The 57,671-nt window shown below is 63.8% G+C and carries 49 protein-coding genes (1 of these 49 cut by a window edge); 39 read left to right on the top strand and 10 right to left on the bottom strand.

Annotated elements, in window-relative coordinates; translation table 11 throughout:
* Nucleotides 1-63: 63 nt before the first annotated feature.
* Nucleotides 64-762, bottom strand: coding sequence for a tellurite resistance TerB family protein (locus RBH77_RS09885; RefSeq protein ID WP_311031953.1), 699 nt, complete (start codon nt 760-762; stop codon nt 64-66).
* Nucleotides 763-873: 111 nt separating this feature from the next.
* Nucleotides 874-1,803, bottom strand: a complete 930-nt coding sequence (trhO, locus tag RBH77_RS09880; RefSeq protein WP_311031952.1) for an oxygen-dependent tRNA uridine(34) hydroxylase TrhO — start codon at nt 1,801-1,803, stop codon at nt 874-876.
* A 175-nt stretch (nt 1,804-1,978) separates the two neighbouring features.
* Between trhO and RBH77_RS09875 the strand changes: the two genes are divergently transcribed.
* The gene (locus RBH77_RS09875; protein ID WP_311031951.1) at nt 1,979-2,887 is read left to right on the top strand and encodes an N-acetylmuramidase domain-containing protein; all 909 of its coding nucleotides are present in this window, start codon (nt 1,979-1,981) and stop codon (nt 2,885-2,887) included.
* A 74-nt stretch (nt 2,888-2,961) separates the two neighbouring features.
* Entirely contained in the window at nt 2,962-3,603 is a 642-nt protein-coding gene (locus RBH77_RS09870) for a 2-dehydro-3-deoxy-phosphogluconate aldolase (RefSeq protein ID WP_311031950.1), read from the top strand.
* Between the two features lie 20 nt (nt 3,604-3,623).
* Here RBH77_RS09870 and RBH77_RS09865 read toward each other — a convergent pair whose 3' ends face one another.
* Both RBH77_RS09865 and RBH77_RS09860 read right to left on the bottom strand, forming a co-directional pair.
* Complete coding sequence (locus tag RBH77_RS09865; protein WP_311031949.1) at nt 3,624-5,306, bottom strand: peptidoglycan L,D-endopeptidase MepK; 1,683 nt, start codon at nt 5,304-5,306, stop codon at nt 3,624-3,626.
* A gap of 243 nt (nt 5,307-5,549) precedes the next feature.
* Nucleotides 5,550-7,073 (bottom strand): sigma-54-dependent transcriptional regulator, encoded by a 1,524-nt coding sequence (locus RBH77_RS09860; protein WP_311031948.1) that lies wholly within the window; start codon nt 7,071-7,073, stop codon nt 5,550-5,552.
* A 184-nt stretch (nt 7,074-7,257) separates the two neighbouring features.
* Here RBH77_RS09860 and RBH77_RS09855 point away from each other — a divergent pair, with 184 nt between their 5' ends.
* The 11 genes from RBH77_RS09855 (at nt 7,258) to RBH77_RS09805 (ending at nt 20,347) form a co-directional block, all read left to right on the top strand.
* Nucleotides 7,258-9,090 (top strand): M3 family oligoendopeptidase, encoded by a 1,833-nt coding sequence (locus tag RBH77_RS09855; RefSeq protein ID WP_311031946.1) that lies wholly within the window; start codon nt 7,258-7,260, stop codon nt 9,088-9,090.
* A 49-nt stretch (nt 9,091-9,139) separates the two neighbouring features.
* On the top strand, nt 9,140-10,360 hold the full coding sequence (locus RBH77_RS09850; protein ID WP_311031945.1) for an aminodeoxychorismate synthase component I: 1,221 nt from the start codon (nt 9,140-9,142) through the stop codon (nt 10,358-10,360).
* Entirely contained in the window at nt 10,309-10,983 is a 675-nt protein-coding gene (locus RBH77_RS09845) for an aminotransferase class IV family protein (protein WP_311031944.1), read from the top strand. Before RBH77_RS09850 ends, RBH77_RS09845 begins: the two co-directional genes overlap by 52 nt.
* A gap of 13 nt (nt 10,984-10,996) precedes the next feature.
* Nucleotides 10,997-11,920 (top strand): heme-dependent oxidative N-demethylase family protein, encoded by a 924-nt coding sequence (locus RBH77_RS09840; protein WP_311031943.1) that lies wholly within the window; start codon nt 10,997-10,999, stop codon nt 11,918-11,920.
* 91 nt (nt 11,921-12,011) lie between these two features.
* Nucleotides 12,012-13,457, top strand: a complete 1,446-nt coding sequence (locus tag RBH77_RS09835) for a homospermidine synthase (protein ID WP_311031942.1) — start codon at nt 12,012-12,014, stop codon at nt 13,455-13,457.
* A 106-nt stretch (nt 13,458-13,563) separates the two neighbouring features.
* Nucleotides 13,564-13,938, top strand: coding sequence for an Omp10 family outer membrane lipoprotein (locus RBH77_RS09830; RefSeq protein WP_311031941.1), 375 nt, complete (start codon nt 13,564-13,566; stop codon nt 13,936-13,938).
* Between the two features lie 75 nt (nt 13,939-14,013).
* A complete protein-coding gene (locus tag RBH77_RS09825) occupies nt 14,014-15,267 on the top strand; it encodes a phenylacetate--CoA ligase family protein (RefSeq protein ID WP_311031940.1) in 1,254 nt (417 codons plus the stop codon).
* 47 nt (nt 15,268-15,314) lie between these two features.
* The gene (locus RBH77_RS09820) at nt 15,315-17,486 is read left to right on the top strand and encodes a 5'-nucleotidase C-terminal domain-containing protein (protein ID WP_311031939.1); all 2,172 of its coding nucleotides are present in this window, start codon (nt 15,315-15,317) and stop codon (nt 17,484-17,486) included.
* Between the two features lie 336 nt (nt 17,487-17,822).
* Complete coding sequence (hemH, locus tag RBH77_RS09815; protein WP_311032494.1) at nt 17,823-18,833, top strand: ferrochelatase; 1,011 nt, start codon at nt 17,823-17,825, stop codon at nt 18,831-18,833.
* A gap of 89 nt (nt 18,834-18,922) precedes the next feature.
* Nucleotides 18,923-19,879, top strand: a complete 957-nt coding sequence (locus RBH77_RS09810; RefSeq protein WP_311031938.1) for an SPFH domain-containing protein — start codon at nt 18,923-18,925, stop codon at nt 19,877-19,879.
* 6 nt (nt 19,880-19,885) lie between these two features.
* Nucleotides 19,886-20,347, top strand: coding sequence for an NfeD family protein (locus RBH77_RS09805; RefSeq protein WP_311031937.1), 462 nt, complete (start codon nt 19,886-19,888; stop codon nt 20,345-20,347).
* Nucleotides 20,348-20,352: 5 nt separating this feature from the next.
* On the opposite strand, the gene RBH77_RS09800 is transcribed toward RBH77_RS09805, so the two are convergent.
* On the bottom strand, nt 20,353-21,351 hold the full coding sequence (locus RBH77_RS09800) for a KpsF/GutQ family sugar-phosphate isomerase (RefSeq protein ID WP_371832855.1): 999 nt from the start codon (nt 21,349-21,351) through the stop codon (nt 20,353-20,355).
* Between the two features lie 149 nt (nt 21,352-21,500).
* Here RBH77_RS09800 and RBH77_RS09795 point away from each other — a divergent pair, with 149 nt between their 5' ends.
* From RBH77_RS09795 to RBH77_RS09785, 3 genes are all read left to right on the top strand, one after another.
* Entirely contained in the window at nt 21,501-23,336 is a 1,836-nt protein-coding gene (locus tag RBH77_RS09795) for an outer membrane beta-barrel protein (protein ID WP_311031935.1), read from the top strand.
* A gap of 131 nt (nt 23,337-23,467) precedes the next feature.
* Nucleotides 23,468-23,818: an MbcA/ParS/Xre antitoxin family protein gene (locus RBH77_RS09790; protein WP_311031934.1), complete on the top strand. Its 351-nt coding sequence runs from the start codon at nt 23,468-23,470 to the stop codon at nt 23,816-23,818.
* A gap of 8 nt (nt 23,819-23,826) precedes the next feature.
* Nucleotides 23,827-24,324 carry an RES family NAD+ phosphorylase gene (locus RBH77_RS09785; protein ID WP_311031932.1) on the top strand — a complete coding sequence of 166 codons (498 nt, stop codon included), beginning with the start codon at nt 23,827-23,829 and terminating at the stop codon, nt 24,322-24,324.
* Between the two features lie 19 nt (nt 24,325-24,343).
* On the opposite strand, the gene galU is transcribed toward RBH77_RS09785, so the two are convergent.
* Nucleotides 24,344-25,249, bottom strand: coding sequence for a UTP--glucose-1-phosphate uridylyltransferase GalU (galU, locus tag RBH77_RS09780; RefSeq protein ID WP_311031931.1), 906 nt, complete (start codon nt 25,247-25,249; stop codon nt 24,344-24,346).
* Between the two features lie 254 nt (nt 25,250-25,503).
* Here galU and RBH77_RS09775 point away from each other — a divergent pair, with 254 nt between their 5' ends.
* The 4 genes from RBH77_RS09775 (at nt 25,504) to RBH77_RS09760 (ending at nt 28,585) form a co-directional block, all read left to right on the top strand.
* Complete coding sequence (locus RBH77_RS09775; RefSeq protein WP_311031930.1) at nt 25,504-26,730, top strand: lytic murein transglycosylase; 1,227 nt, start codon at nt 25,504-25,506, stop codon at nt 26,728-26,730.
* 87 nt (nt 26,731-26,817) lie between these two features.
* Entirely contained in the window at nt 26,818-28,071 is a 1,254-nt protein-coding gene (locus tag RBH77_RS09770) for an SGNH/GDSL hydrolase family protein (RefSeq protein ID WP_311032493.1), read from the top strand.
* A 94-nt stretch (nt 28,072-28,165) separates the two neighbouring features.
* Entirely contained in the window at nt 28,166-28,333 is a 168-nt protein-coding gene (locus RBH77_RS09765; RefSeq protein WP_311031929.1) for a DUF1328 domain-containing protein, read from the top strand.
* 42 nt (nt 28,334-28,375) lie between these two features.
* Nucleotides 28,376-28,585 carry a hypothetical protein gene (locus RBH77_RS09760; RefSeq protein WP_311031928.1) on the top strand — a complete coding sequence of 70 codons (210 nt, stop codon included), beginning with the start codon at nt 28,376-28,378 and terminating at the stop codon, nt 28,583-28,585.
* Between the two features lie 24 nt (nt 28,586-28,609).
* Here RBH77_RS09760 and tssH read toward each other — a convergent pair whose 3' ends face one another.
* Nucleotides 28,610-31,405: a type VI secretion system ATPase TssH gene (gene tssH / locus RBH77_RS09755; protein WP_311031927.1), complete on the bottom strand. Its 2,796-nt coding sequence runs from the start codon at nt 31,403-31,405 to the stop codon at nt 28,610-28,612.
* Nucleotides 31,406-31,779: 374 nt separating this feature from the next.
* Here tssH and tssA point away from each other — a divergent pair, with 374 nt between their 5' ends.
* Genes tssA through RBH77_RS09670 form a run of 17 tightly spaced genes read left to right on the top strand, consistent with a single transcriptional unit; the run spans nt 31,780 to nt 51,891 of the window.
* A complete protein-coding gene (tssA, locus tag RBH77_RS09750; protein ID WP_311031926.1) occupies nt 31,780-32,937 on the top strand; it encodes a type VI secretion system protein TssA in 1,158 nt (385 codons plus the stop codon).
* Nucleotides 32,938-32,954: 17 nt separating this feature from the next.
* Complete coding sequence (tssB, locus tag RBH77_RS09745) at nt 32,955-33,494, top strand: type VI secretion system contractile sheath small subunit (protein WP_311031925.1); 540 nt, start codon at nt 32,955-32,957, stop codon at nt 33,492-33,494.
* Nucleotides 33,495-33,497: 3 nt separating this feature from the next.
* On the top strand, nt 33,498-35,000 hold the full coding sequence (gene tssC, locus RBH77_RS09740) for a type VI secretion system contractile sheath large subunit (RefSeq protein ID WP_311031924.1): 1,503 nt from the start codon (nt 33,498-33,500) through the stop codon (nt 34,998-35,000).
* 46 nt (nt 35,001-35,046) lie between these two features.
* Entirely contained in the window at nt 35,047-35,496 is a 450-nt protein-coding gene (locus tag RBH77_RS09735; RefSeq protein ID WP_311032492.1) for an Hcp family type VI secretion system effector, read from the top strand.
* Nucleotides 35,483-36,238 (top strand): type VI secretion system baseplate subunit TssE, encoded by a 756-nt coding sequence (gene tssE / locus RBH77_RS09730; RefSeq protein WP_311032491.1) that lies wholly within the window; start codon nt 35,483-35,485, stop codon nt 36,236-36,238. The genes RBH77_RS09735 and tssE overlap by 14 nt, the downstream gene beginning before the upstream one ends.
* A gap of 1 nt (nt 36,239) precedes the next feature.
* Nucleotides 36,240-38,114 carry a type VI secretion system baseplate subunit TssF gene (gene tssF / locus RBH77_RS09725; protein ID WP_311031923.1) on the top strand — a complete coding sequence of 625 codons (1,875 nt, stop codon included), beginning with the start codon at nt 36,240-36,242 and terminating at the stop codon, nt 38,112-38,114.
* Entirely contained in the window at nt 38,078-39,151 is a 1,074-nt protein-coding gene (gene tssG, locus RBH77_RS09720; RefSeq protein ID WP_311031922.1) for a type VI secretion system baseplate subunit TssG, read from the top strand. The genes tssF and tssG overlap by 37 nt, the downstream gene beginning before the upstream one ends.
* Nucleotides 39,148-40,593, top strand: coding sequence for a type VI secretion system-associated FHA domain protein TagH (gene tagH, locus RBH77_RS09715; protein WP_311031921.1), 1,446 nt, complete (start codon nt 39,148-39,150; stop codon nt 40,591-40,593). The genes tssG and tagH (RBH77_RS09715) overlap by 4 nt, the downstream gene beginning before the upstream one ends.
* Nucleotides 40,594-40,596: 3 nt before the next feature.
* Nucleotides 40,597-41,049 (top strand): type VI secretion system lipoprotein TssJ, encoded by a 453-nt coding sequence (tssJ, locus tag RBH77_RS09710; RefSeq protein WP_311031920.1) that lies wholly within the window; start codon nt 40,597-40,599, stop codon nt 41,047-41,049.
* A gap of 33 nt (nt 41,050-41,082) precedes the next feature.
* On the top strand, nt 41,083-42,417 hold the full coding sequence (gene tssK / locus RBH77_RS09705; protein ID WP_311031919.1) for a type VI secretion system baseplate subunit TssK: 1,335 nt from the start codon (nt 41,083-41,085) through the stop codon (nt 42,415-42,417).
* A 4-nt stretch (nt 42,418-42,421) separates the two neighbouring features.
* On the top strand, nt 42,422-43,750 hold the full coding sequence (gene icmH, locus RBH77_RS09700) for a type IVB secretion system protein IcmH/DotU (protein WP_311031918.1): 1,329 nt from the start codon (nt 42,422-42,424) through the stop codon (nt 43,748-43,750).
* Between the two features lies 1 nt (nt 43,751).
* Nucleotides 43,752-47,288, top strand: coding sequence for a type VI secretion system membrane subunit TssM (gene tssM / locus RBH77_RS09695; RefSeq protein ID WP_311031917.1), 3,537 nt, complete (start codon nt 43,752-43,754; stop codon nt 47,286-47,288).
* Nucleotides 47,270-47,815 carry a type VI secretion system-associated protein TagF gene (gene tagF / locus RBH77_RS09690; protein ID WP_311031916.1) on the top strand — a complete coding sequence of 182 codons (546 nt, stop codon included), beginning with the start codon at nt 47,270-47,272 and terminating at the stop codon, nt 47,813-47,815. The genes tssM and tagF overlap by 19 nt, the downstream gene beginning before the upstream one ends.
* The gene (locus RBH77_RS09685; RefSeq protein ID WP_311031915.1) at nt 47,815-48,921 is read left to right on the top strand and encodes a DUF2169 family type VI secretion system accessory protein; all 1,107 of its coding nucleotides are present in this window, start codon (nt 47,815-47,817) and stop codon (nt 48,919-48,921) included. The genes tagF and RBH77_RS09685 overlap by 1 nt, the downstream gene beginning before the upstream one ends.
* The gene (locus RBH77_RS09680; protein ID WP_311031914.1) at nt 48,918-49,964 is read left to right on the top strand and encodes a 3-oxoacyl-ACP synthase; all 1,047 of its coding nucleotides are present in this window, start codon (nt 48,918-48,920) and stop codon (nt 49,962-49,964) included. The genes RBH77_RS09685 and RBH77_RS09680 overlap by 4 nt, the downstream gene beginning before the upstream one ends.
* Nucleotides 49,964-50,953: a DUF4150 domain-containing protein gene (locus RBH77_RS09675; RefSeq protein WP_311031913.1), complete on the top strand. Its 990-nt coding sequence runs from the start codon at nt 49,964-49,966 to the stop codon at nt 50,951-50,953. Before RBH77_RS09680 ends, RBH77_RS09675 begins: the two co-directional genes overlap by 1 nt.
* 11 nt (nt 50,954-50,964) lie before the next feature.
* Nucleotides 50,965-51,891: a beta propeller repeat protein gene (locus RBH77_RS09670; protein ID WP_311031912.1), complete on the top strand. Its 927-nt coding sequence runs from the start codon at nt 50,965-50,967 to the stop codon at nt 51,889-51,891.
* Here the strand turns inward: RBH77_RS09670 and RBH77_RS09665 are convergent.
* Genes RBH77_RS09665 through RBH77_RS09655 form a run of 3 tightly spaced genes read right to left on the bottom strand, consistent with a single transcriptional unit; the run spans nt 51,888 to nt 54,984 of the window.
* A complete protein-coding gene (locus tag RBH77_RS09665) occupies nt 51,888-52,244 on the bottom strand; it encodes a hypothetical protein (RefSeq protein WP_311031911.1) in 357 nt (118 codons plus the stop codon). The two genes, RBH77_RS09670 and RBH77_RS09665, sit on opposite strands and share 4 nt — an antisense overlap.
* A complete protein-coding gene (locus tag RBH77_RS09660) occupies nt 52,244-52,669 on the bottom strand; it encodes a DUF6484 domain-containing protein (protein WP_311031910.1) in 426 nt (141 codons plus the stop codon). Before RBH77_RS09660 ends, RBH77_RS09665 begins: the two co-directional genes overlap by 1 nt.
* A gap of 8 nt (nt 52,670-52,677) precedes the next feature.
* Nucleotides 52,678-54,984: a type VI secretion system Vgr family protein gene (locus tag RBH77_RS09655; RefSeq protein WP_311031909.1), complete on the bottom strand. Its 2,307-nt coding sequence runs from the start codon at nt 54,982-54,984 to the stop codon at nt 52,678-52,680.
* A gap of 195 nt (nt 54,985-55,179) precedes the next feature.
* Here RBH77_RS09655 and tagH (RBH77_RS09650) point away from each other — a divergent pair, with 195 nt between their 5' ends.
* Together tagH (RBH77_RS09650) and icmH (RBH77_RS09645) are read left to right on the top strand one after the other, a co-directional pair.
* The gene (gene tagH, locus RBH77_RS09650; RefSeq protein WP_311031908.1) at nt 55,180-56,259 is read left to right on the top strand and encodes a type VI secretion system-associated FHA domain protein TagH; all 1,080 of its coding nucleotides are present in this window, start codon (nt 55,180-55,182) and stop codon (nt 56,257-56,259) included.
* A 155-nt stretch (nt 56,260-56,414) separates the two neighbouring features.
* Nucleotides 56,415-57,671, top strand: the 5' portion of a protein-coding gene (icmH, locus tag RBH77_RS09645; protein WP_311031907.1) for a type IVB secretion system protein IcmH/DotU. It continues 300 nt past the right edge of the window; the window shows 1,257 of its 1,557 coding nt (coding positions 1-1,257); it begins with the start codon at nt 56,415-56,417; its stop codon lies beyond the right edge, outside the window.

Here is a 57,671-nt window from a genome sequence, read left to right as displayed (position 1 = left end):
CCGAACCGTCGGGCGAACTTGGCGAGGGGTGACCGCCGTGTGGGTCACCCCGGCCCTAACCAATCACGCCCGAACAGACTCCACGGCCGATTCGATGTGCCGCACGAGATTGTCCGGTAGTTTCAGCCGCGTGGCCAGCGCTTGCAGATAGCTGCGCTCGACGGGCGTATCGACATCGAGCGCGAGGCGTGAGGCCGTATAGAACTCGACCTTCTGCGCATCCGTCCGCGCCTCGGCGATCAGTTTCCCGACGCTGACGGGCTGTGCGAGTTCCGCTTCCAGCAAGGTTTCGGCATCCGCACCCACGCCTGCGGCGCGCAGCCTGTCGAGGATGGCCTCGCGCTCCGCCGCGTCGATCGAACCGTCGGCCTGTGCGGCGGCGATCATGGCGCGGACCAGCGTCATGGCGAATTCGGTTTCGCCTTGCAGGGTCTGCGAATGATGGAAGGCCGTATCGTCGGGCGGCGGCAACAACTCGACTGCCGGCGGCGGCGTCTCGGTCGGCGCCTTGCCGCTCTGGTAGTTCCTGTAGGCCTGGTAGGCGAGGCCGGCGACCGCGGCCAGGCCGCCGATCTTCAGCACGGAACCGGTGAGTGCCCGTCCCTTGCCGGTGCCGAGCAGGAGCGCCGCGAGCGCGGCGGTGGCCATCGGATTCTCGCGCGCGAGCCCTGTCGCCTTCGTGGCGGTTTCGCCTACGGTCGATTGCGTGCCGGGCACCTTGGCGTCCAGAAGATCGCCGAGCAATTTCCTTGGTTCGAGCATACATGCCTCCTCTTCGGTCCGGTGCTCGCGGGCGGGCATCGGTCAGGTAGGCACGGTTGGCGACATTACAATGACGCGGACGGAACGTTTTCGTGGCAGGCGAAGATGTGATCAGCCGCCTATGTGCGGCTTGGCTCCACGCTTGCCGGCTAGCCCGACCTGGCGATGGCGCTCGGCATAGCGCGCGCGGTCCCCCTCGGACCTCTCCTCGTGGCAGTAAGCGCAGGAGATGCTGGGGCGGTAATGCGGCGATTGCCGGTCGGCGGCGGTAAGCGGCCGGCGGCAGGCCCGGCAAAGCTCCGCCTCACCCTCGCCGAGGCCGTGTCCAACCGAAACCCGTTCGTCGAAGACGAAGCACTCGCCCCGCCACAGGCTCTCCGTCTCCGGCACCTCTTCGAGATATTTGAGGATGCCCCCCTTGAGGTGGAAGACATCGCGCAACCCGATTGAATGCAGATAGGCAGTCGCTTTCTCGCAGCGGATGCCGCCGGTGCAGAACATGGCGACCTTGCGGCCGGTAAGGCGCTCCCGGTTCTCCTCAGCCCAGGCGGGAAATTCGGAAAAGCTCGCCGTCTCCGGATCGACCGCGCCGGCAAACGTTCCGAGCGCGACCTCGTAGCCGTTCCGCGTATCGACGACCACCGTATCCAGATCCGCGATCAATCGGTTCCAGTCCGCCGGCTCGACATAGGTGCCCGCATTCGCCGCCGGATCGAGACCGACGACACCCATCGTCACGATTTCCTTCTTCAGCCGGACCTTCATGCGGTGGAACGGCATCTCCGCCGCCTCGGAGAACTTCACGTCTTCCTCGGCGAGCCCACAAATATGCCTAAGAAGTTGCAGGACATCGGCAATGCCTTGGCGGCCGCCGGCGATCGTCCCGTTCACCCCTTCGCCGGCGAGAAGGATCGTGCCTTTGACGCCACCCTTCCGGCAGGCCTCCAGAAGCGGCGCACGCCAGCGCCCGCAATCTTCAAGATTCCGGAATCTGTAGAACGCAGCGACCCGGACCGGATCGGCTTTCGTGGATAAAAACATGCGGCAAGGCACTATCGGCTCCTCCTGCGCCTTTCAAGTTTTCTCCCTAACCCTTCATCCCGCCTCAATTTTCCAAAAAGCCCCAGGAGCCGGTTGACGTTTTTCCGACACGAACCAATTCACGCTTGGCGCCGCCGGCCGACAATGGTCCCGAAGAAACGGAGCGGCCAGTCGAATGTTTTCGAGCGACGTCATTTCGGAGATCACCAAGGCCGCGGCTCGTCTCGGCATCGAACCCGCGGCGCTGCTTGCCGCAGCAGAGGTCGAGAGTGGAGGGGTCGCGTTCGCGATCATCGATGGAAAGCAGGAACCCCTGATCCGCTTCGAGGGGCACTATTTCGACCGCCGGCTCTCACCGGAGAAGCAGGCCGTCGCACGCGCGGCCGGGCTGTCCTCTCCGATCGCCGGCGCCGTCGCCAATCCCGTCTCGCAGGCGGGCCGCTGGGACCTCCTCGCCCGCGCGGTGAGGATCGATCGTCAGGCCGCCTACGAATCCGTTTCCTGGGGGATCGGCCAGGTGATGGGCGCACATTGGAAGAAGCTCCGCTTCGCCTCGATCGGGGATTTCGTGGCGCTTGCCCGCCGCGACGTCGCCGGGCAGGCGGAAATCATGGCGCGGTTCATTGACACGGAAGGGCTGTCGGCGGCGCTCGCGGCCCAGGATTGGGTGGGCTTCGCGCGCGGATATAACGGGCCGCTCTATGCGCGTTCGAACTATGACGGCCGCATCGCCGCCGCTTATGCGGGATATGGCGGCAAGGTGCCGGCAGGCGCGGCCCCCGCCCGAAAATCCGGGCCGGCGCGCGGAGAGCTCCTCTGTCGGGGCATGCGCGGCGACGCCATCTACGACCTGCAAACGCTCCTGACATCCCTCGGCCATGGCACCGGGGCGGACGGCATCTTCGGCCGCAATACCGAGCGCGCGGTTAAAGCCTTCCAGCGGGCGCAAGACCTCGATGCGGACGGCATTGTCGGCCCGGCAACCTACGCAAAACTCAAGGCGGCCATGGGCAGAACGCCTGGCCTGCTTGCCTTTCTCCGCCGCGCGTGGATATCGCTTTTCGCTTGTATCGGGCTCGCCTGAACCGGCCCGCTTTCATGGACTTGGGCCGGCGCTTCTGTTAGATCGCTGGCTCTCTCACCAGCGGCGAGAACACCATGGCGCAGAAAATCGACAAGCTCCTGCCGATCCTGGAGGGTCAGCCGGTCATCCCGGTTCTGAAGATCGACCGTCTCGCAGACGCCGTTCCGCTCGCCCGCGCGCTTGCCGCAGGCGGCCTGCCGGCGGTCGAGATCACGCTTAGGACGGCGGATGCGATCGACGCCATCCGCCTCGTCTCGGACGAGGTTCCCGAGGCGCTTGTCGGTGCCGGCACCATACTGTCGGCGCACAATTTCGACGAAGCCGTGGATGCGGGCGCCCGCTTCATCGTCAGCCCCGGCACGACGCAGGAATTGCTCGATTGCGCCCGCGCGAGCGACGTTCCCTTCCTGCCCGGCGGGATCACGCCGAGCGAGATCATGTCGCTCAAGGAAGAAGGCCATTCGATACTGAAGTTCTTCCCTGCGGAACAGGCCGGCGGCGCGGCCTTCCTGAAATCGCTCGCCTCGCCGCTTGCCGGCGTCCGCTTCTGTCCGACCGGCGGCATATCGCTCGCCAACGCGCATGATTATCTCGGCCTGTCCAACGTGATCTGCGTCGGCGGCTCGTGGGTGGCACCGGACGACATGCTCAAGGCGAAAGATTGGGACGGCATCACTGCGCTTGCCCGCCAGGCGGCGCAGCTTCCACGGAAATAGAGCCTGTTACTTCGGCATTTTTAGTTGGTGTCGAAGCGCGCCATCGCCAGGAACTTCACCGCCGAACCGGTGAAGCGATGCGGATCCTCCCCCTGATCGCCCTGGCGGAAACCGGCCGTATAGACGAAGTCAGGCTTCGAGCGGACCATATCGAAGGCTCTCGCGTGCTGGCTGCTCGTCCTGACGGGCATGAGGGGCAGACGCGGCTGCACCGCCCATTTGGCGACATCGTTCTTGACCGGCACCGGAACCGGCTTCGCTCTGGGCTTCATGTCGGTTGTGGAGGGGCGTGCTTCCTTGCCGGTCGTATGGACGCCTGAGGAAACGACCACAATCGGATCGGTATTCTGCGCCGTGGCAAGAAGCGCCAGGCGTTGGCTATCCCCGGCACGGTCGATGCGACCCGCCTTGCCGGAAGGTTCAACTCCCCGCAAGACCGCCGGCACGGCCTTGGCCGATTGGTTCCCGGGCAAGAGTTCCGGGCGCGGCTGCGGCAGCGTCGTAAAGCTGGCGGGCTGGAAAAGGGCCGCCGGACGGGCCGTCGGCAGGGGACCGGCGAATGCCTGCACCATTCCCTTGTTGTCGGTACCGCCAGCGGCTTCCTTCAGCCGCTCGCTTTCGCGCGCCAGCACGGCGGCAATCTGGTCGTTCGACGTTCCGTAGGCTGTAGCGGACGCCGCGACCACCACCGGTTTCGCCTCGGCCGGCGGCGTGTAGTCGGGACGCCGTGTCGGCAGCGGAATGTTCATCGCTACTTCGGGCTCCGGCGACGGCTCGCCTACGTTCAGATCAGGTCGCGGGGCCTTCTCCGGTAGCGCTGCGGCGGCAAGCTTGGGCATATCGGCCGTCTCGCTCGGGGCGCCACCCACTCCGGGAAGCGACGAGGACGCGGAGGGTTTCGCCTGCGGTTCTTCCGCGCTGGCGACCGCGACCGCTTCGCTGTTGTCCTCCTCTTCGTCCGCACCGCCACCAAAGAGCGATGCGAAGAAGCCCTTGTGCTTGCGCTCCGAGGCGCTGGCGACCTGCACGCTCGGCGGCTCGCCATTGCGCTGGCGATACTCGGCAAGCGCCTGCTGGTAGCCCGGAAGCGGCTTGCCGTCCGACGGGATATGGATCGTGCGGCCGTCGGGGAACAGCGCCAGCAACTGGCTGCGGCTCATGCGCGGCCAATGGCGCACGCCGCCGACATCCATATGGACGAAGGGCGAGCCGGAGGTCGGGTAATAGCCGACACCACCGACTTCCATCTTGAGGCCGATGGCGCGAAGCTTGGCAAGCGGAACGCCGGGGATGAAGAAATCCATCGCCTTGCCGAGCGTATGCTGGCTCTTCTTGGCCACACCGCGGCTGCGGCTCCTCAACATGCTATTGGTGGCGGGCGAACGATAACCGCAGACGACGTTGATATATTCGTGTGACCCGGTCTTCTGGTAAACGGACCAGATGAGGTCCAGGAGCCGCGGGTCCATGGAGACGCTTTTGTTCTTCCGCCAATCGCGCAGGATGTAGTTGATCTTGCGCAATCCGTCCGGCAGGTAGCGGCCATTGCGCTTGAAGGCGATCTCTGCCTTCTCGCGTGTATGCAGATTGAGAAGCTTGAGGCTGCGGGTCTCGGCACTGGCGGGTTCGATCATCGACAGCAAAGCCGCGACGATCAAAAGCACCGGCAGGAAAGCCAGGAACCAATTGGGCGCCCTCTCCAAGGCGTCACCGGACTTTTGCGGGTCGAGCAAATCTGAAGGCCTTGCAGGCAACCGATGTCCCCGGAATGACAGTCGGGCGCGTGGAACCTCTCCAACTATCGCCACTAATGGTTAATCCATGCTTATTAAGCCCAAATGCGGTCACACCGTGGCATTTTGGTGGCCGCAGCTTGTGGCCGCGACGCATGGTAAACGCAATCCTTAGGGAATTTTAATGGCTTGGGCAAGACGCCGTAGGCACCTTCAGGAGGCCATCCTGGCCGAACGGTTCTGGTCGGGATCGATGCCGTATTCCTTGAGCTTGCGGTAAAGCGTCGAGCGTCCTATGCCGAGGCGTCGCGCCACTTCGCTCATCTGGCCGCCATAGCGGTTGATCGCCAGTTGGATCATCTCCAACTCGACATCGGCGAGCGAACGCACATTGCCGCGGTCGTCCAGAGCCCTGAGGATGCCGAAATGAGCGCTTGTGCGGGCGTCCAGCGAGGCTTTGTCTCTATCCGGCGAAGGCAAAACAGGGGTCGGCGCATCCGCGCCACCGCCTTCGGCCGGAAACTCGCCGGCATCCATATGCCCGGCAAGATCGAACCCGTCGAGCTGGCCCCGTATCTGCGGAAACTCGTCGATCCCCAGAGTACCCGTCTCGCACAGCACGACCGCGCGGAACACCGCGTTTTCAAGCTGCCGGATATTGCCTGGCCAGTCATAGGCCTTCAGCACCGCGAGAGCCTGCGGCGTTATGCCCGTCACCGGTCTCGCCGGTCCCGACGCACCGACACGCGCGAGGAAATGGTCGACCAGGGCCGGAATGTCTTCCCGCCGGTCGCGCAGCGGCGGCACGTGGATCGGGTACACGTTCAGCCGGTAGAAGAGATCCTCGCGGAACTGCCCGTCCTTCACGCGCTGCAGAAGGTCGCGGTGGGTCGCCGAGACCAGCCTAATATCCACTTTCACGGAACCGCGCCCGCCGACCGGATCGACTTCCCCTTCCTGCACGGCGCGCAGCAGCTTCACCTGAACGTCGAGCGGCAGGTCACCGATCTCGTCGAGGAAGAGCGTTCCGGTATGGGCCTCGACGAACTTGCCCGTGTGCTTTTCGGTGGCGCCGGTGAAGGCTCCCTTTTCGTGACCGAACAGAATGCTTTCCACAAGATTTTCAGGAATGGCGCCGCAATTGACCGTGACAAAGGGCTTGTTCCTGCGCTCGCCCGAGCCCTGGATGGCACGCGCCACCAGTTCCTTGCCCACGCCTGATTCGCCTTCGATGAGGATCGGGATGTTCGACGCGGCGGCCTTTCGCCCCAGCCGGACCACACGTTCCATGGCGGCGCCGCCGGTGACGAGATCCTTGAAGGTCAGCGTGCCGCCGGCGGGCCGGCGCGCGCGCTTGGCCTCGTCGCCCAGCGCCTCGACCTTGAGCGCGTTGGCGATGGCCGTTTGAAGACGCTCCGGCGAAGCCGGCTTGACCACGAAATCGAACGCGCCGTTGCGCATCGCCGTAACCACGGTCTCGATGCCGCCTTGCGAGGTCTGCACGATGACGGGGATGAAGACGCCCCGGTCGCGCATCCGCCTGAGCACCTCGATACCGCCGAGATCCGGCATGACAAGGTCGAGGATAACGACAGAGACATCGTTCCCGTCGAGAAGCCTAAGCGCCTCCTCGCCGCCCTCGGCCAGCACAGCCTCGTAACCGGATTTCGTCACGGCGGCCTGCAGCAGGCGCCGCTGCACCGGATCGTCGTCGACGATGAGGATAGGACCGGTCATGTTGTCGCTGTCACTAAGCCTTTGTGATTTTCTTCGTGGTGCCCGATAGCATATGGATCATCCTGGCACAGGGTTCTAAATAAGCCTTCAAGAAAGCCGGTGAACGATTTCTTTAAACCGTGCGCTGATCCCCGATGCGAAAGCCCGATACAAGAGGATGACGATGCCGATGCGAAACGACCGCATGCCTAAACCACTGCACGCGCCGAAGGGCGCCAAAGCGGCCGTATCGGCAACCGCTCTCGGCAATCTTCCGGAATGGAATCTCGCCGATCTCTACCCTTCGATGGATTCGATCGAGTTGAAAAAGGACATCGAGCGGGCGGGAGACGAAGCCGTCCGCTTCGAAGAGCGCTGGAAGGGAACGCTTTCCGCCGAGGCCGCACGGCGTGCGGAAAGCCGTCTCGGCGAGGCCGTCAGGGACTATGAGGCTATACAGGAATTGATCGGCCGCATCGTTTCCTATGCAGGCTTGATCTATGCCGGCGACACGTCCGATCCGAAACGGTCGAAGCTCTATGGCGACATCCAGGAAAAGATGACCGACGCGAGCGCGCATCTGATCTTCTTCGAGCTGGAGCTGAACAATATCGACGATGCCGAAATGAAGGCCGCGCTCAAGGCCGATAAGGCGCTTGCGCATTACGGGCCATGGGTGACCGATCTTCGCAAGGACAAGCCCTATCAACTCGAGGACCGCATCGAGCAGCTTTTCCATGAAAAGTCGATCACGGGCCGTGGTGCCTGGAACCGGCTCTTCGACGAGACGATGACGGCGCTGCGCTTCACCGTCGACGGCGAGGAACTGTCGCTCGAACCGACCTTGAACCTCCTACAGGACGCCGATCCGGAGAAGCGCCGCAAGGCGGCCGAGGCGCTGGCCCTGGTGTTCAAGGACAATCTCAGGACATTCGTCCTCATCACCAATACGCTTGCCAAGGACAAGGAGATTTCCGACCGCTGGCGCGGTTTCGAGGATATCGCCGATTCAAGGCATCTGGCGAACCGCGTCGAACGCGAGGTGGTCGATGCACTGGCGAGCGCCGTCCACGATGCCTATCCGCGCATCTCGCATCGCTACTATGCCATGAAGGCGAAATGGCTCGGCACGGACAGGATGAATCATTGGGACCGCAATGCCCCGCTGCCGCAGACGCCGCAAACCACCATCGGCTGGGACGAGGCGAGGAACACGGTCCTGTCGGCCTATGGCGCTTTCGCCCCGGAAATGGCCGATATCGCCCGCACCTTCTTCGACCGGCATTGGATCGACGCGCCCGTCAGGCCCGGCAAGGCACCGGGTGCATTCGCCCATCCCACCGTCCCCTCGGCCCATCCCTATGTGCTCCTGAACTACATGGGCAAGCCGCGCGACGTGATGACACTCGCTCACGAACTCGGCCACGGGGTGCATCAGGTGCTCGCCGCCAGGCAGGGCGCGCTGATGGCCTCGACGCCGCTGACGCTTGCCGAGACGGCGTCGGTGTTCGGCGAGATGCTGACCTTCCGCTCGCTTCTTGAGCGCACCCGCGACAAGACCGAGCGCAAGGCCATGCTGGCGCAGAAGGTGGAGGACATGATCAACACGGTCGTGCGTCAGATCGCCTTCTACGAGTTCGAGCGCAAGGTCCATGCTGAACGCCGCAACGGCGAACTGACGGCCGACCGCATCGGCGAGTTCTGGCTGGAGGTACAGGCCGAAAGCCTCGGTCCGGCCATCCGGCTGCGCGAGGGATACGAGACCTTCTGGTCCTACGTCCCGCACTTCATCCACTCGCCCTTCTACGTTTATGCCTATGCCTTCGGGGACTGCCTCGTGAATTCGCTCTACGCAGTCTATCAGAACGCCGAAAAGGGCTTTCAGGAGAAGTATTTCGAGATGCTGAAGGCAGGCGGCACCAAACATCACAAGGAACTGCTTGCCCCCTTCGGTCTCGACGCGTCCGACCCCGCTTTCTGGCAGAAGGGCCTCGCCGTCATCGAAGGACTGATCGACGAATTGGAGGCGATGGAATAAGCGGACATAATGTCCGTCCAGGCGGAACTGTAAACCGTAAGCCGGTCATATGAGCGTAGCCACGTTTCCAGACCCCGTCGCCACGCGGCGCGATGCTCCGAGAGCCGAGGGTCAGACCGCGCCTTTCATCCTGTTCAGGGACGATTTCTCTGGCGACAGTCTGCTCTTGCGGGAGCCGGAGAAAATCATCGTCGCGGAGCGGGCGGAAGACTTCTTTTCGGCGATGGACGAGGTCCAGCGGGCGCATGACGCAAGCAAATGGCTCGCCGGTTACCTCTCCTACGAGGCGGGCTATCTGCTGGAACCCAAACTGGCGCCTCTCCTGCCTCCTGGCCGTCGCACGCCGCTACTCGTATTCGGCGTATTCGATGCGCCTTCGGAAACAGAGATACCCCCTCGCCCGATGCAAGCGCCCATGGAGGCGACCGGCGGCCCGATCCACGACGCCCGTACTACCTGGACGTTCTCGGATTACAAATCGCGTTTCGACCGCGTGCACCGGCACCTGCGGCAGGGTGACTGCTATCAGGCCAACCTTACCTTTCCGATCAAGGCCCGCTGGACGGGCAATCCGCTGCCGGCTTTCGACGCATTGGCCGCGCGCCAGAAGGTCAGACATGGGGCACTGGTGGCGCTTGGCGGCCCGGTGATCCTTTCACGTTCGCCGGAACTGTTCTTCCGGGTCGACGGCGAGGGCTGGATCGAAACGCATCCGATGAAGGGCACGGCACCGCGCGGTCGGACGGCCGAAGAGGACGAGCAACTGAAACGCTTCCTCATGAACGACCCCAAGAACCAGGCCGAAAACCGCATGATCGTCGATCTGTTGCGCAATGACATTTCGCTGATCTCGGAAGTGGGCTCGCTCGACGTGCCGGAGCTTTTCCGCGTCGAGAGCTACGCCACGGTGCACCAGATGGTGAGTCGTGTGCGGGCAAAGCTGTTGCCCGGCCTGAGCATCCAGCGGATTTTCGCCGCGCTGTTTCCCTGCGGTTCGATCACGGGCGCCCCCAAGATCAGGGCGATGGAGATCCTGCGGGAACTCGAAAGCACGCCGCGCGATGCCTATTGCGGCGCCGTTGGCTGGATCGAGCCGAGCGGGCGCATGCGTTTCAACGTTGCCATACGCACGATCACCCTCTTCCCGAACGGGGAGGCAACCTACAATGTCGGTGGTGGAGTGGTCTTCGATTCCACCGCCGAGGAGGAATACGCCGAATGCCTGTTGAAGGCCCGATACGCGACGGGAACGGCGCCGGCTTCGAACTGATCGAGACGATGCGATGGGAGCCGAAAAGCGGCTTCCTGCGCGGCGACCGTCATCTGGCACGGCTGCGGGCATCGGCGAAAGCTCTCGGTTTCGACGAGGACCCGCAGGACGCCATGGCCAAGGCGCAGGACACGGTCGCCGGCTCGGACGTGCCGCTGCGTGTCCGGCTTGCGCTGTCCCGGCACGGAACGATGACAGTGAAGTCGGAAATATACGGACCTCTGCCGGACAGCGCCGTGTGGCGCCTGAAGCTTGCGCACACGCGCCTTCATTCGACCGATCCATTGCTGCGCCATAAGACGAGCCGCCGCGACGCCTATACGCGGGCCAGGTCCGAATACGGGCCCGACCAGACCGACGAGGTACTGCTTGCCAATGAGCGCGGTGAGTTGTGCGAGGGTACCATCACCTCCCTCTTTACCGATTTTGGCGAGAAGATGCTTTTGACTCCTGCCCTGTCCTGCGGCCTTCTGGCAGGCGTTCTTCGCGCCGAGATGATCGACAACGGCGCTGCGAAGGAGGCCGTTTTCAGTTACGATGATCTGCGTTCGGCCCGTGCCGTTTTCGTGGGCAACTCGCTGCGCGGGCTCATTCCGGCCAAGCCCGTCTGGGACCAGGACTGATTAAGGAAATCGATTGCCTCACTTTCCCGCCCACACGCCCTATGACGGCTCCTCGACGCCATTCACCATCGGACTGAAGCCACTTGATCCCGCGGCATGGATCGAGGTGGACGGCTATCTCGAAGCGCAGCTTGCCGAGAAGGGCCGGCTGGAGGCCGAGCATGGCGCGTCCGTCTTCGCCGCCGAACCCGGCACCGAGGCTGCGCAACGCGAAGTGCTGTCGCTACTGATCGAGCATCTGCCGGCGCGCTTTCCCGAGATCTACCGCCATACTGGCGACACGATGTACATCGCTTCATCGGGCCGCGCCGTCGATCTGACAAAGCCGGGCCTGCCGCCGCTGAAGATCGCGGCGCGGCTGGTGCAGGAAGATCTCGTGCTGATGCGCCGAGGCGAAGAAGGCTGGCGCATTTGCGCGGCCTCGCTATCCTTTCCTTCCTCGTGGTCGCTTGCCGAAAAATTCGGTAAGCCGCTCCGTGAAATCCACCGGCCTGTACCGCATTTCGGCCATGGGACCCGCTCCGACGACCTGATCGAGCGCATGTTCGATAAATTACAGGGGCAACTGGTCGAGCGCTTCAACTGGTCGCTTCAGCCCGACGCCGGTCTCTACAAGCCGCTCTCCTCAATGCAGCGCGACGACCGCGCCGAGAAAGCCGTCTCGCGGTTTCCCGGTATAGACCCCGCTTCCGTCGCCTTCATTCGTGTCGAGCGTCAGACCGTGCGCAAGCTACCTGTCTCCGGCGACGTCCTCTTCACGATCCGTATCCATCTCGATCCGATGTCGGCGCTTCGCGCCCATCCCGAACGGGCGAGGATCGCCGCGTCCTTCGCCGGGCAGCTTGCCGCGCTCGAACGATCCGAACTCGACTACAAGGGCCTTGCCGCCGACCGCGACCGGCTCGTCGCGGCGCTGGAAGCCATCGCCTCCGCCTGAGCGGTTTATCGGGCCGGCCCCTTTATTGTGACGGCCATACGGGTTAGCACCCCCGAAACGTTCCGTGCCACCAGTTCAGGAGAATTCCTAAATGGCGAATGCGAGATGGCCCGTTCACGGCAAGATCACCGGACCCGTTGTCATGATCGGCTTCGGCTCGATCGGACATGGGATGCTGCCGCTGATCGAGCGCCACTTCACATTCGACAAATCGCGGATGGTGGTCATCGATCCGCGCGACGAGGACAGCGCGCTCGTAGAGGAACGCGGTATCGCCTTCCTTCAGGAGGCGGTGACAAGAGAGAATTACCGCGACCTCTTGACCCCGCTTCTCACCAACGGCGCCGGGCAGGGTTTTTGCGTGAACCTCTCCGTCGATACCTCGTCGCTCGATCTGATGAAGCTCTGCCGCGAGCTTGGCGTGCTCTATGTCGATACGGTGGTGGAGCCATGGCTCGGCTTCTATTTCGACAACAAGGGCGGCAATGAAAGCCGCACCAACTACGCACTCAGAAGCACGGTGCGCGAGGAGAAGCGCAGGAATCCCGGCGGCACGACCGCCGTCTCCTGCTGCGGCGCCAATCCCGGCATGGTGTCGTGGTTCGTCAAGAAGGCGCTGATCGATCTCGCCGGCGACCTCGGGCTACGCTTCGACGAGCCGGACCAGCACGACCGCGAAGGATGGGCAAGGCTGATGCAGGCGGCCGGCGTCAAGGGCGTCCACGTCGCCGAGCGCGACACGCAGCGCACGAAGAAGCCGAAGCCGATGGATGCATTCTGGAACACCTGGTCGGTGGAAGGCTTCATTGCCGAGGGCCTGCAGCCCTCGGAACTCGGCTGGGGCACGCATGAGAAATGGATGCCGGCCAACGCGCGGAAATTCTCCGATGGCAGGAGCCCGGCGATCTATCTGGACCAGCCGGGCGCCAACACGCGCGTGCGCACATGGTGCCCGACGCCCGGCGCGCAATACGGCTTTCTGGTCACCCATAACGAATCGGTTTCGATCGCCGATTATTTCACCGTCCGCGGCGCGGATGGCGGCGTCGAATACCGTCCCACCTGCCACTATGCCTATCATCCTTCCAACGACGCCGTCCTTTCGCTCCACGAGATGTTCGGCGCCGCCGGCAAGGCGCAGCCCGTCCAGCATGTGCTGGACGAGAACGAGCTCGTCGACGGCATCGACGAGCTAGGCGTTCTGCTCTACGGGCACGCGAGGAACGCTTATTGGTACGGCTCGCAGCTTTCGCTCGAGGAAACGCGCGATCTCGCGCCTCACCAGAATGCGACCGGCCTGCAGGTCACTTCGGCGGTGCTGGCGGGCATGGTCTGGGCGATCGAGAATCCCGAGGCCGGCATCGTCGAGACCGACGAGATCGACTATCGCCGCTGCCTCGAAGTGCAGTTGCCCTACCTCGGGCCGGTGAAGGGCTACTATACGGACTGGACGCCGCTTGAGGACCGTCCGGGTTTCTTCGAGGAAGACATCGACGCAAGCGACCCCTGGCAGTTCCGGAACGTTTTGGTCAGATAACGCGTTCAGTGCGGGCCAACGGCAAGTCTGCTTATCGGTACGGCCTTGCATTCACTCATCTTTCGGGTGAAGAAAAGACCAGTCGTTTCGAGGAGAGGATATCGGGATGATGAATGCGCGCATCGCGGCTTCCGCCGCGGCAATTATTGTGGCGGCCGCAATTGCCGGCTGCCAATCCGCCCCTGACCGGCCTGCGCCGGTCAATCTCCCCCAATCGCCCGTCGACGGCGAATGGATGGGAACCGACGGCGTTGCCGTCTCCTCGCTCTATGGCGGTCACTTCCGCTCGCGCTCCGTCCAAACGGGCGAAACGTTGACGGAAGGCACCTATAAATTCCGCGACCAGAACACGATTGATCTGAGCTTCTATTCCGTGAAGACCAAGCAGCAGACCGCCGCCGCCTGCCTTCTGGCTACCCCAAACCAGATGAACTGCACACTCGGCAACGGCACCCAGTTCGTTCTCAATCGGCACTCCTGAAAACAGGCCAGCTTTCGCGCTTGCGGCGCAGGATGGCTCTTGCCATAACGCTCTTTTCGGGAGGGAAGAGAGCGCATGGCCGAATATTTCGACCGCCTGGAAGCGCGGGATCCGGCCGAGCGGGAAGCGGAGCAGTTTGCGCGTTTCCCCACCTTCCTGCGCCAGGCGCTTGCCGTCGCGCCGGGGCTGCGGCGATGGCTGGATGGCGTAAATCCGGACGCGGTGACAAATCGCGAAGCGCTCGCGCGCCTGCCCGTTCTGCGCAAGGCGGAATTGATGGAGATGCAGGCGAAGGAGCCGCCTTTCGGCGGCTTCGCCGATCCCTCGGCGCTGGCCGGCAACCGCATCCATCTTTCGCCCGGCCCGATCTGGGAGCCGGGCGGACTGGGCGACGATCCCTCTGAGGGCGCGCGCGCCTTCTTCGCCGCTGGCGCGCGGCCCGGCGACATCGTCCACAACGCCTTTGCCTATCACATGACGCCCGGCGGCTTCATGCTCGACGGCGGCGCACGCGCGCTCGGCTGTTCGGTTTTCGCGGCAGGAACTGGCAATACGGAAATGCAGGTCGAAGCCGCGTCAATCCTACGCCCTTCTGTTTATTGCGGCACGCCGGATTTCCTGAAGGTCATGCTCGACCGCGCGGCGGAAACCGGCAAGGACCTCTCCTCGTTCCGCCGCGGTCTCGTCTCGGCCGGCGCGCTCTATCCGTCGCTTCGCGCCGAATACGCCTCGCGCGGCGTGCGCGTGCTGCAATGCTACGCCACCGCCGAGTCGGGTGTCATTGCCTATGAGACGGCTTCGGACGAGGGTGAGCCGTACCCTGGCATGATCCTGAACGAACACGCGATCGTCGAGATCGTCAGGCCTGGCACCGGCGAGCCCGTTCCCGACGGAGAAGTCGGCGAGGTCGTGGTCACGACCTTCAATGCCGCCTATCCGCTGGTCCGGCTCAGCACAGGCGACCTCTCCGCCATCCTGCCGGGCGCCTCGCCCTGCGGCCGCACCAACCGCCGCATCAAGGGCTGGATGGGTCGGGCCGACCAGCGCACCAAGGTCAAGGGCATGTTCGTCGATCCCAAACAGATCGCGGAAGTGCTTAAACACCATAGGGAGATCGCAAGGGCGCGGCTGGTGGTGACACGGAACGGCGAACTGGACGCGATGGCGCTCCACGTCGAAGCCGCCGCCGGCGCGGCGCTGGACGAGAAAGCGGTCGGCGCGACCTTGCGCGAAGTCACCAAGCTCGCGGGAAATATCGTGCACGCGGATGCAGGCTCGCTGCCGAATGACGGCAAGGTCATCGCCGACGAGCGCGACTACACGAAATAACCCGGTGGGAATGACACCGGATCGGAATAACTGGGGAGCATCCGCCGATGAAGAAAATCGTTCTTTCGCTGACGCTTTCCGCGGCGGCGCTTACTTTCTCGACGGCGGCGGCGCTTGCGGATTACACGCTGACCATCCTGCATTTCAACGATTGGCACAGCCGCATCGAGCCGATCAACAAATACGAAGCTACCTGTTCGGCGGACGACGATGCCAAGGACGCCTGCGTCGGCGGTGCCGCGCGGCTTAAGACGGCCATCGACCAGGAGAGGAAGAGGCTCGCGGGACAGAACGTCATCCTTCTCGACGCTGGCGACAATTTCCAGGGTTCGCTCTTCTACACAACCTACAAGGGATCGGTCGAAGCCGAGTTCACCAATCTCTTCAAGGTCGACGCGATGACCGTCGGCAACCACGAATTCGATGACGGTGAGGCGGGCCTCGCCGCCTTCCTCGACAAGGTCCATTTTCCGGTCGTGAGCGCCAACATCGTTGCGGGCCGCAACGCGAAGATCGGCGACCGCGTGAAGCCCTATACCGTCCTCGAAGTGGGCGGCCAGAAGATCGGCATCGTCGGCGCCATCACCAATGATGCGGACGTCATCTCGTCACCGGGTCCCGACGTGCTCATCACCGACGATGTCGCCGCGGTGAAAGCGGCGGTTGCCGAATTGCGGAAGCAAGGCATAGACAAGATCATCGCGCTCACCCATGTCGGCTACCAGCGCGACCTTTCGGCGATCGCGAAAATCCCCGGCGTGGACGTGGTGGTCGGCGGGCATTCGCACACGCTGCTCTCCAACACCGACAAGATCGCCGCCGGCCCCTACCCGACCTTCGCCGGCAATCTCGACGGCTATCGCGTGCCGGTTGTCACCGCGGCCTCCTATTCGAAGCTGCTCGGCGAAGTGACGGTGACCTTCGACGACAAGGGCATCGTCAAGGAGGCGAAAGGTGATCCGATCCCGCTCGACGCCAAGATCGCGGAAGATCCGCGGGTCGTCGCGCGCGTGAAGGAGCTTGCCGGCCCGATCGAGCAGGCCATGTCGAAGGTGGTGGCCGAGGCGGCCGCGCCCATCGACGGCGGCCGCGAAACCTGCCGCGCCGGGGAATGCGCCATGGGCGACCTCGTCGCCGACGCCATGCTCGACCGCACGAGGAAACAGGGCGTGACGGTGGCAATCACCAATGGCGGCGGCCTGCGCGCCTCGATCAGCGCCGGCCCGGTCACGCTGGGCGACGTGGTGGCGGTGCTGCCCTTCCAGAACACGCTTTCCACCTTCCAGCTTTCGGGCAAGGACATCGTCGCCGCCCTTGAAAACGGCGTCTCGCAGGTCTCGGCCGGCGCAGGTCGCTTCGCCCAGGTCTCAGGCCTGCGCTACACCTTCGACCGCTCGATCGGGCCGAATTCCGGACGGGTCAAGTCGGTAGAGGTCAAGGAGGGCGATAGCTGGAAGCCGATCGAACCGGACAGGCTCTATCTCGTCGTCTCCAACAATTACCTGCGCGCCGGCGGCGACGGCTACGCCGTCCTTCGCGATTCCGCGAAGAACGCCTATGATTACGGCCCCGACCTGGCGGACGTGCTGACCGCCTATCTCCAGGCGCACCGGCCTTACAAGCCTTACACGGATGGCCGCATAAAGGACGCGACGCCGAAAATCGTCGATTCCACGAAGGCACCGAAGGAGGCAGTAACCGACAATCCTTCCAACGCAGAAACAAAGATGCCGGACCTGCCGGCCGCATCCAAAGAGCTCACGACCACCCCTCCAACCGCCAAGGTCGAAACGGCCGCGAAACAGACAGCCGACAAGGCGCCGAAACAGGGCAATGTAAAGCTGCCGGATCTGCCCGCCATGTCGCAATTGCTGGCCACCGAGCCGCCGACAGTGGAAACCGGCGAGCAGGCAGACGGCTCTACGGCAAAGGCGAATGAAAACGCCGCTCGATTGCCGAACCTCCCAGCGGCATCGGCGACGATCGCCAATGAGCCGCCCAAGGTCGCGGTCGAGACGCAGCAGGCGGCCGGGCAGGTATCCTCGGCAAGCTCGCCGGCCGCAACAACGCATGTAGTCGTCGCTGGCGACAATTACTGGAATCTCGCCAAAGCGCTCTATGGCGACCCGGCGCTGTGGCACAAGATCGCCGAAGCGAACCCCGCCTTTCGCGCGCGGGCGCTGCCAATTGGCGCGGAACTGAAGATTCCGGCGAAGTAGCGCCACGAGCCGGCCAATGAAACACGGGGCTATCGCATCTTGAAGCTATGCGAGATTTGCGGAGCCGTTTACCCCCACCCCACAAGGGGGAGGGAGACGCCGACAACGCATTTCGAGCTAAAATCATCGAAATTTGTGTATGTGCACCGGAGTATGGTTCCCCTTCCCCTTGTGGGGTGGGGGTAAGCGGCCGCGCAAATACCACGTAGCCACCAACCGGTGGGTTGCCGCCGCGACCTCCATGCGGCCAGATGCTGCGTTGCCTTGCAGGCGCCACGCGCTAGTGTGCCCCGAACCTGGAGAGAGCAATTGGACCAGTCCTCGCCCGCCAAGCCCATGGAAACCGCCGCCGCTCCGCGCACCGGCAAGGTCGGCGTGCTGCTCGTCAATCTCGGCACGCCGGACGGCACTGAACCGGCGCCGATGCGGCGCTACCTGCGTGAGTTCCTCTCCGATCGCCGCGTCATCGAATGGCCGCGCGCGGTCTGGTATCCGATCCTCTACGGTATCGTCCTCAACACGCGGCCGAAGAAATCCGGCGCGCTCTACAAGACGATCTGGAACAATGAGCGTAACGAATCCCCGCTCCTCACCTTCACGCGCGCCCAGTCCGAGAAGCTCGCCGAGGCGTTCAAGGATCGTGAAACGGTGGTCGTCGACTACGCCATGCGCTACGGCAACCCGTCGATGGAGAGCGTGACCAAACGCATGATGGGCCAAGGCTGCGACCGCATCCTCATGTTCCCGCTCTACCCGCAATATTCGGCGTCGACGACGGCCTCGGTGAACGACAAGTTCTTCGAAGTGCTGACGAAAATGCGTTTCCAGCCGGCCATCCGCATCGTTCCCACCTACCATGACGACCCGGTCTATATCGATGCGCTGGCGCGCTCGATCGAGACGCATCTGGCAACGCTCGATTTCGAGCCGGAAACCGTCATCGCCTCCTATCACGGCATCCCGCAGAGCTATGCGCGCCGCGGCGATCCTTACCCAGACCAGTGCCAAGAGACTTCGCGGCTACTGCGCACGCGGCTGGGCTGGGACGAGAAGAAGCTGATGACCTGCTTCCAGTCGCGTTTCGGACCCGAGGAATGGCTGCAGCCCTACACGGACAAGACGCTCGAAAAGCTGGCGAAGGAAGGCACGAAGTCCATAGCCGTCTTCAATCCGGGCTTCGTTTCCGACTGCCTGGAGACGCTGGAGGAGATCGCCGTGCAGGGTCAGGAAACCTTTCACCATGCCGGTGGGAAGAATTTTTCGCACATCCCATGCCTGAACGATTCCGCCGAAGGCATGGCCGTGATCGAGACGCTGGTGAAACGCGAACTGGCCGGATGGGCATAGCCGACACGGCTGATTGTAAGCGACAAAGCAAGCACTTAGATTAGTCATACGCCGCAATCGCGCGGCGACGGACAACCGGGGGAATTGGCATGCCGTTCACGGGTTTCGACATCGTCATCATCGTCCTGGTCGTCCTCGTCTTGCTGCTCATCTTCGCTGGCATCAAGACGGTGCCGCAGGGCTACAATTACACCGTCGAGCGCTTCGGCCGCTACACGCGCACATTGAGCCCCGGCCTCAACCTTATCGTTCCCTTCATCGACCGCCTCGGCGCCAGGATGAACATGATGGAACAGGTCCTCGACGTCCCGACGCAGGAAGTGATCACCCGTGACAACGCCACCGTCGCCGTCGACGGGGTCGCCTTCTATCAGGTGCTGAATGCGCCGCAGGCAGCCTACCAGGTATCGGGACTGCAAAACGCCATCCTCAATCTGACCATGACCAACATCCGCTCGGTGATGGGCTCGATGGTCCTGGACGAGCTTCTGTCGAACCGCGATGCGATCAACGACAGGCTGCTCCACATCGTCGACGAGGCAGCCAATCCGTGGGGAATCAAGATGACCCGCGTCGAGATCAAGGACATCAATCCGCCGGCCAATCTCGTGGAATCCATGGCTCGGCAGATGATGGCCGAACGCAACAAGCGCGCCCAGGTCCTTGAGGCCGAAGGCCTGAAGCAGGCGCAGATCCTCGAGGCCGAGGGGCGGCGCGAGGCGACCTTCCGCGACGCCGAGGCGCGCGAGCGCGCGGCGGAAGCCGAGGCAAAGGCCACGCAGGTCGTCTCCGAGGCCATCGCCAAGGGCGACGTGCAGGCGGTGAACTATTTTGTGGCGCAGAAATATACCGAGGCGCTGAAGGCCATCGGCTCTTCAAGCAACAACAAGGTGGTGCTGATGCCGATAGAGGCATCCTCCCTCATCGGCTCCCTCGGCGGCATCGGGGCCATTGCCAGGGAAGTGTTCGGCAACGACGCGGAGCCGGCGACGCCACGCCGGACATCTTCGGGTCGACCGCCGGTAACCGGTCGCGACAAAGCGTAGACAGCCATGTTGACGCAGGCGCTTGCCGATCTCGGCGAATGGAACTGGATCGTTCTGGGCGTCGTGCTGCTGGTGCTCGAGATCCTCGTTCCGGGCGTCTTCCTGTTATGGATCGGCATTGCCGCCATCCTCACCGGCGCGCTGTCGCTGCAACTCCTGTGGCTCGATGTCTGGGGATGGCAGATCCAGGTCCTTGTCTTCCTGGCGCTATCGCTTGTCTCGGCCTATGTCGGCACCCGCATCATGGGAAAATCGGACGGCTCGGACACCGACGAACCGCTGCTCAACCGCCGCGCCGAGCAACTCGTCGGTCGCACGGCCACGCTGGAAGAGGCGATCGTCAACGGCCGCGGCCGCATCCGCCTCGGCGACACGCTATGGCGCGTCAGTGGACCCGATTTGCCGGCAGGCACGCGCGTGCGCGTGACGACGGTGAAAAATACGGGACTGATCGTGGAAGCGGCCTGAGCGGATCAGGCCGTGCCGATACGCAGCAGATCGTGCAGATGCACGATGCCGACCGGCTTTTTCCCGTCGGCAATGATAAGGGCTGTGATCGCCGACGAATTGATGATCTGGAGGGCCGTCGCGGCAAGCGTGTCGCGCGCCACGGTCTTCGGTTCGCGGGTCATCACCTGATCGACCGTCATCGAAAGCAGATCGCCTTCGACATGGCGACGTAGATCGCCGTCGGTGATGATGCCGGAGAGCATCCCATCGGGTCCGACGACACCGACACAGCCGAACCCCTTCCGCGAAATCTCCAGGATGGCCTCACGCATACCCGCTCCCGAAGGCACCAGAGGAAGCCGCTCGCCGGTGTGCATGATCTCGCTGACCTTGAGGAGGTTCGCACCGAGACGGCCGCCGGGATGGAATGTATGGAAATGGTCGGCGGTGAAGCCCCGCGCCTCGAGGAGCGCGATCGCGAGCGCATCGCCGATGACAAGTTGCATGAGCGTGGATGTCGTCGGAGCAAGCCCGTGCGGGCAGGCCTCGCGGACACGCGGCAAAAGAAGGACGATGTCGGCCGCGCGCGCCAGTGCCGATTTCGCGCCCGAAGTTATCGCGATCAACGGAATCGAGAAACGCCGCGAATAGGCGACGATACCGTTCAGTTCAACGGTTTCCCCGGACCATGACATGGCGATGATGACATCGTCGTGGGCGATCATGCCGAGATCGCCGTGATTGGCTTCGGCGGGGTGGACGAAGAAGGCCGGCGTCCCCGTCGAGGCAAGCGTGGCCGCGAGCTTCGAGCCGATATGGCCGCTCTTGCCGACGCCGGTGACGATCACCCGCCCGGTGATGCCTGCGACACGTTCGACCGCTTCCGCGAACGGCTCCGCAAGCCCGTTGTCGAGTGCCGCCGCAAGCGCCGCGACGCCGGCCTGTTCGGTGCTCAGGGTTCTCGCCGCGGAAAGGATGGCGGCACGCTTTTCGTCGGATTTCAGCATGAGGTTTCCGTGCATGGCCTGCTCTATCCGCTTCGGCCCGCCCTGTCCAATAGTGAGTTCCGCTTCAGGCGCGTCGCAACGCACTCCCTCAACGCTCCATTAACCATCCGCCTTTACGGTTCGGTAAAGCTTTCGCGCCCCGCGAAATCGGTCTGCCGGGAACCATGTCGCGTCCAAGAAAGGTCATTCGAGCGAGCGTGCGCGGCACGCGCCTGGCGGCGGTGCTCGCCGTGGCGTGCGCGGGCTTCGCCGCGGCGCCCCTAGTGGCGTCGGCACAGATGCTGGCGCTCCGAGGCACCGAGTCCCCGAACCGGGCGAACAATCGGCTTGCCGGCGGCAGTCTCCTGCCAAGCGACCCGATGGCGACGCGCTTCGACGAGGAGAAAGGATACGGGGCCAGCGATATCGGCGACCCGGGTGATACAGACGCCGCCCAGCCGGCGCTACGTACCACGCTGGATGCCGCTTCCGGCGCCGCTGACGATGGTGAACAGGATCCGTTCGCCGCGGCCAATCGGACAGCCGCGCCAACGGATACCGTGAACAACACGAACGAGGAAACCGACAATTCATCGGCAACGGCTATCTCGGGTGAGACGGCCGCCTCGACGGAGATGGCCCCCGCAAACCTCCCGGATTTGGGTACGGATACCCAAGAAGACGACACCAACCCGGACGATTCAACCGCGACGCCGAAGGCAGGAACCCCGTCGGCTTCGGGCCTGGCGCGGCAGCAGGACGCCGAAACCACCGGCACGATCCCCGCCCGCTCGATCGACCAGGACGATCAGGAACGCAACAGCCGCGAGGAAAAGGCTAACCGCCGCGCTCAGGCGATCGAGGGCCTTAAGCCGAAGCCGGAAGACGATCCCTATGCGCCTCTCGGCATCCGGGACGGCGGCTTCATCCTTCGCCCGTCCCTCGAAACCGGCCTGACAGCGACGACCAACGCCAATTCGAGCCCTGGCGGCGAAAATGCCATCCTGTCGGAAAGCACGCTGCGGCTCAACGCGACCTCCGATTGGTCGGACAAAACGGCCACCATCGAAGCCTATGGAACCTGGCGCAAATCGATTTCCGGCCAGGACCTCTCGGAACCGTCGGCCGCTATCAATGCGAGCCTCGCCGTGCCGCTCGGGAACGACTTCGTCGCGCGCGGCACGCTGGGTTACAGCCTTATCCCGGAAAGCCCCTCCTCACCGGGCTTCCTTGCTGGAACGGTCGGCGAACCGCTCACCCAGACGATTACCGGCAGCCTCGGCCTCGAGAAACAGGCAGGGAAAGTACGGCTCGGCCTGACCGGCAACGTGGAGCGCGCGACCTATGGCGATGCCGATCTGGTCGGCGGCGGCACTGTTTCCCAGCATGACAGGGATTCGACTCTCGTATCGGCAACGCTGCGCACCGGCTACGAGATTTCGCCCGCGCTCGTCCCATTCGTGGAAGGCGAGATCGGGCGCCGTTATTACGATCTGGAGACCGACTCCGCCGGCTATCGCCGCTCCGCCGACCGTATCGGGATACGCGCCGGCGTCGAACTCGATTTTGGCGACAAATTGCGAGGGGAACTGTCGGCGGGCTATATCCGGGAAAAGGCGGACGATCCGCGCCTTCCGGCAATCGCGGGCCCCTCGATCGCGACCGCGCTGAACTGGTCCCCGGTGCGCGGCACCATCGTGGCGCTCAACAGCTTGACGACTGTCGAGGGCACCACCGACGCCGGCGAAAGCGGATCGCTGCTCTACTCGACCGATCTCTCGATCGAACGTCAAATGCGCGCCAACCTGACCGGCACCGCCTCGATCGGCGGATTCTACCGCGATTATATCGGCCTGGACGGCCATGATATCGGCTGGGACGCCGCGCTCGGCTTCACCTATTGGCTGAACCGCTATTTCGGCGTCACCGGCCGCCTGCGCCACGAGCAACTGGTCAGCAACCTGCCCGGCCGCGACTACAAGGCCGAAAGCGTATTCCTCGGCGTCAAGGTCCAGCGCTAGGAGATTTTTGTCCTGAGCGCGGTCAACGCCGACAATTAGCAGGACCTCGCGCTCACGCCATTCTTGAATTTCGCTTATTCTGACGCTACTTTACGTCAAAGTTGCTGGCATTTTGACAAAGGATCTGAGTCATGGGTTTCGCCCAATATGCGGACGACGGGGTTTTCGCCCCACGCCGGATTGCGGAAGCCTTCCGGACGACAAGCGAGGAAGTCGCCCACACGGCCGGCCTGGGCAAGGATGCGATCCAGCGCAAGGAACGGATCCGCTCAAGCAAGACGCAGCGGCGTCTGCGCGAGATGATCGAAGTCATCAACAAGGTAGAGCCGCGCTTCGGTTCTGCACTGATAGCCTATGCCTGGTATCGTTCGGAGCCGCTTCCGGGATTTTCCGGCCAGACGGCGATGCAGTTAGTGCGCAGCGGCAGAGCCGAAGACGTGCTCGACTATATTGATGCGGTCGATGCCGGCGTGCATGCCTGACGGCGCGCATGCACTATAGAGGCAAGCTTTATCGGGCGCTAAACCCGATCCATGCCGGCGAGCCTTTGTCAGGGCGCGGCGCGAAACTCTATGGCGGACGCTTCAATCCGAGAGGCACTCCGGCGCTCTATACCTCGCTGACGGTGATAACGGCGTTGCGCGAGGCCAATCAGGTCGGCAATCTCCAACCCACGACGCTGGTCTCCTATGACGCTGACATCGACAGCATATTCGATGGCCGGGATGAAGCAGCACTCGCAGCCGAGGGCATGGACGTGGCCGCACTTGGCGACCCGACGTGGCGCGACCGGATGAAGGCCGATGGCGAGGCGAAGACGCAAAGCTTTGGCCGGCGCCTGATCAACGCTGGCTATAACGGCCTACTCGTCAGAAGCTATGCCGGCGGTTCCGGCGTCAACGACATGAACCTCGTGCTTTGGAGGTGGGCCCACCCTCCTTCGGCCCGCCTCATCTTGATCGACGATGAAAACCGCCTGTCGCGATAGAGCGCGACCGGTCAGAAAGTCAGCCGGCGACCTTCTGGCGTTCGGCCGGATGCATCTCGCTGAAAAGTTCATCGATCAGCGCACCGATCCGGTCACGCATCTCGGGATTCCATAGCGCAAAGGCGATGTTCGCTTCGATGAAGCCCTCCGGCGAACCACAATCGAATGTGCGCCCCTTGTAGTGGTAGCCGTAGAAGCGCTGCAAGCGCTCCAGCTTCAGCATGGCGTCGGTAAGCTGGATCTCGTTGCCGGCGCCGCGCTCCTGGTTTTCCAGGATGGCGAAGATCTCCGGCTGCAGGATGTATCGGCCGTTGAGGAAGAGGTTCGAGGGCGCGGTGCCGGCGGCAGGCTTTTCCACCATGCCGGTGATCTCGAAGCCGGAATGCACGTCGGCGCCCTTCCCGACGATACCGTATTTGTGCGCCTCGGCCGGATCGCATTCCTGCACCGCGACGATGTTGTTGCCGGTCTCTCCGTAAAGCGCGACCATCTCTTTCAGGCAGCTTTTCTCGGTTTCCATGATCATGTCGGGCAAAAGCAGCGCGAAAGGCTCGTCGCCGACCAGATCGCGAGCGCACCAGACCGCGTGACCGAGCCCAAGCGGCTCCTGCTGGCGGGTGAAACTGGTCTGTCCGGCATCCGGCTGCATTCCCTTCAGCCGCTCCAACTGCGTCGTCTTACCGCGCCTCTCCAGCGTGTCGTAAAGCTCGAAATGCAGATCGAAATGATCCTCGATGACGGCTTTGTTGCGCCCGGTCACGAAGATGAAATGCTCGATGCCCGCTTCGCGCGCCTCGTCGACGACGTACTGGATGACGGGCCGATCGACGACCGTGAGCATTTCCTTCGGTATGGCCTTGGTCGCGGGAAGAAAGCGGGTGCCGAGCCCGGCTACCGGAAAGACTGCCTTGCGGATTTTTTTCATTTGTAACGCATTCCAGGTTTCTGAAAGGGAAAAAGCCGGTCGGCCAATTTCATGTCGGAATTGAGGAACATTCAACGCATCCATACGTGCAAGCGTTCCGCCGGGTCCGTCAGGGACATATTAACCGCGCAAGGGCTTCCATGGTAAACTAAATCCTAACCGGGTGCGGCTAATAAGGTGGTTCGAGACCGGGATGCCGGGGCCATTGGCTTGAAAGGCGTTCCACTTTCAAACCATTCCTGAAAGGAGGGAAGATGTCCGTCCGCCTCATGTCCAGACGACGCTTTGGCACCACCCTCGCCGCCTCGGGCCTGCTGCTGGCGCTCGATATGGCTACCCCCGCCTTCGCCGATTCCGGCTTCGATCGCTGGGTCGCCTCGTTTCGCACGACTGCGCTGAAGAGCGGCGTTTCCGCGGCTACCTACGACCGTGCCTTCCGCAACATCCCCGGTCCTGACCCGGAAGTGCTCGAAAAGGCACACTCCCAGCCGGAATTTACTGCTCCCATGTGGGACTACTTCGACAATCGGGTGCAGGACGAATCGATTGCCAACGGCAGGGATATGGCGCGCAAATGGAAGCCTTGGCTCGACCGGATCGAGGCCAGGTTCGGCGTCGACCGCTACATCCTCCTCGCCATCTGGTCGATGGAGACGAATTACGGCGAGACGCTGAAGAACGACAAGGTGATGCGCAACGTCGTGCGTTCGCTGGCGACGCTAGCCTACGCCGACCGCACGCGCGCTAAATTCGCACGCACGCAGCTTGTCGCGGCGCTGAAGATCCTGCAGCATCACGACATCGACCCCGATCACTTCATGGGCTCGTGGGCCGGTGCGATGGGGCATACGCAATTCATCCCTACCAGCTACCAGGCCTATGCCGTCGATATGGACGGCAACGGCCGGCGCGATATCTGGAATTCCGTTCCGGATGCGCTGGCGACCGCAGCAAACCTGCTCCACCGCAACGGTTGGCAGATCGGCAAGACCTGGGGCTACGAGGTGGTTCTGCCGGAAGGCCGCAAATTCCCCTCCGGCTCGCTCAGCCTCGACAAATGGGCCTCTCTTGGCTTGAAGCGCGCGAACGGCAAGGATTTTCCACGTGGCTCCGACACCGCGGTGCTCAAGGTGCCCGACGGTCGTGCCGGCCCGGCCTTTCTGATGCTCAAGAACTTCTACGTCATCAAGCGCTACAACAATGCCGACAAGTACGCGCTCGCTGTCGGCCTTCTCGCCGACGAGATCGCCGGCTATGGCGGCCTCGTGCATGACTGGAACCGGCCCTTCGTCAAGCTGACATTCGAGGAGCGGGAAGAATTGCAGCAAAGGCTGCAGTCCTATGGCTATTACGACGGCAAGATCGACGGCCGCATCGGCTCCGGCTCGCGCGACGCAATCAAAGCCTATCAGGCACGGGCCGGCTTGGCGCAGGACGGCCATCCGAGCAAGGAAGTGCTGACGAGCTTGCGAAGCCGGTAGAGCGACAGACCCCTCTTTCGCCGGCATGCGTATGGTATGCTGCGGCGAATTGGCCGTCCATGCGAGGACAGACAGATATTGGCTGCCATGCGGCGCTTCCCGATCCGTGCCCTGAAGGCCTGCCGCGTTGCGGCCGCCCTTGTCCTTGCCTTTTCGCTGCTGGCCTTTGCGTCACAAGCGAGCGCCGAGCCTCCACGCAGCCCCGAGCAAGCACGCCAGATGTACGAGAGCGGCTGGCAAGCCCAGCAGGAGCAGCTTCAGCGACAGCGACGCCCGACGCGGGCGGTAAAGCGCAGCCGCCGCTCCGAAGAGCCGATCCAGACCGACAGTACCGAAGAAGAGCCGGTCGAGAAACTGGACGATGCCCGGGTCGTGCTGGTTGTCGGCGATTTCATGGCGGCCGGCCTGGCGGATGCGCTCACCGACGACTATGCGCAATCCGCGCGCGTGAAGGTCGTCGACGGAACCAAGGGTTCGTCCGGTCTGGTCCGCGACGATTTCTACGATTGGCCGAAGGAAATCGGTCAGATCATGGAATCGGCCAAACCGTCGGTGGTCGTGGTCATGCTGGGCGCCAACGACCGTCAGGCCATGACGACCGGAACGGCAAAAGAACTACCGCGCTCGGATGCTTGGACGGCCGAATACGTCAAGCGCGTTGAAGCGCTGACCAAGACGGTCAGGGATCGCAAGGTTCCCCTCGTCTGGGTAGGTCAGCCCGCCTTCAAATATGCCTCGATGTCGTCCGACATGCTTGCCTTCGACGACATTTATCAGCGTGTCGCCGAAGCCGCGGGAGGTGAGTATGTGGACATCTGGGACGGCTTCGTGGACGAGAATGGGGCATTCCGATTCACCGGCCCCGACGTCAACGGGCAGCCGGTCCGCCTGCGCTCCGACGACGGCATAACGCTCTCGAAAGCCGGCAAGCGCAAGGTCGCTTTCTATGTCGAGAAGCCCTTGAACAAGATCCTCGGCAGTGCGGCGGCGCCCGGAGCAGGACTTCAGCCGAACGCCCTTCCGGGCACGGGTCCGGCCGACCTGCTCCCTTCTCACGACCGCACGGCGCCGATCTCCCTCTCCGCGCCGCCAGTGGACGAAAACTCCGATCTCCTCGGATCGAAAATCGCCGCCAAACCGGGGATCGCCCGCACAGCGGCCGAGCGCTTGACCATCGAAGGCATATCTCCCTCCTCTCCGCCTGGCCGGGCGGATGATTTCGGGGGAGCGGATGGCGCGGCCTCCGCGTCACCGCCTCTACCCGACGTGCCGATCCCGCCTGCCGGAAGCTCGCCCACTATCGAGAAGAGGCTGGACGCCACCGGCGCGGTCAAGCCCTGAACGGCAGGTCACGAGGGACCGTCTGTCTTCCGCCGCGGAGGAACCAACGCACGTGGACAGCGTTCTATCCGCAGCACTTTTCAAAGGAGGGATCATGCTTTACTGGGCTTTGGTATTTCTGGTCGTTGCGATCATCGCCGGCGCGTTGGGTTTCGGCGGCATCGCAGGCACGGCGGCCGGGATCGCGAAGATCATCTTCTTCATCTTCCTTATCTTTCTGGTTCTCTCGCTCATTGCGGGGCTTCTCCGGCGCGCCAGGTGAGGCAAGTTCCGTCCGGGGAAAATGGAGCGATCCGACGTCATCGTGACCAAGAACACGCTGCACCGGCTGAAGGGGTTCGGTTACCTGACCTCATCGGTCAGCGTTTTTCTGCTTGCAACGGTAAGCTGGTCGAGTGGGCAGAAGAGCACCCTGCTGACGGCATGCCTCATCGCGGGCGCGGCAACGTCGATGATCGGTATGTTCTTCCGCTGGCTCACCTACGAAATCGAAAGGCGGAAAGATCAGCCCTGAGCGGGTGCTTGCAGTCTCGACAGATTACTCCACCGCATAGATGAAGCCTTCCGGCGAGGCGTTGACGGTCACCCGGGCGATCGGTTCCCCGCCGATCATCCGTTTCAGTATATTGCGGCTCAGTTCCGGCAGAAGCGTGTTGGTGAGGATAGCGTCGATCATCCGGCCACCGGATTCGATCTCGGTACAGCGCGCCTTGATCATCTCGAGCACGCCCTCCCCGATCACCAGTTCGGCGTCGTTGGTCTCGCGCAGCCTGTGAGCGATCTTCCTGAACTGGTGGCTCGCGATCACCTCGATCATTGCATCGGAGAGCGGATAATAGGGGATGGTCACGACACGGCCTAGAAAAGCCGCGGGGAAGACTTTCAGCAGCGGCGTACGAAGCGCGGCATCCAGGTCCTCTATTCCAGTGCGTACCTTTCCCCCCCTGGTCATCTCCATGATGACATCGGAGCCGACATTGGAGGTCAGCAGGATCAGCGTGTTCTTGAAGTCGATACGCCGTCCCTCGCTGTCATCCATCATGCCCTTGTCGAAGACCTGGAAGAAAATCTCGTGGACGTCCGGATGCGCTTTCTCGACCTCGTCGAGCAGGATGACCGAATAGGGCTTGCGCCGCACCGCCTCGGTCAGGATACCGCCCTTGCCGTAGCCGACATAGCCGGGCGGCGCACCCTTCAGCGTCGAGACGGTGTGTGCTTCCTGAAACTCCGACATGTTGATCGAGATGAGATTCTGCTCGCCGCCATAGAGCGTCTCGGCGAGCGCCAGCGCCGTCTCGGTCTTGCCGACACCGGACGGGCCGCAAAGCAGGAATACGCCCACCGGCTTTTCCGGCGCGCCGAGCCCTGCGCGGCTTGTCTGCACGCGCCTGGCGATCATCTCCATGGCATGGTCCTGGCCGACCACGCGTTCGGCCAGCGTCGTGGCCAGCCTGAGCGCCTTTTCGGTCTGGCTTGAAAGCATGCGCCCGGTCGGGATGCCGGTCCAGTCTTGAACGACGGCAGCGACGGCATTGCGGTCGACGGAGGGAAGTATCAGCGGCGTCTCGCCCTGCGCTGCGTCGAGTTCAGCCATAAGCTCCCTGAGCCGTGCAAGATCGGCAGCAGGATCGTATGGTTCGGCCGCTTCGCCGCCGGAGACATCATCAGCCGCTGCCGGCGCGCCGGTCGGCAATGCCGGGCTTTCGGAACCGCTGCCCGATGCCACTGCAGACTCTACGGCGGCGCCTTCGACGGCGGTTTCTTCCCTATCGAGCGGCACGCCCCCGCTCCTTAGCCGCGCCCTGAGTTCCAGGATTTCCCTGACCAGCTTCTTCTCGCGCTCCCAGCGGTCCTCGGCGGCCGCAAGCTCGGTCCCGGCGTCCGCCAGCCCGGCCTCGACCCGCGCCTTGCGCCCGGCCACATCGATACCGATCGCTGCCTCGCGGCTTATGATGCCGCTTTCGACCTCGAGCGCCTGCTTGCGCCGCAATATGTCTTCGACCTCAGCCGGCGTCGCATGCTGTGAAATCGCGACCCGCGCCGAGGCGGTGTCGAGTAGGCTGACCGCCTTGTCGGGCAATTGACGCGCCGGGATATAGCGATGCGACAGCGAGACGGCCGCCTCGATCGCCTCGTCCAGTATCTGCACCTGGTGGTGCTCCTCCAGCACGCCCGCCACGCCGCGCAGCATCAGCACCGCCGTCGCTTCCGACGGCTCCTCGACCCGCACCACCTGGAAACGTCGCGTCAGTGCCGGGTCCTTTTCGATATGCTGCTTGTATTCGGCCCACGTCGTCGCCGCGATGGTGCGCAACTCGCCCCGTGCCAATGCCGGCTTCAGGAGATTGGCGGCATCGCCCGTTCCCGCCGCTCCGCCGGCGCCGATCAGCGTATGAGCCTCGTCGATGAACAGGATGATCGGGATTTCGGAAGACTGCACCTCGTCGATGACCGCTTTCAGCCGCTTCTCGAATTCGCCCTTCACGCTGGCGCCCGCCTGCATGAGACCGACATCGAGCATGCGCACGCTGATGCCTTGCAACGACGGGGGCACGTCGCCCTGCGCGATCCTGAGCGCGAAACCTTCGACGACCGCCGTTTTCCCCACGCCCGCCTCGCCGGTCAGGATCGGGTTGTTCTGCCGCCGCCGCATGAGGATATCGACGATCTGCCGGATCTCCGGATCACGCCCGACGACCGGGTCGATCTTGCCGTCACGCGCGCGCTCCGTCAGGTCGGTCGCATATTTCGCCAGCGCGGAATCGCCGCCAGGCGAACGGCGCGGCGCTTCCGTCTTTTGCTCCGCAGCGGCGGCGGAAGCGTTTTCGAGAGAGCCCGAAACGATCTCGCTGAAACGGCCGAGCGCGGCATCCGCGTCGATCCTGTCGAATTCCGGGCTTATCTTCGAGACGATGCCTTCGAGCGCCGGCGTCCTGAGGCAGGCCAGGATCAGATGGCCGCTCCGCACCTCCTCGGTGCCGAACTCAAGCGAGGCAAGGCTCCACGCCTCCTGTATGGCGTGGAAGATATGATCGGAGAATTCCTCTATCGAGGTTGCTCCGTAGGGCAGCTTGTCGATGGCGCGCGCCATGTCGCCAGCGAGACGGCTGGCGTCCGCCCCCGCATCGGCCAGGATGAGCTGAACGTCCGATCGATCCGACAGGACCAGTTGTTCGATGAAGTGGACAAGCTCGACATAGGGGTTTCCCCTCAGCTTGGCTGCGTCGGCCGCAGCCTTGAACGCACGTACACAGGTTGCATCGAGCTTTCCAACCAGCTCCTTGCGCTTGAAACCCTGTGATGGCCTGCGCTGTCGAACGCTGCTCGTTTCCATGGGACCTGCTCCAGAAGCGGGACCACTGCGCATCCAAATTGCCACAGAATGAAGACTTACAAAAGCCGGCAGTCCATCGAGTTGTAAAAGACCCTCTGCTTGGCCAGTTTTTACTAGCCGGAGTCCTCAGCAGGTGCCTCCACTATAGTAGTACTACTTACCATTGTTTTATTTAAGTAATACCACTTTTGCGCGATATAAATGGATTTAATTTTAGGCTTTCATCTCTAAACGGAATCACCCTTTTCAGTCCAAAAATCGTAATAGAATCAATATTCTTCTCTTCTGTTTGAGGAAGAGCCGAAATGTGGTAGAAAAACATGTGTGGTGAATTAATTCGCGCGCTCTCCAGGCAGTCGCTGGCGGGAGGTTGTGTGGTTGATCTCGCTCTCTGGCTCAGCCCATTGGACGGTGAGAATCCGTCAGGGGAGGATTTGCGCAATCATCCGCGCTTTCATGAGCTGGAGCGGCTGGCGGAGCCGCAAATCAAGATCGATTATGACGACCATAACAAGCCGTCCTCCCAAACGAGCATTCCGGTAGACTGGGCGACCGTTCTCGAAACGGCGGAAGAATTGCGCCCACGCGGCCGCGATCTCCGGTTGCTTACCATACTGGCGCGGGCGCTTGCCGGCGAAAACGGACTGGCCGGCGTTGCCGAAGGGCTGACCCTGATCGGCCAAAACCTCGAAACCCACTGGGACAGCATCCATCCCGGACTGCGCCCGGGCGGATCGCCGGCCGATTCCGCATTGCGCAGGGTCAACGCGCTCAGGGACCTGCAGAACAGGAACGGCGGATTGCTCGGCGACCTGCAGGGCCGGACCTTCTTCTCGGTCGCGGCAATCGGTCCAGTGACGGGACGCGATCTCGAACAATGCGCACTGGACGAGCGGACCGTCCTGCAAGAGGCAGCCTCGGGGCTCAATGCTTCGGAGAAAGCCGAACTGGCGGCCACCCATGCCAGATTGATCGGACGCGTGCGCGGGGCATGCGCCGCGCTCGCCGACAATAATCCGGACGAACTGGCGGCATTCAGGGAAGACGGGCGAGCCGCGCTGTCGGCTCTCGATGCGGTCGACATGGCGCTCAACCGTCGGCTGGAATCGTCGGGACCTGTCCTGCCGGAGTTCAGGAAGTTCCTGGAAAGGATCGTAACGACGCTGGAGCGGACCGGTCCCAAATCGGCAAAGCCGAACGGCGTCGCCAAAGCCGATGAAAAGCCGACGGAGGCTTCGGAAGCTCTCGATCGCCGCGCACCGGCCTTCGCGCAAGAGCAAGGCAACGGAGGAAGCACGACGATGCTACCGGACAGGATCGGATCGCGCGAAGAGGTCGTCAAATGCCTCGACCTCGTGGTGGATTTCTATGACCGCACCGAACCCTCGAGCCCCATCCCGCATCTGGCTCGCCGCGTCCGCAAGATGGTGCACATGGACTTCGTCGAGCTCATGGAAGACCTCGCGCCGTCCGGTCTCAAGGAATTCCGGCTTCTCGCCGGTCTTACCGACAGCAAGAAAACTGCCCAATGAGCGAGAGGTGACAAGCAATGCCCGCAGAAAGCAAAGCAAAGGTCATAGAGCGCAATCGCGCCCCGCGCGTGCAGATCGCCTATGACGTGGAAACCTACGGCAGCCCGACGACGATCGAACTCCCCTTCGTCATGGGCGTGATGGCGGACCTCGCCGGCGCCTCGCAAACGAAAGAAGCGGCAAAAACGGTCCAGGACCGTGCCTTCGTCGAAACCGATGCCAACCGTTTCCCCAAATTCATGGAGGCGCTGGCGCCGCGCGTGAAGGCGCGCGTCAAGAACACGCTTCCGCAGGCGGAAGGCAAGGAGCGCGACGAGGAACTGATGGTCGACCTGACCTTCACGAGGATGGGCGATTTCGCCCCCGACAAGATCGCGGAGCAGGTGCCGCAACTGGCGGAAATCCTTAAGATGCGGCGGCAACTCGTGGAACTGCTCGGCTTCATGGACGGCCGCGTGGATGCCGAAAAACGCATCGCTCAATTGCTCAACAATGAGCCGCTGCTTGGGAAGATCGCGTCCCAGGCGATGTCGGACGACGACAAGGTCGAGGAGTAGACGATGGCAGAGCAACAGAAAACCGCAGCCGTCGCCGAGGCCGAAACCATCAACCTCGACGAGTTCGGCGAACTTCTCGAGAAGGACTTCAAGGTCAAGAAGGACGACAGCGAAAAGCTACAGCAGCTCGTGCGCAATCTGGCGCTCGCGGCGCAGTCCCGCTCCGACACGACCGCGATCTCGTCGAATGCGATCAAGTCGATCAAGTCGCTGATCGCGGGCATCGACAAGGTCCTCACCGAGCAGGTGAACGAGGTCCTTCATTGCCCCGAGGTCCGCGAGATGGAGGGCACGTGGCGTGGCCTCTGGTACCTCGTGAACAACACAGAGACCGACCAGAAACTCAAGATCCGGGTGATGAACATCACCAAGGACGAACTGGCCGATACGCTCGAAGACTATGAAGGCCAGATGTGGGATCAAAGCCCCGTCTTCAAGAAGGTCTATACGGACGAGTATTCGATGTTCGGCGGCGAACCTTTCGGCTGCCTCATCGGGGCCTACGAATTTTCCAACCACCCGCGCGATGTCGGTCTCTTGCGCAACCTTTCCGGCGTCTGCGCTTCGGCTCATACGCCCTTCATAGCGGCGGCGTCGCCGCGCCTCTTCCGCATGGATAGCTGGCAGGAACTGCCCAATCCGCAGGATCTGCAGCAGATCGTCTCGAACCCCGCCTATGCGTCATGGCAGTCGCTGCGCGAAAGCGAGGACGCCCGCTATATCGGGCTGACCATGCCGCGCGTATTGGCGCGCCTTCCCTACGGAGCCGACACGGTCCCGGTGAAGGGCTTCGCCTTCGAGGAGGAGACCAAGCAGGACCATCACAAATATGTCTGGATGAACGCCGCCTTCCCGATGGGCGTCAACATCAATCGCAGCCATAAGCTGTTCGGTTGGGGAACGCAGATCCGCGGCGTGGAAAACGGCGGCACCGTGCTCAACCTGCCTGTACATTCCTTCCCGACCGACGACGGATCGGTCGCGATGAAGTGCCCGACGGAGGTGGCCATCGACGACCGGCGCGAGGCGGAGCTCGCCAAGCTCGGCCTCATGCCCATCCTGCACCGCAAGAACACCGACCTCGCCGCCTTCATCGGGGCCCATTCGCTGCAAGACGACGAAACGCGAGCCGGGCGCCTGGTCGACCCGGACGCGCAGTCCAACGAACGGCTGAGCGCCAACCTGCCCTACCTCTTCCCCGTCTCGCGCTTCGCCCATTATCTGAAGGCGATCGCCAGGGACAAGATCGGCTCGTTTAAGGAACGCTCCGACATGGAGGTCTGGCTGACCGAGTGGATCAACCGATATGTGCTGGCGAATCCCGCATTCGCCGACGACAAGGCGCGGGCGAAGCGGCCGCTGGCCGCGGCGGAAGTCCAGGTCGATAGCGTCGAAGGCCGGCCCGGCTACTACAACGCCCGCTTCTATCTCAGACCGCATTATCAACTGGAGGGGATCAACGCTTCCCTCCGGCTCGTTTCCGAACTGCCATCCGTAAAGAACTGATCAGGCCGACAAGCGAGGGAGAGCGACGATGCCTGAAGAGACGCGAATGAAAATAGACGGATTTCTCAAGGTTCCCGACATCAAAGGCCCCAGCAAACGCGATGGCCACGAGGACGAGATCGAGGTTTTCGGCCTGAACTTCGAAATGAAGGCGCCACACGACCCGAACTCATTGTCGCGGCGCGGACGGGTGGCGCTTGGAACGATCGCGTTCACCAAGCACTACGACATGTCTTCCCCCTATCTGGAAAAAGCGCTCTTCGAAAACACGCTCATGGACGAGGTCAAGTTCTCGGCAAGGCGGACGATCGAGGGCGAGACGAAGGACTACCTCGTCATTACGCTGAAGGATGCATCGGTCACCGATTACGAGATGGCCGCCAGCACCACCGACCCCGACCTGATCGAAGACAAGGTGAGCTTCGCCTACAAGTCCATCGGCTTCAATTACGATGGCGAGCACGAGATCGAAATGGATGTCCATGTCGGCAAGTGACGGGCGCTTGCGACGCAAAGACAACGGTATTGCGCAGGGCGCCGGCAAAGCGAGGCGGGAAGCGTTCCAGCCCTCGCTCTGGGATCGTCTGGTCAACGACCTGCCCGGGCTGATGTCGGAAATCGACGCGTTGCGACAGGCGCTGGTGGAGGAACTGGGGGCTGAGAAACTGGAGACGCTTCTGGCCGGCGGAAGGCGGGCAATCGACACGGATGCGGACCTTTCGCCCGAATGCGTCAAGCGCCTGCACCGCCTTGTGATGCAGAACGAAAATCGAGGGGAACTGGAAAGGCGCGGGGTCGTCGTCTCGGCATCCGTGCTGCGCGAAGCGGTCCGGCGCGATATCGAGGCGCTTTTCAATTCGGAGCGCTTCGAATCCACCCCGCTGCTCTCCGACCTCGAAGCGGAACAGACGGAAGACGATCCGCCCGCTCTGGCCGACTTTCCGCTGGCGCGCCGCAGCGTGGTGAATTACGGCGTCCCGTCTTTCTCCGGGCGCTCTTCCCGGGACTTCGACCGCGACAGTCTCGCCAAGGAAATCCGGGCCATCCTTGCCACCTACGAGCCGCGCTTGAAGGATAGCGCCACCACGGTGACCGTAGCACTGGGCGACAAGAATGTCGGCCTGAAGATCGACATCGACGCTGTGCTGATCACGACGCCGTCACCGGAGCGGCTGCGCCTCAGGACCACCGTCAATCTCGATAACGGGATGGCCCGCACGGACATCACGGACGGCTGAGATGGACCGCGTCTTTCTCGAATATTACGAAGAGGAACTGACGCATATCCGTGATCTCGCGGCCGAATTCGCCGACATGCATCCCGCCGTCGCGCGCAATCTTTCGCTCGATACCGTCCCCTGCCCCGACCCCTATGTCGAGCGGCTCCTGGACGGGGTGGCGTTTCTCGCGGCCCGCACCCGGTTGAAGGTGGATGCCGAGCGCTCGCGTTTCGCCCGCGCCGTCATCGACGTTCTTTATCCCGACCTGATAGCGCCTACCCCGGCCACGGCCATGGCTGTTCTAAAGCCGGGGCAGCAGGTGCAGACGATGATCGGCGGGCATGTCGTGCCGCGCGGCACCCGCCTCGTCTCCGGGCTGCAGCCGGGCCTTTCCACACGCTCTACCTACACGACTGTGCAGGACGTCCCGCTATGGCCGATCGAGATCGCATCGGCCGCCTATTTTCAGGACAGAAGCGCGCTTGCCACGGCGGGGATCGCTGCACCCGATGGCGTTTCGGGTGAGGCCGCGCTCCGCATCACGCTGCGCCGCAGCGGCAAGGGATTGCTTTCTGAACTCGCCGTCGACCGGCTCGATTTCCATTTCGCCGGCCGGGCCAAGGCGCCTGCGCTTTTCGATGCGATCTTCGGCGCCTGCGGCGCGCTTTGCGCCCGCTCGGCGGGGAAGACGGAACACCTGGCGGTGCTGCCGCCGCCGGAGATGGCGGGCATCGGCGACGGCGAGGCGCTACTGCCGCGCACGCGCGAGACCTTCGAGGGCTACAGGCTCCTGCGCGAATATTTCGTTATGCCCGAGCGATTCCACTATGTTCGTGTCAATGGTCTCGGGCCCGTGGTGAAAGCCTCGAACGGCGAATTGGAGATCGTCTTTCTCCTGAGCCGCCCGATCCCGGAACTCGCAGATGTCGCGGCGGAGCATTTCGCTCTTTTCGCCACGCCGGTGATCAACCTCTTCGAGCGCGAATGCAATATTATCGAGTTGGACAACCGGCGCACGCGACAGATCCTGCATGCCGACCGCACGCGGCCGAGGGATTTCGAGATCTATCGCGTCCTGCGCGTGGAGGACGCGGATAGCGAAGGTTCGGACAGCGAGGTTCCCGCGCTGTTCGGCCTTGACCAGAATCGCGGCAGCGGCTGGGTCTATTCGACCGAGCGACGGCCCCGGCGTGCCGCCGAGGACGAGCGGCGCGAAGGCGTCACCCGGACGTCCTATACGGGCGACGATCTCTTTCTCGCCGTATCGAGACCGGCCGGATCGACGCCCAGCCGCCCTCTCAAGCGCCTCGACGTCGTCGCATTGTGCACGAACCGCGACCTGCCGATCCTCGACGATACGCCGACACTGACTCTTGAGAGCGGCGACCCGGTCGATACGGTGAAACTCCTCGGGGCGCTGAGGCCGCCGCGATCCTCCATATCGGCCGCGCTGCCTGCCGGCGCGGAAGGCGAATCGCGGACGGATGAACTCGCCTGGCGGCTCGTCTCGCAGCTTTCGCTCAATTTCCTGAGCCTCGCCGCCGAGGGCCGCGGCGCCGATCCGCTTTATGCCGTTCTCGACCTCTACGCCGACCGCGGCGATCCGGGCCTCGCACGCCACGTGCGCTCGATCAGCCGCGTGGATTCACGCCCGGTCGTGGAGCGGCTACCGATCGCCGGACCAATGTGCTTCGGGCGCGGCATCGAAATTGTCTTGCATGTCGATCAGTCGGTGCTGGCCGGCCAGAGCACGCTGCTTTTGTCGGCCCTTTTGTCGCGGCTGTTCGCGCGTCACGCCGGCATCAATGGATTCGTGCGCACGCGCACCCGGCTGATGCAGAAGCAGGAGGATGTGTCATGGCCGATGACGCCGGGCAATCGCTACCTCATCTAGAAGCCGCGACGCCGCTTTCGGAAGCCTTCGATTTCTTCGAGCTGTTGCGTCGTCTGGAGCGCGAAGGTCGGCTGTTCGGCCATTCGGGACGTCTGGCACGCGAGCCCGCACGGCTCGACCAGCATGTCCGCCTCGGTTTTTCTCCGCGCGACGTGATGCATTTCACGGCCGAGGGGGAGAAAACTCCCGCTCGGGTCACGGTCGCGAATTTCGGGCTGCTCGGGCCGGAAGGGCCGATGCCGCTCCATGTGACGCGCTGGGTGATGGACCGGCTCTCGCAGAGATGGTTCGCCGGCCAGGAAGCGAAGGAGACGAGCGACACCACGTTTGTCGACTTCGTCAACGTCCTCCAGCATCGGCTGACCGCGCTCTTCTACCGGGCCTGGGCGGACGCCATGCCCGCCGTCCAGGTGGAGCGCGCCGATGGTGACCGCTTGCTGGCGATGCTGAGGTCGATGGCGGGCATCGGGCTGCCCGGTACTCGTGAAAAGGAAGGCACCGGGGACAACACCGGGCTCGACCGCGTGAAAGTCGCCCAGTCCGCCTCGCTTGCCATACAGCGCGACGGACCCGAACGGCTTACGCAGTTTCTTGCCGAGGCGTTCGGCGTGCCGGTGCGCCTCAGGGAGTTTGTCGCGGCATGGCTTACGGTGCCGGTTTCCCTGCAGACACGCCTCAGCGCCGCCCATGCGAGCCTCGGCAGCGCCGCCACGATCGGACCACGCACCTTCAGTCGCCAGAGCCGCATCGAAATCCTTGTCGGCCCGCTCGACCTCAAGACCTATATGTCGTTCCTTCCTGGCAGCGGCCGGCTTCGCCTTTTCGCGCGGGCCGTCCGCGATCTGATCGGCGAAGGCCTCGACGTCGATCTTCGTCTCGTGCTTGCCCGGCCGGAGGTGCCGCAGGCACGCCTGGGGAAATCGCAGCTTGGGCGGACCGCCTGGCTGGCGCCGGCCGACGACGCTGCGGACGCGGATGATCTGCGCCTGCGCACGATCGTCGGCTGGCGTCCCGAAGCTTCGGGGGCCGCGGCATGAGCCTTGTTCTGACGATAGAACACGGCCCCCGTGCACAGACGGTGCGTCAGGCACGTCTCGACGAAGGCGAACTCGTCATCGGGCGCAGCACCGAAGCGGACTGGCAGATCGATGACCCCGATCAATTCGTGTCGCGCACGCATTGCCGGATCAGCGCCGAGCGGGGCGGATATATCGTCACCGACACGTCGAGCAGCGGACTCTTCATCGACGATGCCGGCAGCCCGCTCGGGCGCGGCAACTCGGCGCGGCTGATGAGCGGCATGCGCCTCAGGCTCGGCGACTACATCGTCGGCGTCGATCTTCAGGGCGCGGACATAGGCGGGAACCGCACCGCCGATGCCGGCACTCCGTCACCAGGCGCTCGCTCGTCGGTCAGCCTCGACCGCGACGATTTCTTCTCGATCCGCGCCGAGGAAGAGCCCGCGCGGCCGCGGCCGGCCGAACTCCCCGACCCGTTCGAGCGGCCGGTCGCCGGAGCGTTCCGCAACTCCGAAGAGCCCTTGCGTTCGCCCGCCTTCGACGATCCGTTCAGCCTCGATCCCGTTTCCACGCCCGACCCCGGAAGTCCGCCGCCGGCATATGGACACGGACAGGGGGACGCTGCCTTTTCCTTCGATCCGCATCCCGGCGAACAACCTGCACAGGCGACCGAGCACACCACCACGGAATGGGCCGGCGGTGGCGCCGATTTCGACTTCGGTCGTCCGGAAGCGCCGAAGGCGGGCCGGGAAGACCCGTCGGCCGCGAAAGACGCCCAGGAGCGGCCGGAAAATGCCTGGAACCTGCCTCCGGCTCGAAAGGCAGCCGTGCCTCCACCGGCGGCGGGCGCCGCCCCGGCCAAGATGCCGCGCGCGGCCGCGCTCTATTCGGAGTCCGCGCTGCGCGAGGCGTTCCTGCGCGGCCTGGGGCTCGACCCGGCCGATCTTTCGGACCGCGACCCCTTAGCCGAGATGGAAAGGTTCGGGCGGCAGTACCGGCTGATGATGGAAGGGCTGATGCAGTTGCTGCGCAAACGCGCGGAAGAGAAGGGCAATGCCCGCGTCGCCCAGACGGTCGTCGGCGCGTCGGCGGTGAACCCGCTGAAATTCCTGCCGACGGTGGACGATGCGCTGGCCACCATCACCGCCGGGCGCAGTGCCGGCTTCCTGCAGGGAGACGAGGCCATCGCCGATGCGGTCCGCGATCTGGCGGAGCACCACGTGCGGGCCTGGCGCGGGGTCCAGGGGGCATTGCGGCGCATGATCGACCGCTTCGATCCCGTTGCCTTCGAGGAAGAGCTGAAATCGACATCGGCGCTCGACAAGGTGCTGGCCGGAGGCCGCGGCGCCAAGCTTTGGGAACTTTACAAGAAACGCCATGGCGAAATCGCCGCCAGCGCCGAACAGCGCTTCCTGGGCGAGATCGGGGCCGATTTCCGCAATGCCTATGAGGAGGAGTAGAACATGCTGGATCGTCGCGAATTTGTCCTTGCCCTGGGCGCAGTCGGACTGTTGAGCGCCTGCCAGAGCGGGCCGCCCAAGCCCTCGTCCGTCGTCCTCAACTTCGCCGGCGAAAAGGGCATGAACCCCGCCCCCGACGGCAGCGACCGGCCGGTGACGGTCATGATCTATCGTCTTCGCTCAACCGGAAAGTTCAATTCGGCCGACTACTTCGCGCTCGAGGGCAACGCAGCCGGCACGCTCGGCGCCGACCTCATCGGGCAGGAACAGGTCGCCGTCGGCCCGGGGCGGACGGCATCCAAGGCGATAACGGTCGAGGCAGACGCTGCCGCGATCGGTCTCGTCGCCCTCTTGCGGCAGCCCAACGGGCGCTCCTGGCGGGTCACACGATCGGTGCCGCCGGGATCGAAGATCACGCTTAACGTCAGGCTGGGTGCCGGCGGCATCTCGGCCTAGCGCAAAAAACCGACAGGGGTGGAGATCGGCGCAATGAGCGATGCCAACCGGGTGCTGTGGTCCGAAGGCCTTTTCCTGAGGACCCAGCATTTCCAGCAGCAGGATCGCTTCCTCGAAGCAACGGTGCGCGGCGCCCTGCAGGCCGGCAACCTGCACACGTTCGGCTTCCGGGCGCTGACGCTCGATCCCGCCCAGCTTGAGGCCGGGCAGATCGCCGTATCGTCGGCGCGCGGCATCTTTCCGGATGGAACGCCGTTCTCCATTCCGGACACGATGGACGCGCCGCGTCCATTGGCTGTCACGGCCGACACCACGGGCGGCCCGGTCCTCATCGCGCTGCCGCTCGAACCGCCGGGCGGCATCGGTTTCGATCCAGCGCATGCCGAGCCGACCGGCGCGCGCTACCGTGGACGCATCGTCACCGTCCGCGACGCCGTCGCCGGCGGTGCCGACCCCGAGGAGATCGAGATCGCCCGGCCGCAGGCAGTCTTGCTGCCACCCGGCAAATCGGTGGGCGGCTACACGGCTCTTCCCGTCACGGAAATCCACGGCCTGCGCGCCGACGGCGGCATTGCCACCGAGGAGACCTTCCTGCCGCCGGCTTTGGCGACGGCTGCAGCGCCCTGGTACGCGCAGTTGATGCAGGAGATCATCACGGGTCTCGACCAGATCGCGGACGCCCACGGCAAGATGGTGCTGGGCGGGCCGGGCCGCAGCGTCGAGGACCTCATGATGTTGCATCTCGCCAACACGGCGAGACCGCGCCTAGCGCACGTACTAGCGCAGGAGGTCTATCACCCGGCCGAACTGTTCCTCGAGCTCTCGGGCCTTGCCGGCTCCATGGCGACCTTCGGCTCGAGCAACAGGCGGCTCCGCGAGCTACCGCCCTACGATCACATGGCGCCGGGGCCGGCTTTCGCGGAACTGGCCGACACACTGCGTTCGCTCATCCTCAGCCTGCGGTATGTCGAGCCGAAATCGCGCGCGCTTCCCGTCATGCGCCACTCGACGAATGTGTGGAAGGTGCGCATCGACAACCCGAAGCTCCTGGTCCAGAGCCGTATCGTCGTGCGCGTCGGCTCGGAGCTTTCCGAGGACGCGCTTCGCAAGATTTTCGTCAACCAAGTGACGGTCGGCGCCGCCGATGAATTCGAAGGCCTGTGGAAATCGCGCCTCCCCGGCATCCCGCTGAAGCCGCTGCATTCGCAGCCGCGCGAAATCCCCTATGACGGCGACCGCCTCTGCCTTGAACTCGACCAGAAGAGCGAGCACTGGGCCTCGCTGCTCGACGCGCCCGGCTTCGTCATCGGCGTTTCCGGCGTGCTCCCCAGCGAGCCGCAGGTCGATTGCTTCTCGGTGAACAGGTGAGCCCATGAGCCGGGACGATCCTTTTGGGCTGTCGGAGGATCGGGAACGCACCCGCATTCGCCTGATCAACTCGCCGGTGCAGGTCCCGAGGGGAGCCATTTCGGGGGCGCCACCCGTCGATCACAGACGGGCTCATCCCAACCAGCTCGTGAACGCTTTCGCATCGCTCCTTGAATTCGCCCCCGAGCTCGAAAGCGCGCTGCCGCCCGAAAACCCCGAGGCGCTGCGGGCGCGCCTGTTCGACGAACTGATCCAGGCGCGCGATGCCACCGTGGCCGCCGGATCGCCGCTGGCGCGCGCCGACCAGGCGGCCTGGCTCGTCGGCGCGCTCCTCGACGACCTCGCTCTCAACACGCCATGGGGCGGAGCCAGCGCCTGGCCACGTCAGCCGCTCGTGGTGATGCTGCGTGGCGACGTCGACGCCGGCGCGCAATTCTTTGCGCGGCTCGAAGAACTTGAACGCCACCCGAACCGCGACAGGGAACTGCTCGAACTTCAATACTACTGCATGGCGCTCGGCTTCCGCGGCAAGTACAGGGTGCCGGGCCGGGCCGGCGACCGTTCGATCAATGCGGTGCGGGTCGTGACCGCCCGTTTCCTGCGCGATGCCGATGCGGAGGGCGCGCCGCTGTCGCCGAACTGGAAGGGGGTCGCCGCTTCCGACGAACCGTCGCGCTTCACCGTCCCGATCTGGGTGATGGCGGCCGCGGCCGCGGTCCTGACCACCATCATCTATCTCGTCCTCTCTACCTTGCTCGGTAGCCGGACGGCGGAGCTTTCCGCCCTTGTGCGCAGCATGCCGCCGGCGGCGCAGTCCGAAATCGCCCGACCAGCGCCGGAGAAGCCGGCCGCCGCCCCGCCTCCCGTCAAGGTCGATTTCGCGCTGCTGCCCGAATTCGAAGCGGCCGCGCCGGCAGGGCTGCGGCCGGCCCTCAAGGGTCACGAAAGCATTTCCCTTGCCACGCTCCTCATCCAGGCCACCGATCCCGAAGTCTTCCAGTCGTCGCGGGCAGAACTGACGGACAGTTTTCAGCCGCTCATCGCCTCGATCGCCAAGGTCATCATCGACAACAAGGATGTGATCGGCAACATCACGGTGGTGGGACACACCGACAGCGTGCCGCTCCAGCGTTCCAACCCGCTTTCGAACAATCAGCGCCTGTCGGAGGCTCGCGCGCAGACCATCGCGGACCTGCTCGTTCAATACGGCGTCCCGCGCGAACGCATCCGTTCCGAAGGGCGGGCGGCGACCGAACCGATCGCGGACGATGGGACCCGCGCAGGGCGGGCGCTGAACCGGCGCGTAGAGGTCCTGGTCGAGAAGAGGCTCTAGGATGTTCCTGTTCCGCTTCCTCTGGTCCATGCTGACGTCGCGCTGGCTGTGGACGCTGATCGGGATAGCGTTGCTGTCGCTGATCATCTGGATCTTCGGCCCGATCGTAAGCGTCGGACCCTATGTGCCCTTCGCCTCACAGACCGTGCGCGTGGCGATGATCGCCGGCGTCGTCATCCTGTGGCTGATCTGGCTGATCGCGGCGCAGCGCCGGGCGATCCGCGCCAACCGCCTGTTCGTCGCCGAGGTCGCGCCCACTGCCGAGGCAACCCTCCCCAGCCCTGGCGAGGAAGCGGTGGCGGCCGTCGGCGAAAAGTTCGGCGAGGTGATGGCGGAGCTCCGGCGGCGCAAATTCGGCAAGCGCAAATTTCTGCGCGACATGCCGTGGTACGTGATCGTCGGCCCGCCTGCGACCGGCAAGACCACGGCGCTGCGCCAATCCGGGCTGAATTTCCCGATCGACCTCAGCGACGATCTGCACGGCGTCGGCGGCACCCGCAATTGCGACTGGTTCTTCACCGAAGACGCCGTCCTCATCGACACGGCGGGCCGCTATGTGCAGCAGGAAAGCCAGCCCGACGCCGACGCGGCGGAATGGCTCGGCTTTCTCGACCTCCTGAAAAAGCATAGGGGCCGCCGGGCGCTCAACGGCGTCATCGTCGCCCTCTCCATCGACACTTTCTCCGAGGGAGACGAGGCGATACGGACGCATGGGCGCAAGATCCGAAAGCGCCTTGCCGAATTGAACGAACGGCTTCAAATCCGGCTTCCGGTTTATCTGATGCTGACCAAGGCCGACCTCATCAAGGGTTTCGAGCCGTTTTTCGCCAATCTGACGACGCAGGCGCGCGAGCAGGTCTGGGGCGCGACCTTTCCGCTGGACAAGCGAGCCGACGCCGAGGCTGTCGGCCGCGAGATATCGAGGCTTGCCGCCCAACTCGAACAACGGATGGTGCCGCGTCTCGAAGACGAGGACCGGCTCCCGACCCGCGCCGACATCTTCCGCTTCCCGGCGCAACTGGAGAGCCTTTCCGCACCGATCAAGCTCCTGGTCGACACGATCTTCGGCGAAAGCCGCTACGAGGACAGCCCGTGGCTGCGCGGCGTCTATCTTACCTCCGCCACGCAGGAAGGTGCGCCGATCGACCGCCTGACCGCGGCGCTCTCCTCGTCCTTCGGCCTCCCCCCGCAGCGGCAGTCGGCCCTGCCGCGCATCGAGAGGCGCAGTTTCTTCCTCAGGAACTTATTGACGGAGGTGATCTTCAGGGAAGCCGGGCTTGGAACGTTCGATCCGGCGGCGCTGCGCAGGCGCGCATGGATCTGGCGGGGCGCCGCGGCGATCTGCGCAGCCGCAATCATTGTCCTTGGCGGCGCTTTCCTGTTCTCCTACCACGACAACCGCCAGGCGATCGAAGCGCAGGCGCTGCAGTTCCAGAATCTGCAGACACCTCTGGCTGCGATCGCAGCAAGCCCTGCTTCCGTCGCCCAACCCGATATCGAGGTTCCGCTGGCGGCCGTCGGTGCCGTGGAAAGCTCGCGGGTCTCGCCGCCCGCAGCCATGCGAGACATGCTTGGACCGTCGGCCGGAGCCGAGATGGGCCTGGCGCAGCAGACACTCTACGACCGTTCGCTGCGCAATCTCCTCCAACCGCGCATGGTGGCGCTCCTGGAAGCGACCATGTGGCGCCATATCCGCGACCCGGAATTCATGTTCGGCGCGCTCAAGACCTACCGGATGATGACCGGCCTGTCGCAGATGAATCCGGATTTCGCCCAGAACTGGTGGGTGAACGCGCTGCCCGGCTACGCCCCGTTCCCGCCCTTTCCGACACCTGATGCGGAAAGGCACGAAACCGACGCGCTACGCGCGATGGTGGTCGACGACAAATACATCGCCCCCGACGCCCATCTGGTGGCCGAGGCGCTCAAGACGGTCTGCGCCGTGCCGCTGCCGGTGCGCGGTTACAAGGCGTTGCTAGCCGACCCGGCGGTCGCTTCGCTCAAGGAATGGATCCCCGCCAATTTCGCCGGGCCGAACGGCGCCAGGGTTCTCACACGCCAGTCGGGCAAGACGCTACGCGTCGGCATTCCCGGCGCCTTTACCTATGCCGGCTTCCACGGCCCGATCCTCGACCGCCTGCAGGACGTCGCCGCACAGGCGGCGCTCGATCGCGCAGTCTATGCCGGAGGCTGCTCGGAGAATTCCGAGACGTCCGTGCCGGCGCTTTCCCGCGATATCCTCAAGCTCTATTATGACGACTACATCGCCCAGTGGGACGGCTTCCTGCACGACGTAAAGCTCGCGCCGCTGACTGATCTCCGGGTCGCCAGCCAGAACCTCAAGGACCTTTCAAGCGCGGATTCGGCCGTGAAGAGGCTCGTTACCGCAGTGGTTCGGGAGACTGAACTGACCCGTTCCGACGAAGCGCCCGCCGACGGCAAGGCTCAGGCAAAGGTGACTTCGACGATCCTCGCCAAGCTCGGCAAGATAGGCAAGCTCGCCAAGACGGGCGCCAAGCTCCTGCCACGCGCGAGCGGCGCGGGCCAGATCGACGAAACCGGATCGCTCGTCGCCGAACATTTCAAGCCGCTCAAGGGCGCGATCGCCGAAGTCGACGGCCAGCCGCCGGCGCTCGACGCCGCCGTAGTCGCCCTCACCGCGCTTTCGAACGTGCTGGAAACGGTGAACGCGAGCCCGAACCCGCAGGAGGCGATCAAGAAGCAGGGCGGCCTCGCCGAACTGACCGGCGCGGTTGCGCGGCAGGCGCAGATCCTTCCCGATCCGATCGACGACTGGCTGGCCGGCATCGCCGGCGACACCGGCGGGTTGACGGAAAAAGCCGTGACCTCGGAACTGAATGCCATATGGCGCGCGAACGTGCTGCCGTTCTGCCAGTCGGCGCTGACCAATCGCTATCCCTTCGACCCGGCGAGCACTATCGATGTGAACGTCCAGGACTTCACGCGGCTCTTCGGCCCCGGCGGCCTCATCGACGCCTTCATCAACAACAACCTGCTGACCTACATCGACACGACCAGCGAGCCGTGGAAATGGCGCGCGGATTTCAACGGCGATCCCTCGACGCTGGCGGCTTTCGAAAAGGCCCGGCATATCCGCGACGGCCTTTTCCCGAGCGGCCAGGGTCCCGTCATGAATTTCACGCTGGAGCCGAAAGATCTCTCTCCGGCGGTCTCGCGGGCGACCCTCAACCTCGATGGGCAGATCCTGAACTACTACAACAACGCGACGCGGCCGCAGCCGATGAGCTGGCCGGGCAAGGACGGCACCGGCGTGGTGTCGCTTGCCTTCCAGCCGCTCGACGGTTCGCCGGAAGTGGTCGTCAATGAAACAGGAAGCTGGGCGTGGCTGAGGATGCTGCGCGCCGGCCATTTCGCCAAGACGGCGCTGCCCGACGCCTACAACCTGCGTCTCGGCGCCAACAACTACTACGTCGATCTCGAACTGCGCGCCTCGAGCGTCGAAAACCCCTACACGCTGGAAATGTTCAAAGGGTTCACATGCCCGCCGAACATATGATCCCCGGCTTCTTCGGTAAAATCCCGGCGGCGGGCGATTTCGTCGTGCGCCGCCTCGATCGCGCTTTCGTCCGGTTTTGGGACCGACTGGCTGCACGGCACCTGGCGAAGCTGATCGAAACGGGTCTCTGGCCATCGCAACTTGGCCTCCGCTTCCTTCTCCAGGCCGGGCGGCATGGGCCGATGGTCGGCGTGACCGTGCCCAGTTCGGACCGTGTCGGCCGCCGCTTCCCGCTTTCCGCCGCCGCCTCGTGCCCTAGAGCCGGACCCGATATGGTTGCCCGCACCGCCCCCTGGTTGAGCGGTGTCGAGAAGATCCTCATCACTGCCCGCGACGAGAGCATGGACGCCGACCGGCTGGCGGACATGCTCGCCGGCCTCCCCCTCCCGCCATTGCCGCCGTCCAAGGCCGGCGTCCTGGAAGGCCTGCTCTTGTGGATCGACGGCGCGCCTCCGGTCGCGGCCGATCCCGAAGCCCCGCAGGACGCACTTGAAGAACTCTTCGCGACGGCACGCGAGGCAGGCTGATGCAGATCCTGAACCAGACCGGATTCGTGCATGAGTTCACGATGGGCATGGACAAGGCCGCCCACGAATATCTCGTGGTCGTGGTCAAGGGGACGTTCGACTTTCCCGATACGCCCGGCGGTCCGGTGCGCAAGTCGGCCGGGCAGGTTCCACTGGTGATGGCCGACACGCAGACCGGCGAGCCCGGCTATTCGGCGACGCTCTGGGAGACTGATTTCGCCTTCCGCAAGCCGCGCTGCGACGTGATCGCGAATGGCTGCGCCTATGCGCCCGGCGGCCGGCCGGCCGAACGCGTCCCTGTCGGCATCAAGGTGGGCAACTGGTCGAAGCGTTTCGAGGTGGTGGGCAACAGGGAGTGGCGCGCCGTCGGCCCCGTCTTCGCCGCGACCGCACCGCAGCCCTTCCTCAAGATGCCGATCTCCTATGATAATGCCTGGGGCGGCACCGACCGGCTCAATCCCGAGGATAGGCAGCCGGGAAGCTATCGCGGCAATCCGGTCGGCACCGGCTGGGCGCAGACCAGGAACCAGCGCTTCATCCCCGGCCTGCGCCTGCCCAACACGCAGGCCGTCGGCGAGGAAATCCGTTCGCCTTTCGGCGACTACCGCCCGATGAGCTGCGGCCCGATGGAGCGCGGCTGGCCCGGCCGCATCGAGTATGGCGGCACCTACGACCAGAACTGGATCGACAATGTCTTCCCCTTCCTGCCGGAGGATTTCGACGAGCGCTATTTCCAGATGGCGCCGCTTGACCAGCAGATCGACCATCCGAAGGGCGGCGAGGAGGTCACGCTCATCAACCTGACGCCGGAAGGCCGCGTTTCCTTCCGGTTGCCGCCGACCGCGCTGCCGATGACCTTGTTCGAAGGCCGCGAAAAAGCCTACGAAACCAATGCGCTGCCGGATACGATCCTGCTCGACCCGGAATACCGCCGCTTCTCGCTGGTCTGGCGTATCTCGCAACGCCTCCGCCGAACCATTCTCGATTTCACCGAATGCTGGGTCGGCCCGCCGACACGCGGCATGGAGCGGGCGCGAGCGACGGGCAAGGAGTATATCGGCACTTACGCGGTGCCGTTCAAAGACGATGAGACGGAGGTGGTATGAATCTCCACGTCGTCTCGACTGGCATGGTGACGGCGGTCGGTCTCGACGCACCGTCGAGTTGCGCGGCGATGCGGGCAAGGCTGGACGGATTTCAGGAAACCCGCTTCCTCGGCCTTGACAGCAGTTGGCTGGTCGGCGCCCCGGTGCCGCTGCCCCGCAACTGGATCGGCCAGAAACGGATGGTGCGTCTTGCTGCCGGGGCAGTGATGGACGCGCTCGCCGCCGCGCCGGGAGCGGAGGCCGATCTGGTCCTTATCCTTTGCCTTGCCGAAGACACCCGCCCCGGGCGGCCTGTGACCGACCCCGAAACATTCCTGCGCGACCTGGCCGCCATCGTTGGCCTGCCGGCCCGCACCCGCACCCAGTTGATCGCCTACGGCCGCCCGTCGGGCTTCGCGGCGTTGGATCGCGCAGGTAAACTGCTGGCCGACGGAGCGGCAGGCCACGTCCTGATCCTAGGGGTCGACAGCTATCTGACCGTCGCCAGCGTCACCCATTATCTCGCCGCCAGGCGGCTGCTCGGCCCCGACAACGCCAACGGCTTCATCCCTGGGGAGGCGGCGGCGGCGGTGTTGGTAGGTTCGACCGGCGCATTGCGCCTGGCCGGGCTCGGCCTCGCCCGCGAACCTGCCTTCATCTACAACGGTCGAGGCGAGGATGGCATGCACTTGCCTCTGCGTGGCGACGGGATGACCACGGCGTACAAGGCGGCGTTAGATGCGGCCAACGTCGATCTGGCACATATCGAATACCGGATCGGCGACCTTGTCGGGGAGCAGTATTTTTTTAAGCAGTCGACGCTCGCCAGCCTTCGCCTCGAACGCGGGCGCACCGCGTTTCAGGATTTTTGGAGCCCCGGCGAAAACCTCGGTAATGTCGGCGCGGCGGTCGTGCCCGTTATGATCGGTATGGCGCTGGCCGCGGCGGTCAAAGGCTATGCCCCCGGGAGCCCGGTGCTGATCGAGGCTTCGGGCGACGACGGCGCTTGCGGGGCTGCGGTCCTGCACGATCTTCAAGCCTCCGTTGCGAGAAGGGCAGCCTGATGTCGGGGGTCTTCGCAAACGGGCTGGAAATCTCGGGCAAGGCGGTGCAGGCGCAGACGATCGCCGTCATGCCCGACGTTTGCTTCACGCCGCCGGAAAACCCTGCGACGCCGCCTGGCGTGCCAGTCCCTTATCCGAGCTTCGGCATGGCTTCGGACACCGAAAGCGGTACTGGCACCGTTTTTATCGGCGGCAAGACGGTCAATATCAAGAACAAATCCGACGAATCCCGCACCTCCGGCACCGAGGCCGGCTGCGCGACCAAGAAAGGCATCATCACCTCCAAAAACACGGGTAAGAAATATTTCAATTCCTGGTCAAACGACGTCAAGTTCGACGGCGAGCCGGTGATCCGCTTCAGTGATCTGGCTACGCACAATCACGCCTCGCCGATAGGAAATACCGGACCTTGGCCGGAAATCTGCAAGGCGAACCCTGCCGTCATGGCATGCGCCAAGATACTGAACAAAATCGGGATGCAAATCCACGTCCACGGCGAGTCGCCCTGCGAAAGTCCGGACGAGTCCGAGCATTATTTCGAAAATCAGATGATGCAGACCAAACGGAAGGATGGCACGAACTTCAAGCCATGGAAGGACTACACCACGGCCGGCGCACCCTGCGTTTGTATGCAATCCTGGCATGAGGAAGATCACTCCACGCCATCAAGCGCGGATGGACCGAAGAGAGGCACACCGCACAATAAGAAGACCACCGCGATGCGGGATTTTCTGGAGAAGAACGATACTCCGACGCTGGGCACGGCCGTCGACAAGACGAAAGAGGCCTATCGTGCGCACGATCCGAGGATAAGCAAGCTGAAGCCCAAAGCAAAGCAGGATGAGGCGCTCGACTGCATGGAAACCATTCTGATGGCTTATCTGCAGGCGGTGGCCGAACCGGTGAAGGATCCCAAGGCAAAGGGCGGCAAACGGCAGCCCACCAAGACTGAAATGCGTGCCACGAAACTCAGAGTCACATCGTACTAGGAGATAAGCGCATGGAAACAGACAATCCGATCGACGAACTTTCGCCGGAAGAAATTCACATCGAGGCGATCGAGGGCTTTCATCTCGGCGGTACGCGGTATTCCGCCAGCTTCGAACTGTCCGACCATGACGAAGAGTATTTCCGGTCCTACCTGCTCGAGATCGACTTCGGCGAGACGCTGACGTTCACGATCCGCAAGCAGATCGAAAAGACGTTCATGTCGCATGCCAGCCTGGCCGTGGACCGGCACCTCGCGCTGCAGATCGGCGGGCGGATGCATGACCTGACACCGGAGGGCGACAGCATCACCAATCTGCCTGAAGGCGTCTTGCGGCGGCTCTACCATATCGATGGCGGCCCGCAATATGTCGTAGGCGATGAAGGCGTCTGCTATATGCGCGAAGGTGCTGCGTGGGAGTTGGTGCCGCCGATAAACGAACTGGCTTTAAGCGATATTCACGGCCCTGCCCCCGATCTGATCCATGCCTGCGGCAACGGCGGCACTCTCTTGCGTTTGCGCGGCCGCACCTGGGAGCAGGTTGAACTGCCCGACCAGCGCTCTTTCACCACGCTGGAAGTCGCCAATGAAAGGCTTATCCACATCGGCGGTGCAGACGGCCTCGCTTTGGCGCTGCGCGACGGGGAACTAATCGAGCTTGCAGCCCCGGAGCGGGATTTCTTCAGCATCCGCAGTTTCAAGGGTCACCGCTACTGGAGCGACGCCAATTGGGGCCTGAATATCCAGGACGGTGATAGCGTCGTTCCCTTCCGCGAGCTTCGCCATGCCTTTGTCATGCATACCTCACCCGAAAAGCTTGTGATTGCGGGCTGGAAGGAAATCTTCATCTTCGACGGCAGCGAATGGTCGGGATTTCAATTCGGCTATGACGGCAACATCTTCCTCAGCCGCCTCGACATGAGCCAGTACGGCGGCTAGCCGCCTCCGCCGCCTGGAAGCGTCTCGGCCAGATAGGCCCTTACTTTGGCCAGATCCAGATCCGCCACCCTGAGCCGTTCCGACCCCGGCGTGAGCATCCGCAGCACGAACAGTTCCCCCGCTTCGGGGTATTCCGCATAGCGCTCCTCGGCATTACGCAAGCCATCGGGCCCTGCAACACGCAACCCGTCCAGATGCGCCTCCAGCCGCTCGAGCAAGCGCGACAGCCGCAGAGCGTCAAGTTCCGGGTTCTCCTCGGGGAAAAGCAGTGCGCGGTCATAGACCGTCCACAGGAAGGCCGCCATTTCGGCGTGCTGACGCACGATTTCCTTCAGGACTGGCGCGCGCGGCATCAGTTCAGGTTCACCGAGCCGCCGCGGATGCGGTTCGCCGCGCTCGCGTGGCTGACGAGATAGGTGCCGCGGATGGTGATGTGGCCATCCTTCTCCATGATGATGGTCGCCTTGCCGCAGCGAAGTTCAATCCGTTCCCTGCCTGTAACGACGACACGCTCCCCGTCACTCAGGATTTCGGCCTGGGGCTTCCTGCCGGGCGGCTCGACCACCCTTCCGACAATGAGCGGGCGCGCCGGATCGCCTTCCTCGAACAGAAGGGCGACGTCGCAGCCGGCCATGCCAGGCGTCAGTTCGGCAAGCGTTCGCGCGGTGACCGCCCGCCCTTCCAGGCTGCCGCCATGCGTGACCAGCGGACCGTTCTCGCCGAAACCAAGAAATTGGCCGATGACGACATCATGGATTCGCCGCGCGTTCGCCTTCACGTCAAACCTCAATTCTGGTTGATCTTCGAACCCTTCATGGTGATCTCGCTCGACGCCTTGACGTTGATCTTGCCGGAGCCGTTGATGCTGATGTCCTTGCCCTCGATGTTGATGGTACCGTCTTTCTTCATCGAGATGGCCGCCGAGCCGCATTTGATGACGATCGAATCGCCGGCGTCGATCAAAAGGTCCTTCCCGATCTTCATGGCGCCGTCTTCGCCGACCTCGACAAGGCTGCCCTTGGCGATCTTCAGGCCACGCGAGCCGCCGACCTCGGTCGCATCGTCCGCCGCGACCTTGGCACTCCGTTCCGCGCCGATTTCCGTCGACTGCGCCCCGCCGATCTTCACTCCCTGATCGGCGGCGATCTGCCAGGAATCCGAAGCGCCGATCGCGTGGCTCTGGTCCGCCCCGACCGCCACCGACCTTGTCGCGCCAATCGTGTTCGCCTGCGGCCCGCCGACGCTGCGCGTCTCCGAGGTGCCTACCGTATCGACACGCGCCGCACCGATGCTGATCGTCTGCACGATCGCCACCGTCTGGCTGTGGTTGGCGCCGATCGTCTCCGTCGAGTTGGCGCCGATGCCGATCGTTTCGTTCGAGCCGACAGTCAGCGAGCGGTTGGTGCCCACCGTCTCGGTGTCGTTGGAGCCGATATTGGTGGTCTGGTCGACGCCCACCTTCACCGTCTTGTCGTTGCCGACATCCTCGTCGAGGTTATGGCCTACCGAATGCTTTGCGTCGTGGTCTATCCGGTCCGACTGGTCGTGCTGCACATGCTTCGAGCGATCGTTCTTGACCAGCAACTTATGGTCCTTCTGCGCCTGGAAATAGACCTCCTCCGATCCGGCCTTGTCCTCGAAACGGAACTCGTTCCAACCCCCTCCACCCTTGGACGAATTGCTCTTCACGCCCGACTGCGTGGCGTTGGCAGGCAGCCCGTAGGGCGGCATCTGCGCGCCGTTATAGACGCGGCCCGTGATGATCGGCCGATCCGGGTCGCCCTCGACGAAGTCGACGATCACCTCCTGGCCGATGCGCGGAATCTGGATGAAGCCCCAATTGCTGCCTGCCCAGGTCTGCGATACGCGCACGAAGCAGGAGCTGTTCTGGTCCTTCTTGCCGAGCCGGTCCCAGTGGAACTGCACCTTCACGCGCGCATACTCGTCGGTGAATATCTCCTCACCCGACGGACCGACCACCGTCGCCGTCTGCGGCCCACGCATGATCGGGCGCGGCGTGAGGCGCGGCGGGCGGAAAGGGACGCTCGTCGGCGCGAGTTCCAGCACCACCTCGAAATTCTCGCCCCCGGCCTCGGCGCCGCTTCTGTATTCGGGATCGTAGAGCGTGTATTCGGCGCCGACGACCAGATATTCCCGATTCTGGTCATCCCGCGGAAAACCTTCCAGCTTGAACGTGCAGCCGGGGAAAAGCCCGCGCACGGTGCCGGCCGCCGCAACGCGGCGATGCGGCGCCTGCAACTCCTCGCGGCGGACCGCAGCGATGGTGTCGCCACGCCCGACATCGAGATGCGCGCCGGGCTGGCGGTAGTTTTCGCCCGACGCTTCCTTGTGGCCGAAGGCATGGGACGACTTCGTCATCAGGTCGGCGCCGGGCTTCTTGAAATCGAAATCGGTATGCGCATAGGCGCCGGGCCGGACCGAACTCGACGGGATCCACTCGGTTATATATTCCATGTCCCGGCGCGCCGCGCGGCCCTCGAAATGATAGTGGACCGTCTCATAGCCGGGCGCCGGCTTCAGCTTGTTCATCGCGTCGGCGAGGATCAGCGTATGCTCGCCCTCGCCATGCTCGAAAAAATACATGATGCCTTCATGCTCGAGCAGCCGCTGCACGAAGTCGAGATCGCTCTCGTCGTACTGGACGCAATATTCGCGCGGCGGATAGGAACCCTGCAGCCGCTTCTCGAATTTCGCCGCGCCGTATTTGGAGAAAATCTTCTCGACGATCTCGACGACGCTCATCTGCTGGAAAATCCGGCAGTCCGTCGTATTCGCCAGGAGCCAGAGCCAGGGTCGGACCACGGCCTCGTAATGTGTCAGGCGGTCCTCGATCCGCGTCAGGCGGAATTCCGAGATGATGCCCGAGAACCAGCGCTTGGGTCCGCCGGACTCGCCTTCGATGGAGACGGGGCCGCCCAGCATGGAAAGGGGGTCGATCTCGGAATTCTTCGAGACGAAGCCGACGGTATAGGCGAAACAACGGCTGATCTCGTCCCGCCCAACCATGCGGGCGAAGGTCAATTGCTCCGACCCGATCGGCGTTTCAATGACGGCGGCACGGTCGTCGGACATGTCGGGGCTTTGCCTCTCAAGCAACGCAGCCGAGCTTGCGTGGCGAGATTAGCACATGTTGCTCGCCTGTCCATCGCGGTGATGCCGGCCGTCCCGGCAGTACAGCAGCAGATTTGCTGTTGTGCGCGAGGTCCGTGAAACTGCTAAAATGTCTTTCCGACGAGGCTTTTGCCTCGCGCACGAGCGGAACGGCGCATGTTCATCAACTTGACGGTCGAGAACGCGGAAGTGCTGCCGGGCGGCGCACCTCTTGACTACAGGTCGGCGGACGGCGGCGCCTTCGAAATCGGGCGGCAAGGCAGTGACTGGACCTTGCCCGATCCCGAGAGGATCGTCTCGTCCAGGCATTGCAGCATAGCGTACCGGGACGGCGCCTATTGGCTCCGCGACCTGTCGCGCAACGGAACTTTCGTCAACGGCTCCAAAGAACGGCTTGGAGCGCCCTACCGGCTGCGGCACGGCGACCGGCTGCGCATCGGACGCTACATCGTCCGCGTCGCACTGGAGGAGGCCGGGCCGGCCGACCACGGCGCCAGCAAAGACGTTCTCGGCGAGACCGGGCGCGCGGTTCCGTTTTCCTTTGCGGATGATCCCTTTCTCGCGCAGCACGGCAAAGGCCGCGCCGAGGTGCTTCCCCGGCAGGAACAGGCCCGGAGCACGCCCGCGCGCGCCGTTCCCTCGTCCTCGCCGCAGCCTTCCGGGCGGCCATCGGACGATCTTCTGCGCCTGATTGCCGATGCCGCGGGCATCCCGCGCGAAGCCCTGACCGGGCGCGATCCTCGCGAAGTGGCGTCCGAAATCGGCGTCATCCTGCGCGTGGTCGCGGAAGAACTCGCAACGCTCCTCAAGGCGCGCGCGGCCGCAAAGAGCATGGTCAAGAGCAGTCACCGGACGATGATCGGTGGAGCGGAAAACAACCCGCTGAAATTCGTGCCGTCGACCGGGGAAATGCTGGAGATCATGTTCTCCCGGCGCAGGCCGGGCTATATGGACGCGGCACGGAGCGTCGAAGACGCGTTTCGCGATCTCAAGACCCACGAGATGGCGACTTACGCCGCCATGCAGACCGCGCTGGCGCGGCTGATCGAGGACATATCGCCCGCCACGATCGAGAAGAAGCTGACGCCCTCCTCCTTCATGTCGAAGAAGGCGCGTGCGTGGGATGCGCTGCTGGCGGCGTGGGCGGCGCGCGAGGAGGTCCACGAAAACGGCATGCTCGACGTGTTCCTCGCCTATTTCAGCGAGGCCTACGCCGACGCGTCGAGGGAACGGTAGCCGTCCGGCCACGACCGGCCGCTATTGGCGGCCGCCTGCCTTCGCCTGTATAGTGTTGGGGTTGAATTCCTGCGACCGGACGTTCTTCGCCGCGATGGCATGAAGCGGGGGTTGATGGCACGATTCGGCGTAGCATCGGCGGCAGAAGCTTTGCCATGACCGGAAGGAGCAAATCCTTCGGTTCGAAGCGTCCTGCGCCTGCAGGGCAGAGTATCCACCCTGACGATGCGGAACCGGAAGGCGGCGACGCCACCCGCATCAGCCACGGCGCCCAAGACGAAGGAACGGTTTTCGACGCCTCCTTCGCGAACCAGTCACCCGAGCCACCAGCCGGCACCGTTTTTCTTTCGGACAGGCAACCGGACGCACGGCCTCCGGAGGCGCGCGGCAACGCTTCGATCCGCGAAGATGCCTTGCTCGGCGCCTTCGCCCAGGTCCCTTATGAAGCCGGCAATCCGCTGCTCGCCGCAGCCGCGCCTCTTCTCATGCTTCTCGGCGACCTGCGCCTGCTTCCCTCGGACCCCGAGCCGCAACCGCTGCGGCAGCACCTTTCCGACGCCATCCGCGAATTCGAGCGCAAGGCGTCCGACAGCGGAACAACGGAAGACGATGCCCGCACCGCAACATATATGCTTTGCGAAACGGCCGACGACATCGTCGGCAGCTTGCCCGGCATCGACCGCACCGCCTGGCTCCAGGACGGCATGCTGATGCGGTTCTTCCGCGTCGAGACTGCCGGTACCGGGTTCTACGAGGCGCTCAACGCCATGCTCGTCGACCCCGAGCCGCATTGCGACCTCCTGGAACTCATGCATGCCTGCCTGTCGCTCGGCTTCGAGGGTCAATACCGCGCCAGATCCGACGGCGGGCAAGCGCTGGAACGGGTTCGCCGGGATATTTACGAGACGCTCCGCCATTTCCGGCCGCGGGCGGCGCCGGATATCTCCCCGCAATGGGAGGGGCTCGGTTCGACCTTGCCGCGGAAGCGCCGCATCCCGCTTTGGGTGATCGCAGCGGCGCTGCCGGCGCTCGTCACGGGCGCGTTCTTCGCCGCGCGGACGCTCACTGCCGATCGCGCCGCGATCGTCGCCGATGAACTGGGAAATCTCAATCCGCGCGACCCGGCGATCATCCGTCATGCCGCCTTCGCCGCCCACGACCTGCCGGCCACCGCCACAACGCCGACACCACCATCACCATCACTGCTATCGTCACCAGCCTCGTCGTCATCGCCACCGCCATCCTCGCCGACGGCAAAACCCGACGCACAGATAGACCGTCTCCGCAACGAGCTTTCCGCCGAGATAGCGAATGGAACGCTGACCGTCGCGGCGAAGGGAGAATTCGTCGCCATCGAGATCGCCAGCGCCGCACTTTTCGATCCGGACTCGGCGCGGATCAAGCGGACGTTC

Source organism: Mesorhizobium koreense, from assembly GCF_031656215.1.
Classification (GTDB): domain Bacteria; phylum Pseudomonadota; class Alphaproteobacteria; order Rhizobiales; family Rhizobiaceae; genus Mesorhizobium_L; species Mesorhizobium_L koreense.
The sequence above is the reverse complement of the archived record's forward strand: the minus strand, read 5'-3'. Positions and strand labels throughout refer to the sequence as shown.

Coding starts and splice junctions, on each gene's coding strand:
- RBH77_RS09875 (WP_311031951.1), top strand. CDS start 1,979: ATGTTTTCGAGCGACGTCATTTCGGAGATCACCAAGGCCGCGGCTCGT.
- RBH77_RS09665 (WP_311031911.1), bottom strand. CDS start 52,244: ATGCCGCGCGCGCCAGTCCTGAAGGAAATCGTGCGTCAGCACGCCGAA.
- RBH77_RS09885 (WP_311031953.1), bottom strand. CDS start 762: ATGCTCGAACCAAGGAAATTGCTCGGCGATCTTCTGGACGCCAAGGTG.
- RBH77_RS09670 (WP_311031912.1), top strand. CDS start 50,965: ATGGAAACAGACAATCCGATCGACGAACTTTCGCCGGAAGAAATTCAC.
- RBH77_RS09790 (WP_311031934.1), top strand. CDS start 23,468: ATGGGTTTCGCCCAATATGCGGACGACGGGGTTTTCGCCCCACGCCGG.
- RBH77_RS09855 (WP_311031946.1), top strand. CDS start 7,258: ATGCCTAAACCACTGCACGCGCCGAAGGGCGCCAAAGCGGCCGTATCG.
- tssK (WP_311031919.1), top strand. CDS start 41,083: ATGAGCGATGCCAACCGGGTGCTGTGGTCCGAAGGCCTTTTCCTGAGG.
- RBH77_RS09735 (WP_311032492.1), top strand. CDS start 35,047: ATGAAAATAGACGGATTTCTCAAGGTTCCCGACATCAAAGGCCCCAGC.
- tssG (WP_311031922.1), top strand. CDS start 38,078: ATGGCCGATGACGCCGGGCAATCGCTACCTCATCTAGAAGCCGCGACG.
- RBH77_RS09830 (WP_311031941.1), top strand. CDS start 13,564: ATGATGAATGCGCGCATCGCGGCTTCCGCCGCGGCAATTATTGTGGCG.
- tagH (WP_311031908.1), top strand. CDS start 55,180: ATGTTCATCAACTTGACGGTCGAGAACGCGGAAGTGCTGCCGGGCGGC.
- RBH77_RS09870 (WP_311031950.1), top strand. CDS start 2,962: ATGGCGCAGAAAATCGACAAGCTCCTGCCGATCCTGGAGGGTCAGCCG.
- hemH (WP_311032494.1), top strand. CDS start 17,823: ATGGAAACCGCCGCCGCTCCGCGCACCGGCAAGGTCGGCGTGCTGCTC.
- RBH77_RS09680 (WP_311031914.1), top strand. CDS start 48,918: ATGAATCTCCACGTCGTCTCGACTGGCATGGTGACGGCGGTCGGTCTC.
- RBH77_RS09835 (WP_311031942.1), top strand. CDS start 12,012: ATGGCGAATGCGAGATGGCCCGTTCACGGCAAGATCACCGGACCCGTT.
- tagH (WP_311031921.1), top strand. CDS start 39,148: ATGAGCCTTGTTCTGACGATAGAACACGGCCCCCGTGCACAGACGGTG.
- RBH77_RS09675 (WP_311031913.1), top strand. CDS start 49,964: ATGTCGGGGGTCTTCGCAAACGGGCTGGAAATCTCGGGCAAGGCGGTG.
- tssF (WP_311031923.1), top strand. CDS start 36,240: ATGGACCGCGTCTTTCTCGAATATTACGAAGAGGAACTGACGCATATC.
- RBH77_RS09805 (WP_311031937.1), top strand. CDS start 19,886: ATGTTGACGCAGGCGCTTGCCGATCTCGGCGAATGGAACTGGATCGTT.
- galU (WP_311031931.1), bottom strand. CDS start 25,249: ATGAAAAAAATCCGCAAGGCAGTCTTTCCGGTAGCCGGGCTCGGCACC.
- RBH77_RS09655 (WP_311031909.1), bottom strand. CDS start 54,984: ATGTCCGACGACCGTGCCGCCGTCATTGAAACGCCGATCGGGTCGGAG.
- RBH77_RS09765 (WP_311031929.1), top strand. CDS start 28,166: ATGCTTTACTGGGCTTTGGTATTTCTGGTCGTTGCGATCATCGCCGGC.
- tssC (WP_311031924.1), top strand. CDS start 33,498: ATGGCAGAGCAACAGAAAACCGCAGCCGTCGCCGAGGCCGAAACCATC.
- RBH77_RS09770 (WP_311032493.1), top strand. CDS start 26,818: ATGCGGCGCTTCCCGATCCGTGCCCTGAAGGCCTGCCGCGTTGCGGCC.
- RBH77_RS09820 (WP_311031939.1), top strand. CDS start 15,315: ATGAAGAAAATCGTTCTTTCGCTGACGCTTTCCGCGGCGGCGCTTACT.
- RBH77_RS09785 (WP_311031932.1), top strand. CDS start 23,827: ATGCACTATAGAGGCAAGCTTTATCGGGCGCTAAACCCGATCCATGCC.
- RBH77_RS09800 (WP_371832855.1), bottom strand. CDS start 21,351: ATGCACGGAAACCTCATGCTGAAATCCGACGAAAAGCGTGCCGCCATC.
- RBH77_RS09845 (WP_311031944.1), top strand. CDS start 10,309: ATGCCTGTTGAAGGCCCGATACGCGACGGGAACGGCGCCGGCTTCGAA.
- RBH77_RS09825 (WP_311031940.1), top strand. CDS start 14,014: ATGGCCGAATATTTCGACCGCCTGGAAGCGCGGGATCCGGCCGAGCGG.
- tssH (WP_311031927.1), bottom strand. CDS start 31,405: ATGGAAACGAGCAGCGTTCGACAGCGCAGGCCATCACAGGGTTTCAAG.
- RBH77_RS09685 (WP_311031915.1), top strand. CDS start 47,815: ATGCAGATCCTGAACCAGACCGGATTCGTGCATGAGTTCACGATGGGC.
- RBH77_RS09775 (WP_311031930.1), top strand. CDS start 25,504: ATGTCCGTCCGCCTCATGTCCAGACGACGCTTTGGCACCACCCTCGCC.
- tssJ (WP_311031920.1), top strand. CDS start 40,597: ATGCTGGATCGTCGCGAATTTGTCCTTGCCCTGGGCGCAGTCGGACTG.
- RBH77_RS09810 (WP_311031938.1), top strand. CDS start 18,923: ATGCCGTTCACGGGTTTCGACATCGTCATCATCGTCCTGGTCGTCCTC.
- tssE (WP_311032491.1), top strand. CDS start 35,483: ATGTCGGCAAGTGACGGGCGCTTGCGACGCAAAGACAACGGTATTGCG.
- trhO (WP_311031952.1), bottom strand. CDS start 1,803: ATGTTTTTATCCACGAAAGCCGATCCGGTCCGGGTCGCTGCGTTCTAC.
- RBH77_RS09860 (WP_311031948.1), bottom strand. CDS start 7,073: ATGACCGGTCCTATCCTCATCGTCGACGACGATCCGGTGCAGCGGCGC.
- tssM (WP_311031917.1), top strand. CDS start 43,752: ATGTTCCTGTTCCGCTTCCTCTGGTCCATGCTGACGTCGCGCTGGCTG.
- icmH (WP_311031918.1), top strand. CDS start 42,422: ATGAGCCGGGACGATCCTTTTGGGCTGTCGGAGGATCGGGAACGCACC.
- RBH77_RS09850 (WP_311031945.1), top strand. CDS start 9,140: ATGAGCGTAGCCACGTTTCCAGACCCCGTCGCCACGCGGCGCGATGCT.
- tagF (WP_311031916.1), top strand. CDS start 47,270: ATGCCCGCCGAACATATGATCCCCGGCTTCTTCGGTAAAATCCCGGCG.
- RBH77_RS09795 (WP_311031935.1), top strand. CDS start 21,501: ATGTCGCGTCCAAGAAAGGTCATTCGAGCGAGCGTGCGCGGCACGCGC.
- tssB (WP_311031925.1), top strand. CDS start 32,955: ATGCCCGCAGAAAGCAAAGCAAAGGTCATAGAGCGCAATCGCGCCCCG.